Origin of the sequence: Streptomyces sp. NPDC021093 (assembly GCF_044333135.1) — a bacterium.
Taxonomy (GTDB): Bacteria; Actinomycetota; Actinomycetes; order Streptomycetales; family Streptomycetaceae; genus Streptomyces.
Genome location: NZ_JBIRQJ010000017.1, coordinates 1 through 54,894, shown reverse-complemented (window position 1 = coordinate 54,894; position 54,894 = coordinate 1). Strand labels below are relative to the sequence as shown.

Genomic DNA, 54,894 nt, shown 5'->3' with positions numbered 1-54,894 from the left:
CGTCTGCCTCTCGTACCTGTTGGCCTCGCTGGCGCTCGACCCGCGCTCGTACTACGCGGGCAGGCAGCCACCGCTCTCCCCGGCGGCCATCGACACGCACCTCACCGCGCTGGGCATGAACGACCGCGAGCCGCTGTTCTCCCGGTTCCTCGACTGGGGCGGGCGGGTGCTGCGGGGCGACCTCGGGCGGACCATCGACGGGCTGTCCGTGGGCGAGGAGTTCGGCCGCCGGATCGGGGTGAGTCTGCGGCTGCTGCTCACCGGGACGATCCTGGGCACCGTCGTGGGCGTGCTGCTGGGGGCCTGGACTGCGGTCAAGCAGTACCGGCTGCCGGACAGGGTCGCCACGCTCGTCTCCTTCGTGCTGCTGTCGACACCGGTGTTCCTGCTGGCCGTCCTGCTGAAGACCGGGGCGATCTGGTTCAACCAGAAGACCGGGACCGAGGTCATCCAGTTCACCGGCGAGAAGAGCCCGGGGGTGGACGGCGGATTCTTCGCCGTACTGAAGGACCGGGCGGTGCACCTGCTGCTGCCGACGATTTCCATCGCCCTCGGTGCGGTGGCCAGTTACAGCCGCTATCAGCGCAGCACCATGCTCGACGTGCTGGGCTCGGACTATCTCCGTACGGCACAGTCCACCGGAATCTCGCGAAGGGCCGCCCTGCTCAAGCACGGGCTGCGGACCGCGCTCATTCCGATGTCCACGTATTTCAGCTATGGATTCCTGGCGCTTTTCACCGGGGCCACCTTCACCGAGACCATTTTCGGATGGCACGGAATGGGTGAGTGGTTCGTGAATTCGATCGGGAAGAACGACATCAATTCGGTCGTCGCCGTCAATGCCTTCGCCGCCGGGCTGGTCCTGCTGTCCGGATTTCTGGCCGACCTGTTGAACGCCGCGCTCGACCCGCGCGTACGGCACACCGCATGAGCCGCACGCGCACGAGCCGCACGAGCACGAGTAGTACGAGGAGTACGGCCACCGTGACCGTCGCCGCCGCAGTCCTGACCGACCCTCTTGAGGACGTACGCCCCGAGGGGCGCGCCTCCGTGGTGCTGAAGCGCTTCGTCCGCAAGCGGGGCGCACTGGTGGGGGCGGTGGTGCTGGTGCTGCTGTTCCTGCTGGCCTTCGTCGGTCCGTACCTCAGCCCGTGGACGTACAGCCACATCGACTACGGTGCGCAGCGCGTCGGACCGGGCGCCGAGCACTGGTGGGGCACCAACCGGATCGGCCAGGACGTCTTCGCGCAGACCGTGCGCGGACTCCAGAAGTCGCTGGTCATCGGCGCGCTGGTGGCGTTCTTCTCGACCGTGCTGGCCTCGCTGGTCGGCGCGTGCGCCGGGTACTTCGGCGGGTGGACCGACCGGGTGCTGATGTTCGGCGTGGACCTGCTGCTGGTCTTTCCGGCCTTCCTGATCATCGCGATCGTCTCGCCGAGGATGCGCGGCGGCGGCTGGCTGGCCTTCGTCGCGCTGCTCGTCGTGTTCGGGTGGATGATCACCGCGCGGGTGGTGCGGTCGATGACCGTCTCGCTGAAGGAACGCACCTTCGTGCGGGCCGCCCGCTACATGGACGTCGGGCACTTCCGGATCATCTGGCGGCACATCCTGCCGAACTGCGCCTCGTTCCTGATCATCGACGCGACGATCGCGGTCGGCGGGGCCGTGATGAGCGAAACCGCGCTCTCCTATTTCGGATTCGGCGTGCAGGCCCCGGACGTTTCCCTCGGCACGCTCATTTCCTCCGGCACGGGGGCGGCGGTGACGTATCCCTGGATGTTCTTCTTCGCCGCCGGACTCCTGGTCGTCTTCGTCCTCGCGGTGAATCTGGTCGGCGACGGGCTGCGGGACGCGCTCGACCCGACCGGGCGGCAGACGAAGAAGCACAAGAACAGCAGGACGAAGAGCAAGAAGGACGTTTCGGCGTGAGTGAGAACCCGATACTCGAAGTGCGTGACCTCGAAGTCGAATTCGACGGTGCGCCCGCCGTGCGCGGTGTCAGCTTCTCGCTGGAACGGGGCGAAGTCCTGGGCCTGGTCGGCGAGTCGGGGTCCGGCAAGTCCGCGACCGCGCTCGCCCTGATGGGACTCCAGCCGGCGAACGCGACGGTACGGGGCTCCGTGCTGCTCGACGGAACGGACCTGGTCGGCGCGTCCGACGCGGAGCTTTCCCGGGTGCGCGGCAGTCGTATCGCCATGGTCTTCCAGGACCCGCTGTCCGCCTTCACCCCCGTCTACCGGGTGGGCGACCTGATCGCCCAGGCGGTCCGCGCCCACCAGAACGTGTCGCGCGAGAAGGCGCGGGAGCGGGCCGTCGAACTCCTCGACCTGGTCGGGATTCCCGATCCGCGGGTACGGGCGCGGTCCTATCCGCACGAGTTCTCCGGCGGCATGCGCCAGCGCGCCATGATCGCGCTCGCCATGGCCAACGACCCCGACGTGATCCTCGCCGACGAGCCCACGACCGCGCTCGACGTCACCATCCAGGCGCAGGTCCTCGACGTGCTGCGGACCGCACAGCGCGAGACCGGCGCGGCGATGGTGCTGGTCAGCCACGACCTCGGGGTCATCGCGGGGTCCGCCGACCGGGTCGCCGTGATGTACGGGGGGAAGGTCGTCGAGTCGGCGCCGGTGGACGAGCTGTTCGGCTCGCCCCGGATGCCGTACACCGTGGGCCTGATCGGGGCGGTGCCCAGGCTCGACGGTCGGGGCGGGGCGCTGGTGCCGATCCCGGGGGCGCCGCCGGCCGCCGGGGCGGTGCGGGAGGGCTGCGCCTTCGCGGCGCGCTGCCCGCTGGTGGAGGAGCGGTGCCGGAAGGCGGAGCCCGAGCTGGCGGCGGTCGGGGAGGGACACCGGGCCGCGTGCGTACGGGCCGAGGAGGTGGCGGGGCTGCGGGCCGGGGAGGTCTTCCCGGTACCGGAGATTCCGCGCGTCCCGCAGTCGTACGACGAGAGCGTGCTCAGGGTCCGGGGGCTGACGAAGACGTTTCCGCTGCTCAAGGGGGCCGCCTTCAAGCGGCGGGTGGGCAGTGTGCACGCCGTCGACGGGGTGGACCTGGACATCCGGCGCGGCGAGACCCTCGCCCTGGTCGGGGAGTCGGGGTCGGGGAAGTCGACCACGCTCTTCGAGCTGCTGAACCTGGACGAGCCCGAGGGCGGGGACGTCGAGCTGTTCGGGCAGTCGCTGCGCGGTCTTTCCAGGAGCGGGCGGCGGGCGCTGCGCTCGCGCGTGCAGATCGTGTTCCAGGACCCGATGGACAGCCTCGACCCGCGGCTGCCGGTGGGGGACCTGGTGACGGAGCCCCTGCGGGCGCAGGGCGTCGGCCGGGTCGAAGCGGCACGGAAGGCCGCGGAGCTGCTGCGGCAGGTGGGGCTCGATCCGGCGCACGCGGTGCGCTTTCCGCACGAGTTCTCGGGCGGCCAGCGGCAGCGGATCGGCATCGCGCGGGCGCTGTCGGTGGAGCCGGAACTGCTGGTGCTGGACGAGCCGGTGTCGGCGCTCGACGTGTCGGTGCAGGCGGGGGTGCTGAATCTGCTGCAACGGCTGAAGGCGGAGCTGGGGCTCTCGTATCTGTTCGTCTCGCACGACCTGTCGGTGGTGCGGCACGTCGCGGACCGGGTGAGCGTCATCTACCTGGGGCGGACGGTGGAGTCGGGGGCCGTGGAAGAGGTCTTCGAGCGGCCTCGGCACCCGTACACGCGGGCGTTGCTGTCGGCGGTGCCGGTGCCGGATCCGGCGGTGGAACGGGCGCGGCGGGCGGAGCGGATCCTGCTGGCGGGGGACCCGCCGGGGCCGACCCGTCGGTACGAGGGGTGCGGGTTCCGGGGGCGTTGCTCGGTGTTCGCCGGGCTCGGGGAGAGCGAGCGGCGGCTCTGCGAGGGGGAGCGGCCGGTGGGGGAGGTGGCTTGCCACTTTGCCGGTGCGTCGGCGTGAACCGGTGTACGGGCATGGACCGGTGTACGGGCATGGGCCGGCGTACGGGCGTGCAGCTCAGGTCAGTGGGAGGAGCCCGAGAGCTGGAGGCCGATGACGCCGATGATGACGAAGGAGATGGAGACGAGTTTGAGGGTGGAGACGACGTCGTCCAGGAAGACCATTCCGTAGATGGCGGTGCCGGCCGCGCCGATGCCGGTCCACACCGCGTACGCCGGGCCCACGTCCAGCCTCTTCAGGGCCAGCGTCAGGAGGCCGAAGCTGCCCAGGGCGAAGGCCGCGAACGCGATCGTCGGCCACAGCCTCGTGAAGCCGTGGGAGAGCTTGAGGCAGACGGCGAAGCCGGTTTCGAGGATTCCGGCGACCACCACCAGCAGCCACGCCATTGAGTGCCTCCCGTGTCTCCCGTGTAGGTGACTGCATCGTCTCGCTCGGTGTGATTATGCCTTTACCAGTGGGACGCCGGGGCAAACGCCCGGGGTTCAGTCGCCTTCGCGCCGTTCCCGGGTGGCGAGCAGCCGGTGCAGCGAGTACAGCCGGGCCGGGTCCGCGTGCCCGTCGGCCACCCACTTGCCCAGGGCGCACTCCGGCGCGTTCTCGTCGTGCGTACAGCCGCGCGGGCATTCCTCCGTCCCCGGCTCCAGGTCGGGGAAGGCGTGGATGACGCGCGAGGGGTCCACGTGGTGCAGGCCGAAGGACCGTACGCCCGGGGTGTCGATCACCCAGCCGGACTCGCCCGCCAGAGGGAGCGCGAGCGCGGAGGTGGTGGTGTGCCGGCCGCGTCCGGTGACCGCGTTGACGTGTCCTGTGGTGCGCCGGCGCTCCTCGGGGACGAGGGTGTTGACCAGCGTGGTCTTGCCGACGCCCGAGTGCCCGACGAAGGCGGTGACCCGGCCGTCGAGGTGCTCGCGCACGACGTCGCTCGCCGCGCCGTTCTCCAGCTCCTCGCGGCTGGTGACGATGTACGGCACACCCAGCGGCACGTACATCTCAAGCAGCTCGTCCGCGGGGGCCAGGTCGGACTTGGTGAGGACCAGGAGCGGTGTCAGACCGCCGTCGTACGCTGCCACCAGACAGCGGTCGATCATGCGGGGGCGCGGCTCGGGGTCGGCGAGGGCGGTGACGATGGCGAGCTGGTCGGCGTTGGCGACGACGACCCGCTCGAAGGGGTCGTCGTCGTCGGCGGTGCGGCGCAGGACGGAGGCGCGCGGCTCGATGCGGACGATGCGGGCGAGGGTGTCCTTGGTGCCCGACAGATCCCCGACGATCATGACCCGGTCGCCCACGACCGCCGCCTTGCGGCCCAGCTCGCGGGCCTTCATCGCCATGACCGTACGGTCCTCGACGAGGCAGGTCAGACGGCCCCGGTCCACGGTGAGGACCATGCCCTCCCGGGCGTCCTCGTGCTTGGGCCGGATGTGGGTGCGGGGCCGGTTGCCCTTGCGGTTGGGGCGGACGCGGATGTCGTCCTCGTCGGGGTTCTTGCCGTAGCGGCGCATCGTCGGTTCGCCCGGCCCGTCAGTTGCCCGCGAGCATGTCGGACCACATCTGCGGGAAGTCCGGCAGCGTCTTGGCCGTCGTCCCCACGTTCTCGATGTGCACGTCCTTCACGGCCAGGCCCAGGATCGAACCCGCGGTGGCCATGCGGTGGTCGTCGTACGTGTGGAAGGTGCCGCCGTGCAGGGTGCGCGGCCGGATGTGCAGGCCGTCGGCGGTCTCGGTGACGTCGCCGCCGAGCTCGTTGATCTCCTTGGTGAGCGCGGCCAGCCGGTCCGTCTCGTGCAGACGCAGGTGGGCGACGCCCCGGAGGGTGGACGGGGAGTCGGCGAGGGCGGCGACGGCGGCGATGCCCGGGGTCAGCTCGCCGACCTCGCTCAGGTCCCAGTCGATGCCGTGGATCGTGCCCGTGCCCCGGAAGGTCAGGCCCTGCTCGGTCAGTTCGTACGAACCGCCCATCGCGGTGAAGATCTCCCGCAGCGCGTCGCCGGGCTGGGTGGTGTGCTCCGGCCAGTCGGGGACGGTGACGCGGCCGCCGGTGATCAGGGCGGCGGCGAGGAACGGCTGCGCGTTGGAGAGGTCCGGCTCGACGGTCAGGTCGCGGCCGAGGAGGGCGCCGGGGGTGACCCGCCAGACGTTCGCCTCGCCGCCGGACTCGGGGGTGTCGACCTGCGCGCCGATCGCGCGCAGCATGTCGACGGTCATCCGGATGTGGGGCAGGGAGGGGAGCGTGGGGCCGGTGTGACGTACTTCCACGCCCTGGTTGAAGCGCGGCGCGGACAGCAGGAGGGCGCTCACGAACTGGGAGGACGAGGACGCGTCGATCTCGACGCGGCCGCCGTCCAGGGCGCCGCTGCCGAAGACAGTGAGGGGCAGGGCGCCCCGCTCGTCGTCGTCGATGCGGGCACCGAGGGCGCGCAGCGCCGTGATGACCGCGCCGAGGGGGCGCTCGTACGAACGCGGGTCGCCGTCGAAGCGGATCGGGCCGTCCGCGAGGGCGGCCACGGGCGGCAGGAAGCGCATGACCGTTCCTGCGTTGCCGACGTCGACGGTGGCCGGGCCGTGCAGCCCGGACGGGATGATCCGCCAGGCCTCGCCGGAGCCGTCTGGGCCGCCCGCGACGGAGGAGCTGGACGATGCGGTCTCCTCGATGCCGACGCCCATGGAGCGCAGCGCCTCGGCCATCAGGAGGGTGTCGCGGGAGCGCAGCGGGCGGCGCAGCCAGCCGGGCTCCGCGGCGAGTGCGGCAAGGACGAGCGCACGGTTGGTGACCGACTTGGAGCCGGGCACGGTGACCGTCGCGTCGACGGCCCCGGTCGCGTAGGGGGCGGGCCAGAGGGCAGGGTGCACGGCACTTTCGGTCATGGCCTCCACTTTAGTGGCTTGCCACTTGTCGGCCTTCGCTCCCGTCGGCTCCTCCCTCACAGCCCCAGCAGCCAGCGCCCGCCGCCCAGCAGTGCGCACAGCGAGACGACGTGGAACATCGCCAGCCACATCAACGGCGGTACGTGCGTGAGCCGGGCCAGCTGGTCGGCGTCGGAATCGGGTGCTCCGCCGTGCCGCCGCTTCGACTGGAGCTCGAAGGCGGGACGTACGCCGCCGAGCAGCAGGAACCACACGGCGGTGTAGGCGAACGCGGCCTGCACGTCAGGCCCTGTCAGCCAGGAGACCAGGACGAAGGCGGCGCCCGTGAGGACGACCGTCAGCACCCCGTACGCGTTGCGGATCATCACCAGCATCGCGAGGAGCAGCGCCGTCGCCAGCCAGAGGAAGAGGGTGATGTGGTCGGCGGCGAGCAGCCAGGCGCTGCCGAGGCCGAGCAGCGGCGGGGCGGTGTAGCCCGCGGCGGCGGTCAGGATCATGCCGATGCCGGTCGGCTTGCCGCGGCTGAGGGTGAGGCCGCTGGTGTCGGAGTGCAGCCGGATGCCGGTGAGGGTGCGGCCGGTGAGCAGGGCGATCAGACCGTGGCCGCCCTCGTGGGCGATGGTGATGGCGTTGCGCGACAGCCGCCAGACGGGACGCGGCACGACCGCGATCAGGGCGAGTGCCGCCGTCGCGTACAGGATCCACTTCGCGGGGTCGGGCTGGGTGCCGGTGAGACGGTCCCAGAGGGAGCCGATGTCGGAGGCGGCGAGGGTGCTGACTGCGTGGGCGCCGGCCGTATTGATGGTGTCCATTTTTCGGGCGGCTCCTTGAGGGCTGTACGGGCGTGGCAGTGTGACAAGTATGTGTGGACGGTATGCGGTGAGCCGGGGGGCGGAAGACCTCGCCGGGCTCTTCGAGGTGGAGAAGTGGGATCCGGCCGAGAGCTTCGTGCCGGACTGGAACGTGGCACCGACGAAGTCGGTGCCGGTGGTTCTGGAACGTCCTGTGAAGGACGCAGCCGACCCGCGTCCGGTTCGTCAGCTGCGGATGCTGAAGTGGGGGCTGGTGCCGTCCTGGGCGAAGTCGCCCGAGGGCGCGGCGCGGATGATCAACGCGCGGGCCGAGACCGTGCACGAGAAGCCGTCGTTCCGGAAGGCGTTCGCCTCGCGGCGGTGCATCGTGCCGGCGGACGGCTATTACGAGTGGGTGACCTCTGCCGACGAGCGGGAGCTGGAGGAGCAGGGGAAGAAGAAGCGGGTGCGCAAGCAGCCGTACTTCGTGACGCCGGCGGACGGATCCGCCATGGCGATGGCCGGGATCTACGAGTTCTGGCGGGACCGGACGCTTCCGGACGCGCACCCGATGGCGTGGTGGGCGACGTGTTCCGTCGTGACGACGGAGGCGGAGACCACGGCGCTGGCCGGCGGTCCTGCCGGGGAGGGCGGGCCTTCGTCGCTGGCCCAGATCCATCCCCGGATGCCCTTGATGCTGACGCCCGACAAGTGGGGGGCGTGGCTGGACCCGTCGCTCACGGAGCCGGAGGAGGTACGGGGGCTGCTGGTGCTGCCGGGGGCGGGGCTGGTGCGGGCGTACCCGGTGGGGACCGCGGTCAGCAACGTCCGTAACAACGGGCCCGAGCTGCTGGCGGAGTTGGAGGGGCCGGAGGTCGGGACGCTGTTCTGAGGGGGCGCGGGCACCGACATGCGTCTGCCCCGGTGCAGGCAGCCGGCCGTGGCACCGGGGCAGAGAGGGCGGGTCAGTGCGCGTCGGTGAGGAACACCGAGCGGAGCTTGAGGCGGTCCGTGGCGGGGTTGCCGTGCGGCCTCAGGATCCAGGAGTCACCGGTGCAGCCGGGCTCGGTGAAGACCATCACCCAGACGTCGGTGTCGTTGTGCGGGGCGAAAGCGGGCTTGGACGAGTCGGGGTCGGCGACCTCGGGGAGCGTGATGCAGGCGGGGCTCTCCGGGTCTTGGAGGGTGGCCGACTGCGGTGTGCCGTCGAGGCCCACGAACTTGTAGGAGAAGTCGCCGGTGGCGGCGCTTGCCGAGGTCGGCAGGGCGATGACGAGAGCGAGTGCACCAAGAGCAGCACCGACGGAGCGACGAAGTCGCATGAATCCCCATTCCCATGTGTGTAGGCGATTGTTCGCCGGGCGAGTATTTCCGTCGGTCTCGCCAGGTATGGCTCGCAGTCGCCGAAATGGCGGAGGGAATCGATTTTCCCTCCGCCATGTGGGTGAGCCGCTGTCCGCAATGCGTACGTGAGGACCGGCAGGATGGGCCGTATGAACCGTGTGGTGGGTGTGGAGACCGATGCCGGTGAGGCGCGTGTGCATTGGTACGAGGCGGCGAAGCCCTGGATCGTACTGGCCCTGGGGCACGGCGCGGGGGGCGGCATCGAGGCCCGGGACCTGCAGGCGATCGCCGCCGCGCTGCCCGCCGACGGCGTGAGCGTCGCGCTCGTCGAGCAGCCCTGGCGGGTCGCAGGGAAGAAGGTCGCTCCGGCGCCGAAGACGCTGGACGTCGGATGGCGCGGCGTGTGGCCGGTCCTGGCGAAGGCCGGGGTGCCGGTGGTGGCGGGGGGACGCAGCGCCGGGGCGCGGGTCGCGTGCCGGACCGCGCGGGAGCTGGGGGCCAGGGCCGTACTCGCGCTGAGCTTCCCGCTGCATCCCCCGGGCAAGCCGGAGAAGTCGCGGGCGGACGAGCTGCTGGGGGCGGGCGTGCCCACGCTCGTCGTCCAGGGCGCCAACGATCCGTTCGGGCGGCCGGCGGAGTTCCCCGAGGGAAGCTTCGAGAGGGTGGAAGTGCCGTACGGGGACCACGGGTTCGCCGTGCCCAAGCGGGCGGAGACCGGGCAGGAGCAGGCGCTGGAGATCATCGCGGGCGGCGTGCGGGAGTGGATCCTGCGGCTGCGGTGACCGGCTCGGGAATGCCGCGGTGATCCCCTCGGGAATGTCGCGGCGACCCGTTCGGGAATGCCGCGGTGACCGGCTCGGGAATGTTGAGCGACGTACCTCTGTTGTCGCCTTCGTCCGACGTAGAAACGAGAGGGAGTTCGCCGCATGGGTTCCACCATCTGCCCGCGCCGCCCGCAAGCCTCTGACCTGGAGTGGACGGTGCTCTCCGCGGCGGCGACCACGGCCGCTCAGGCGGCGGGCAAGCAGGGTAGTCGTCTATCCTCCGAGTCGAGCGGGTCCGCATTCGGGCCCGCCACGGCGCTGAAGGAGGTGGGTCCGGTCACTGGGACCGACGCAGGGACCGATGCCGGCCACGCGGAGGAGACCACCGCCGAGCGCAATGCGCGCTTCGAGCGGGACGCGCTGGGCTTCCTCGACCAGATGTACTCGGCCGCGCTGCGCATGACGCGCAACCCGGCCGATGCGGAGGACCTGGTCCAGGAGACGTATGCGAAGGCGTACGGGTCCTTCCACCAGTTCCGCGAGGGGACCAACCTCAAGGCCTGGCTCTACCGGATTCTCACCAATACGTTCATCAACTCCTACCGGAAGAAGCAGCGGGAGCCGCTGCGCAGTGCTTCCGAGGAGATCGAGGACTGGCAGCTGGCGCGCGCCGAGTCGCACATGTCGACCGGGCTGCGCTCCGCCGAGTCGCAGGCGCTGGACCACCTGCCCGACTCGGACGTGAAGTCGGCGCTCCAGGCGATCCCGGAGGAGTTCCGAATCGCGGTGTATCTCGCCGATGTCGAGGGGTTTGCCTACAAGGAAATCGCGGACATCATGGGGACACCGATCGGTACGGTCATGTCCCGGCTGCACCGGGGCCGCCGCCAGCTGCGCGGCATGCTTGAGGACTACGCCCGGGACCGCGGCCTGGTGCCTGCGGGTGCCGGACCGGCGTCCGGGGAGTCGAACGAAGTGAAAGGCTCGGGCTCATGAGCTGCGGAGATCCGCACGAGACGGACTGCTCTGAGGTGCTCGACCATCTCTACGAGTTCCTCGACAAAGAGATGCCGGACGGCGAGTGCACCAAGTTCGAGGAGCACTTCGAGGAGTGCTCGCCGTGCCTGGAGAAGTACGGCCTGGAGCAGGCCGTGAAGAAGCTCGTCAAGCGCTGCTGCGGCTCGGACGACGTCCCCGTCGACCTGCGCTCGAAGGTGCTGGGGCGGATCGATCTGATCCGGTCCGGGCAGGCCGTGCCCGAGCAGGACGTGGCCGCTCCGGACCTCGTCCCTCCGCCCGGTGCGACGCCGCCCGACGTGACGTCGGACGTGCTCTCGGCCGTGGCCAAGGAGAAGAAGTAGCGGGTAGGTAAGGCAGTACCGAGAGAACGTACCGCGCAAGGCCGTTGGTTCCCGTCCCGTCGTCACCCGATGGGAGGAACCGGCGGCCTTCGTGCATGCCACGGCTCCGCAATGGCTAGCCTGACGCACGATTTTGGCGGCGGAGCCGAAGGGTTGCGGGGGAGCGGTGCGAGCCTTACCGGCGGGAGCGCGGGCCTGTGTCCTGTGCGCCGTGCTCCTCGCGGGACTCTGCGTACTCGCCGACCTCGACCACACCCCCTGGGACGCCGTCGCCCTGCTGGCCTTCCTGTACGCGGCCTGCGAGCTGCTGCCCAGCTGCGGCCTCTTCCGGCACCGGGTCTCCGCCGGCCCCGCCGCCTTCTTCCCCGTACCGCTCGCCGCCGTCTTCCTGCTGCCGCCCTCCGCCGCTGCCCTCGTCGCCGTGCCCGGTGCGCTGCTCGGGCGGGTGACGCGGCGGCCGCGTGCGGTGCGGCGGGTGTGGCGGGCGGCGGAGCTCGCGCTCGCGGCCTGGGCCGCCTCGTACCTCCGCACCGTGCTGGAGGGACGCCCGGCCGGTGGACCGCCGCACGACGGTGCGGTGCCGGACTTTCCGTACGCGCTGCTGTCCGCGGGCGCGGCGGTGGCCGGGTTCTGCGCCGTGCTGACCGTGCTCGACGGCTCCATCCTCGTCACCGCCGAGCGGCGGCCGGTGCGGACCGCGTGGCGGGGGCTGTTCCTGCGGTCGCTGGCGCCGCACTGTGTGCACGGGCTCGCCGGGCTGATGATGGCCGTCCTGTGGCGCAGTCCTTACGGGCCGCTCGCCGCGCTCTTCGTGCTGCTGCCGATGTATCTGTCGTGCTGGGCCTTCGCCCAGTACCAGCGCGAGCACGACGCGCACCGGGCGACCGTCCGGGCGCTGGTCCAGGCGGTCGACCTGAAGGACCGCTACACGCGGGGCCACAGCGAACGGGTGGGGCGGGCCTCCGCCATGATGGCCGCCGAGCTGGGGATGGACGAGGAGCGGCGGGAAGTACTGCGGTTCGCCGGGATCCTGCACGACGTGGGGAAGCTCGGGGTGCCGACGCGGCTGCTGCGGAAGGACGGACCGCTCACACCCCAGGAGCGGCGGGTCATCGAACTCCATCCGGAGTACGGGCACGAGATGGTGCGGGGCATCGGCTTCCTGGACGAGGCGCGGGCGGCGATCCTGCACCACCACGAGCGGATGGACGGGAGCGGGTACCCGTACGGGCTGGCCGGGGAGCGGATCCCGGAGTTCGCACGGGTGGTGGCGGTGGCGGACGCCTTCGACGCGATGACGTCGACGCGGTCCTACCGGCGGGCCCGGCCGGTGGCGGAGGCGGTGGCGGAGCTGGAGAGGTGCGCGGGGGCGCAGTTCGACCCGCGGATGGTGGGGGCGTTGGTGGCCGCACTGGGGAAGGAGGGGTGGAATCCGGTGGTGACGGCGGACGAGGGGGAGAGCGCGCCGCCGGGGCCGGGGCCGGGGCCGGGGCCGGGAGCAGGTCCGGGGCCGGGGCCGGGAGCAGGAGCAGTGCTGCCTGCTGCGCCGCCCCTCGTGCCGCCTGCCGTATCGCCTGCCGTATCGCCCGGGACCGGGGCCGGTGGAGGCGGCGGTACGTCGTCCCTGGTGGGGCAGCGGGGAAGCGCGCCGTCCCGGGTGGAGCGGCGAGGGCGCCGGACATGACGGGACGGCGGACGTGAGGGGGCAGCGGCCGCCCGGCGTCGTCCTGCTCGTCAGGGGCGCCGCCCTGCTGCTCGCCGCGGCCGCGCTCGTGGGGGTGGTGCGGTACGGGGTGGTGCAGCCCGGGGTGGCCGTGGCGTTCTGGGGGCTGATCTGGGTGGGCGAGGTGGCTCAGCGGGGCGACGGGGTCGCGCCGCTGGGGACCGCGGGGGCGCTCGCGTACGCGCTGCTCGGGCGCTGCGGCGGGGAGCCCACCGGCCACGGGGTGTGGCAGGTGGTGGTGGTGACCGTGGGGGCGCTGCTCGCGGGGGCCGTGCCGCACCTCGTCGTACGGAGGCGGACGCGGAGGCAGCGGCGGAGAGGGGAGTGCGGGCGCGGTCCGGGGCTCGACCGGATGGCCCGGCGGGTGCTGACCGTCGGGTTCGCGGCCGTCTGTTTCCAGCCGCTCTCCCACTCCGGCGCCGTGGAGAAGTGGATCGGGCAGGGGCCCTGGTTCGCGCTGTTCCTGGTGCTGCTGCTGGCGCTGACCGGGTTGTGCGACGCGGTGCTCGCCGCCGCGTTCGTACGGGCCCGTACCGGGCATCCGTACGGGCCGCTGCTCCGGGACGAGCTGCGGGCGCTGCGGGGGATCGGTTCCGCGGTGTGTGCCACGGGCGTGGTGATGGCGCTGGCCGTCGCGGTGGCGGGGCTGTGGGCGCTGCCGGTGTTCTGCGTGCCGCTGCTGCTGACCCAGCTGTCGTTCCAGCGGTACGGGGAGGTCAGGGACACCTACCGGCAGACCATCGCGTCCCTGGCCAGGTCCACCGAGATCGCCGGGTACACCAGGCCGGGCCACGCCCGCCGGGTCGCGGCCCTCTCCCGGGCGGTGGGACGTGAACTCGGCCTGTCCGGTGAGGAGTTGACCCTCCTGGAGCAGGCCGCCCTGATGCACGACATCGGGCAGCTGTCGCTCGTCGACCCCGTTCCGGCCGGCGCGACCGCCCTGCTGCCCGCCGCGGACCAGCGGCGCATCGCCCTGCTCGGCGGGGCGGTCGTCCGGCAGACCGGGGTTCCCGCGGAGGTCGCCGTCGTCGTCGAGCGGCAGGCCGATCCGTACCGTGAGCAGCCGCTCACCGCCCGTATCGTCCGCACCGTCAACGCGTACGACGACCTCTCGGGGGAATGCGGAGGAGGGCTGGGCGGCCCGCTGAGCGCGCTGGAGCAGCTGCGGCTCGGCACCGGGCACGACTACCAGAGCGAGGTCGTGGAATCCCTGGCCCGCGTCCTTCGACGGAGGAGTCTCGCGTGCGGAGTCGCCCTGCCCCCGCCTGGGTAACCAGTGGGTAATGAGCGGGCCTCCGACCGGGCATGGTTGGATGCGAAGAGAGCCCCTGGCGTGTGTGGAAGCCGGGGGAGAGAGCCAACCGGCAGGCGGGAATCGTGAGGATCTTCGGGAAGGTACGGCATCGGCCCTCCGCCTCGTGGCGGCAGGCCACCGACCGCGCGTTCACGCTGATCGGCGACGGTCGGTACGAGGACGCGGGAGCGCTGCTGACACGTGCGGCGGACCTCGAACCCTGGCTCTCGGAGTCCTGGTTCAATCTGGCGCTGCTGCACAAGTTCCGGCACGACTGGGACCAGGCGAGGGCCGCCGGACTGCGCGCCGTCGCCCTGCTCGACCGCGAGACCGGCGCTCCCGACTGGTGGAACGTCGGGATCGCCGCCACCGCGCTCCAGGACTGGCCGCTCGCCCGAAGGGCCTGGCAGGCGTACGGGCTGAAGGTGCCCGGCGGCCCGACGGAGAGCGGTGAGCCGGTCGGGATGGAGCTGGGGAGCGCCGCGGTGCGGCTCTCGCCCGAGGGCGAGGCCGAGGTGGTGTGGGGGCGCAGGCTGGACCCCGCCCGCATCGAGGTGCTGTCGATCCCGCTGCCGTCCTCCGGGCGGCGCTGGGGCGAGGTCGTCCTGCACGACGGTGTGCCGCACGGGGAGCGGGTGACGGCCGCAGGCCCCTCCTTCCCCGTGTTCGACGAGATCGAGCTGTGGGCGCCCTCGCCGGTCCCGACGTGGGTGGTCCTCCTGGAGGCCGCCACGGAGGCCGACCGGGACGCCCTGGAGCGCCTCGCCGCCGACGCCGGATTCGCCGCCGAGGACTGGTCCTCGTCCGTACGGCTGCTCTGCCGGACCTGCTCGGAGTCGCGGATGCCCTCCGACGAGGGCGACGGCGAGCAGCACCTCGACCCGCACGACCACAGCGAGCCGGGCCACCCCGGCCCCCTCGGCCACCGGACCAACGGCGACCTGTGGGTCCCCGAGCGCGAGTGCGGTCTCGCCGCACCGCCAGGACTGGTGCGCGGCCTGCTCGACGGCTGGGTGGCGGACAGCCCGGACAGCAGGGAATGGCGGGATCTCGAAGAGGTCTGCTGAATCCCGCAGGGGTCCGCGGGCCGTGGCACGTACGCTGTACGGGCATCGATTCGGGTTTTGAGGAAGGCGTACGGCGGACATGGCGCAGCAGCAGCAGGTCGACGAGCAGGTATCGAGCGGGTTCGTCGTAGACACGGAGGACTGCGAGGCGCGCGAGCTGGCGTACCGCGAGCGCGGCACCGCCCGTCCGATCACGGTCGTCGGCAACCCGGTCCTGCACCGCGAGTGCAAGGACGTCACCGAGTTCGACGCCTCGCTGGCCGCGCTGATCGACGACATGTTCGCCAGCCAGAAGGCCGCCGAGGGCGTGGGCCTCGCCGCCAACCAGATCGGCGTCGACCTCAAGGTCTTCATCTACGACTGCCCGGACGACGACGGCGTCCGCCACACCGGCCTCATCTGCAACCCGGTCCTCGACGAGCTCCCCGCCGAGCGGCGCGTCCTCGACGACTCCAACGAGGGCTGCCTGTCCGTCCCCACCGCGTACGCCGAGCTGGCCCGCCCGGACTACGCGGTCGTCCGCGGCCAGGACGCCGAGGGCAACCCGATCGCCATCGAGGGCACCGGCTACTTCGCCCGCTGCCTCCAGCACGAGACGGACCACCTGTACGGCCGCCTCTACATCGACCGGCTGTCCAAGCGGGACCGCAAGGACGCCCTGAAGCAGATGGCGGAGGGCACGGCGCGCTACGAGACCGTGCCCAACGCGTAGTCCCCGCCGCTCGTACGTCCTCCGGTGCCCGGCCGCTCAACGAGCGGCCGGGCACCGGTCGTTCACCCCGCGTCCGGCCGGGGCCGCAGGCCGAGCAGGACGTCCTGGACGAGATCGGCGCTGCACCGGACCGCGTCGTCGCCGAAGCCCAGGAAGTGCCGGTAGTGGATCGGCGCGTAGAAGAGGTCGACCATCACGTCGGTGGGCAGGTCGGAGCGGAGCTGCCCGGCGGCGACGGCGGAGTCCAGGCGGGCCCTGCACTCCGCGATGCTGGGCTCCAGGATCGTCTCGCGGAACGCCTTCATCAATGCGGGGTCGTTCTGGGCCTCGCCCATGACGCCCCGGTAGGCCTCGCTGATCCCGCCGGTGATCAACTGGTGGGTCACCGCGGTGATCTGGGTCGTGAGGTCGGCGGCGATGTCGCCGGTGTCGGGGTAGGCGAAGTCGTCGCCGATCACCTCGCCCATCGCCTCCAGCACCACCGCGCCCTTGGAGCGCCACCAGCGGTAGATCGTGGGCTTGCCCACGCCGGCTTGGGCGGCGATGGCCTCGATGGTCACCTTCGCGAAGCCCTTGCGGCTCACCAGGTCGAAGGCCGCGTCGAGGATCGCCCGGCGGGCGCGCTCGCTGCGCCGGTCGCTGTTCGGGTCGGGGGTCATGCGCTCACCCTACCTCTCACGTGACGTTACGTTTCGTTTTGACAAGCCGCCCCGGGCTGTTCTAGCTTCCGTGACGTTACGGAACGTTTCGTAACGCCATCCGTGCGGGGGCCGGTGCCGGGCCCCGCCGAGAACAGGGGAGAAGTATGTCCAGCAACGGGAGCGCAGCCACCGCGGGGCGCATCGAGAAGGTCGCCACCACGCCGGACTGGTACGCGCCGTACCGGATATCGCAGGCCGTGCGGGCCGGGGGCTTCGTGTACGTGTCGGGTCAGGCGGGCTTCGACGAGGACGGGAGGACCGTCGGGGGCGGCTTCCTGGAGCAGGGGCGGCAGGCGTTCCGCAACGTCGGGCGGGTGCTGGAGGCGGCCGGGCTGACCTTCGCGGACGTGGTCAAGGTCGGGATCTTCGTACGGGACATGGCGGCCAACCTGCCGCACGTGATCACGCTGCGCGGTGAGTTCCTGGCCGAGCCCTACCCCGCGGACACCCTCGTCGAGGTCGTCTCGCTGGCGCAGCCGGACTGGCAGATCGAGGTCGAGGTCGTCGCGCTGGACCGGAGCGCCGCGTGAGCGCCGGGGCCGTGAAGGGACGCACGGGGGACGCGGAGATGCGTGAAGAGGGCGGGAAGACGCGGGAGTTGCTGGAGCCGTACCGGGCGGGACGGCTGGAGCTGGCGAACCGGGTGGCGATGGCCCCGATGACGCGGGGGCGCGCCGACGACACCACGGGGGTGCCGGGCCCGCACGCCGCCACGTACTACCGGCAGCGCGCCGGGGCCGGGCTGCTGATCACCGAGGGCGTGTACGTCAACGCGCTCGCCAAGGGCGGCCCCGGCATCCCGGGCCTGGTGACCGACGCCCAGGTGCGCGGATGGCGCGAGGTGACGGAGGCGGTGCACGCCGAGGGCGGCACGGTCTTCGCCCAGCTGTGGCACGTGGGCCGGATGACCCACCCGCTGACGCTGCCGGACGGCGAGCTGCCGGTCGCCCCTTCGGCCGTCGCGATCGAGGGGAAGCAGATCTTCACCCGGGACGGGCTGCTCGACCACGTCGTGCCGCGCGCCCTGACCACCGCCGAAATCGCCATGACCGTACGGGACTTCGCGTCCGCGGCCCGGCGTGCGGTCGAGGCCGGCTTCGACGGGGTCGAGATCCACGGGGCCAACGGCTATCTGATCCAGCAGTTCCTCGCCGACAACACCAACCTCCGCGACGACGGGTACGGCGGCTCGCTCACCGGCCGGCTGCGGTTCGCCCTGGAAGTGGTCGACGCGGTCGTCGCGGAGGTCGGCGCGGACCGCGTGGGCCTGCGCATCTCGCCGGACAACGCCGAGAACCAGCTCGCGGAGACCGACGCGCGCACCACGTACCGCGCACTGGTCGACGCGCTGGACCCGCTGGGCCTGGCCTATCTGCACGTACTTGAGAACGGTGCGTACGGGGCCATCGCCGACCTGCGGACGCGCTGGTCGGGAACGCTCGTCGCCAACACGAACGGACCGGTGCCCAGCAGCCCCGTCGCGGGGGCGCGGCTGGTGCGGGAGGGGCATGCGGACGTGGTCGCCCTCGGCCGCCTGTTCATGACGAACCCGGACCTGCCCGCCCGCCTGGCCCACGGCACTCCGCTCGCCGGGCCGCCGACGGAGAACCTGTACGGGGGAGGGGCGGAGGGCTACATCGACTACCCGGCCGCGACGGGCCCGAACGCCTCGACGGACCCGAAGGCCGCGACGGGCCCGAAGGTTTCGGCGGCCGCGTAACCGCGCACCGCATCAGGGCCGTTCAGGCGGCTCTCGCAGGGCCCCTGAAGGTCCGGCGGTACGCGTTCGGGGTCGTGTCGAGCGTGCGCAGGAAGTGGTGGCGCAGGCCGGCCGCCGTACCGAATCCCGACCGGCCCGCGATCGTGTCGATCGTCTCGTCCGTCGCCTCCAGCAACTGCTGGGCCAGCAGCACCCGTTGACGCAGCACCCAGCGGTACGGAGTGGTGCCGGTCTCCTGCTGGAAGCGGCGGGCGAAGGTGCGCGGCGACATATGGGCGCGCTCGGCCAACTGCTCCACGGTCAGGTCGAGTTCGAGGTGCTGCTCCATCCAGACCAGCACCTCGCCGACCGTGTCGCAACGGGTCCGGGTCAGCGGGCGTTCGATGTACTGGGCCTGGCCGCCGTCCCGGTGCGGCGGCACCACCATGCGGCGGGCGATCGTGTTCGCGACCTCAGGGCCGTCCTCCTGGCGGACCAGGTGCAGACAGGCGTCGATGCCCGCGGCGGTCCCCGCGGACGTGATGACCGGGCCCTCGTCGACGTACAGCACATCGGGTTCGAGCCGTGCCTTCGGGAAGCGCCGGGCCAGTTCGTCGACGTGCCGCCAGTGGGTGGTGCAGCGGCGGCCGTCGAGCAGTCCGGCCGCGCCGAGCACGAAGGCTCCGGAGCAGACGCTGAGCACCCGGGCCCCGCGCTCCACGCCCCGCCGCAGGGCGGCGAGCAGCGGTTCCGGGTAGGTGCGGGCCTCGCAGTGCTGGTCGGCGGGGATCGCGATCAGGTCGGCCTCTTCGAGCCGGTCCAGGCCGTGCGGGACGTTGATGGTGAACGCGCCCGAGCGGGAGGCGAGTTCACGCTGGTCGACTCCGCAGACGGCGAAGTCGTAGACGGGCAGGCCCGCTTCGCTGCGGTCGATGCCGAACACCTCGCAGAGCACGCCGAGTTCGAAGGGGTTCACTCCGTCGACGAGCGCGACGGCCACGTTTTTCAGCATGCCGCCAGTGTGGCAGCAATTCGATGAATGGTGACAGTCCTGCCACTCATCAATCTGCTTCCGCCGGACGAAAGTAGAGGCATGAACACAGCCACCAGCACCTTCCTGGACCTGCTCGCCGTCGCCCTCGTCTTCTTCCTCCTCGCCCTTCCTTCCCTGGTCGGACATCTGAACGACCGGCGCATCGACCGTCAGCTAGCCCGCGCGGAGAAGGGGTTGCCCGCCGTCCGGGTACGGGCCGGTGCGGGCGGGCAGCGGGCGGCCGGCGTCGTTCAGCGGTCGGTCGTCGCGCAGCGGGCCGGGGCCCTTTGAGCTGTCCCGGGGAGGGGGCGGTGTGCCGTGACGGCGCACCGCCCCCTTTGTGCTGCCCGCGGCGTTCAGGCGGCGGGGAGGCCGACCGCGGCGGCGTGGCAGGTTTCGCACGCCAACCGGCGCGCGGGGGTGGGGCCGTGCGAGAGGCCCAGGCCGTTCGGGCGGTGCAGGACGGGCCTGGTGAGGCGGAGGTGCTGGGGGCAGAGCCCGGCGCCGCAGCAGTGGCACACGCCGACGGCGGGGGCTGCGGGTGCGGCGGGTGCGGCGGAGGCGTGGCAGTCGTAGCAGTTCACGCGGGTACTCCTTGGGGACGGGACCTGTCGGGGTGGGTGTGGCCGGTCAGGCAGGCGCTGCCGACCCGGCGGCAGGTGGCGACGAAGCGTGCGGCCAGGTCCTCGTCCTGGTCGTCGCGCCAGACCACGGCGATCTCGGTCCTGGGTCCGGGCGGACCCAGCGGACGGATGTCCAGGTCCGCGCTGAGGCTCGCCCATTCGGCGATGCTGCGGTCCATGTAGGTCATGCCCGCGCCGGAGGCCACGGCGGCGGCCAGGTTGACGTAGTCGGGCTCCTCCCGGGCGACCTTCGTGGGATGCCCCCGGCGGCGGGCGATGGAGAGGATCGCGTCGTGGAGGCCGGGGGCGAGCGCGCGGGGCCAGAGGAGGAGCGGGGGGAGTTGTGGCGGGCTGCTGTTCGCGGCGCGGCCGGCAGCCCGGGAGAGGTTGCGGGTGGGTCCGGGGGTCCTGGGGTGGACCTCGACCAGTTCCGTCTCCCCGACGACGGAGAGTCGCAGGTCGTCGGCGTCGACGGGGGGCCTGACGAACGCGAAGTCGACCTGGCCGGTGCGTACCAGCGAGAGGTTGCGCTCCGACCAGCCGGACTCCACGGAGACCGGCACGGCGTCGCGGGTGCTGAACTCGGTGACCATCTGTCGCTGGTACAGGGCGATTCCCGACCGGCTGAAGGCGACTCTGACCGGGCTCCGGCGTCCAGCGTCGACGTCCCTGACGCGTTCTTTGACGGTGTACGTGTGCTGGAGGAGCCGCGGCGCCTCCTCACGCAGGGTCCTGCCCGCAGGGGTCAGGGTCATCGGGCGGCTGCTCCGGCTCAGCAGGACGGCGCCCAACTCCTCCTCCAGCACCGTCATTTGGTGGGAGAGGGTCGGCTGGGTCACTTGGCAGCGGCGGGCGGCCCTGCCGAGGTGGAGCTCGTCGGCCACCGCGACGAAGTACTCAAGACGGCGGAGCAGCCCGGACAGGTTCGGTAAGTCTTCCTCGGCGCCCCACATGGACAGAGCCCTCCTGCTCGACGGCCAACTGGGTTGCGCACCGGGTGCGTTGACTCCGGAAAGCGTCCCACGAGTGTAGCCACATTAGACTCTGTCTAGTCAACGACAGCATCCAGCAAGTGGGCGGAGCGGGGGTCGATCGTGTGACCTGCGTCACTTTCGAGGAGGTCGCGGGGTGTCCGACCTGCCCTTCTCGGCGGTCGTCGATCGGTGGATAGCGCGAGTTTATTGGACTGTTCAAGGTGCCCCGTGGAACCTTCAGTGCCACGAGAGCAATCCGAGAGCGAGGGATGAGCAGGACGAGAGAAATTCGCACGGCGAGCACAATGAAGGAGGTACGGTGATCAGTGATCTGATCGGCAAGGACGAGCGTTTCCAGGAAATCCTGGAACGTCTGAACCGTAAGTCGGTCGAGGACTACTACAACCCCTATCAGACGTTCAACTGGCCCGAATCCCTGCCGGCTGACCAGTGGTGGATGAGCCCTGAACTCACCACCACGCACGGTACGGAAATCGCCGACGAGCTCGACCAGGAAACGCTCCACCGGCTCTCCCGGTGCGAGAGCATCAACTTCTACAGCCTCAACGTCGACGGCATCCGCGACCTGATCGTCGAGGTCACCCGCCGGATCCACACCCGTGGCTTCGAGGTACCGTCCGAGTTCTTCCATCACTTCATCGGCGAAGAGAACGAACACATGTGGTTCTTCGCCGAGTTCTGCCAGCGTTACGGAGGGAAGATCTACCCGCAGGTGGCGCCGGCGGGCGAAGGTGATGAATGGCCCGAGGCGGCCAGTTTTCTGGTATTCGTTCGAATTCTTCTCTTTGAAGAGCTGGTGGACCACTTCAACAGCACGATGGCGGCCGACGAGCAACTGCACGAAACAATTCGCGCGGTCAACCGGATTCACCACCAGGACGAATCCCGGCACATCGCCTTCGGCCGCGAACTGGTCTCGATCCTCTTCGAAGACCTGAAGTCGAAGGCCACCGAGGAGCAGCTCCGGGAGGTCCAGGAATACATCAAGCGCTATCTGAACTACAGCTTCGAGTCCCTCTTCAACCCGCAGGTCTACCGGGACGCGGGCATCCCCGAACCGCACGCCGTCCGCAGGCGCCTGCTGGCCTCCCCGCGCACCCGCGAGTTCCAGCGGCGAGTCCTGCGCAAGCCCGTCAACTTCCTGGTCAAGACCGGGATCCTGCCGGACCGGGAGCTGACCCCGTCCGGAAACCCGGCCGGGAACCCGGCCGGGACCGCCGGTGCAGAGGGGGCCACGTGACCGCGCCGCTCTCGACCGCGCGGGGCGGGGCGCTCGCCATCCTCGACCCCGATGAGACGGATCTGCTGCACACGCTGGACCACATCTTCACGAGCTGGGGCACCGGCGCCGGGGCACGGGAGATCCTGCCGCCGCCCGTCTACCCGCTCGGCGACCTGGAGAAGTTCGACGTCTACGAGAACTTCCCGCAACTCCAGTTCGTCGGCGGCCCGTTGGACGTGACCGGCACCCCGCCGGTCCCGGTCGGCGGCAGCTTCGCCCGCGACGACACGGCCCCGGCGATCCTGGGGCTGCCGCACTCCACCTGCTACGGGGCCTATCTGTACTGCGAGAACCGCTCGGTGGCCCCCGACACCACCCTCACCCTCGTCAACCGGTGCTTCCGCAACGAGAACGAGTACGAGGGGCTGCGCCGACTGCTCAGCTTCCACATGCGCGAGATCGTGGCCGTCGGATCGTACGAGCACACCCAGGACCTCAACGCGCGCTTCACCGACCGGATCGAGCGGTTCGTGAAGGAGCTCGGGCTCGACGTGGTCCGCCGGGCGGCCGCCGACCCCTTCTTCGAACGGGACGGCGGGCGCGCACTCCTCCAGCAACTCAGCCCGGTCAAACACGAGTTCCAGGTCGACGGGCTGGCCATCGCCTCCGTCAACACGCACCGCAACTTCTTCGGCGAGCGTTGCGGCATCACGCTGGACGACACCGGGGAGCACGCCTACACCGGGTGCGTCGCGTTCGGTCTCGAACGGTGGCTCGCGGTGCTGGGCGACCGGTTCGCCGGTGACCTGCCCGGCGCGCGTGCGGCCGTCACCGCGGCGGACGCCGCCACCGCTCCATGATCCGGATCGGTGTCGACCTCGTCCCCGTGGCCCGGGTGCGGACCCTCGCCGCCACGGAGGGCGGCGCCGCGCTGCACCGGATGCTCACCCCGGCGGAAGTCCGGCTGAGCCGCTTCGCCACCGAGTGGGACATCCACGCGGTGGCGGGCCGGCTCGCCGCGAAGGAAGCCGTGTTCAAGCTCCTGCACGTCGCGGACCGGACACTGCCCTGGCAGTCCATCGAGGTGCTGAAGCACCCCGGACAGTGGCCCGTCGTCCGGCTCGCGGGACGTGCGGAGCGCTGGGCCGCGGGAGCGGGCCTCACCACCGTCGACCTCAGCATCTCCCACGAAGAACAGTTCGCGGTCGCCGTCGCAGCCGCTGCGACGACGACGCACCCCCGCACCGACCTGCCCGACACATCTGCCGTCCCTGCCGTCCCCGAGGAGGACTTCCATGCCGAGCACCACCTCGTCCAAGATTGACGCCGTACGGAACTGGCTGCTGGCCAAGCACCCCGAGCGCACCGCCATCGCCCCCGACGAGGACCTCATCACCGCGCGCCTCGTCGACTCCCTCTCCTTCGTCGAGTTCGTCATGACGATCGAGGAGGCGGGCGACACCGAGATCGACCGCGAGGCCATCGACCTCGCCGACTTCCGTACGCTCGCGGCCATCGAGAGCAAGTTCCTCTGATGGCTCGCCTGCTCCACGCCGAGGACTACGAGAAGGGCGTGCTCCACGACCTCGGGGCGCACAAGGTGACGGCCGCGGAGATCGTCGCGTTCGGGAAGACGTACGACCCGCAGCCCTATCACCTCGACGAGGAGGCGGGCCGCGCCTCCGCCTTCGGCAGCCTGATCGCCAGCGGCTGGAACACCGCCGCGATCTGGATGCGCCTGTACGTGACGACACTCCTGCCGGACGCCGCGGCGGCGGGCACCGTCGAGGGCTCGCCCGGCGTCGACGAACTGCGCTTCCTGCATCCGGTGCGCCCCGGCGACGTACTGCACGGCACGTGCGAGGTCGTCGCGTCCCTGCCGTCCCTCTCCGACCCGGACTTCCGGATCGTCCGCAACCGCGGCCGGCTGCTGAACGCGGACGGCGTCGAGGTGCTGACGCTGATCCTGAACGCCCGCTTCCGCAACCGGCCCAAGCCCGCCTGAACAGCCCGGTTCCAAGGCTGCTTCCCCTTCCCTTTCTCCTTCCCCCTCCCGAGAACGGAGCCCCTCATGGAGGCCGTTTCCTACACGTCGCAGTGGACCGCCGCGGCCCGCGCGCTGGAGAGCGAGCGGGACGACGCGCTCTTCGACGACCCGCTGGCCCGCAAGCTGGCCGAGCCGCGCGGATTCGAACTGCTGGAGAAGTACGGCGGCGGCGGACTCGTCGAGTTCGTGGCCGTCCGCACCCGCTACCTGGACGACGCGATCGACGACCTGACCGCACGCGGCATCAAGCAGGTGGTGCTGATCGCCGCCGGCATGGACACCCGCTCCCTGCGCCTCAAGCTCCCGGACGACGTCCAGGTGTACGAGGTCGACCACCAGGCCCTGATCGAGGAGAAGGAGCAGCGGCTCGCCCGGCTCGGCGCGCCGGAGCCTTCCGTCAGCCTCCGCAGGGTCCGCGCGGACCTCGCGGGCGACTGGCCGACGGCGCTGCACGCGGCCGGGTTCGACCCGGGGCTGCCCACGCTCTGGGTGCCCGAGGCGCTGCTGTTCTTCCTGACCGAGGAGCAGTCCGCCACTCTGCTGCGCACCTTCGCCGACCACTCCGCCCCCGGCAGCTGGGTCGCGGTGGACATCCTCAGCAGGGAACTGCTGCGCAGCCCCGCCACCCAGCTCTTCCTGGCCGCCCTCAAGGAGGACGGCATCCCGTGGCTGTTCGGCACGGACACCCCCGAGGAGTTCCTGGCGAGCCACGGCTGGACCGTCCGGGAGCTCAAGGAGCCGGGTGAGCCGGGGGCTGGCGAGGGCCGCTGGCCGTACGCCGTACAGCCCCGCGAGGTCGCGAACGTACCCCGCAACTGGCTGCTCCGCGCGGAACTCGCGTAACGGCACCCCGCAGCACCCAGTACCGCACGACGGGCGGGGCGGTCGCCGGACCGCCCCGCCACCCCCGTACAGCAGAAGGGAAAGCGCCATGGCAGACAGTCGTCCCGTGACGACCACGGACAGCGGCATTCCGGTGCCGAGCGACGAGTTCTCCCAGTCCGTGGGGGCAGACGGCCCGCTGCTCCTGCAGGACCACTACCTCATCAGGAAGCTGGCCGCCTTCGACCGCGAACGCGTGCCCGAGCGGGTGGTGCACGCCAAGGGCGGCGGGGCGTACGGCGTCCTGGAGATCACCGAGGACGTCAGCCAGTACACCAAGGCGGACGTCTTCAAGCGCGGCAGGCGTACCGACCTGTTCCTGCGCTTCTCCACGGTGGCCGGTGAACTCGGCTTCGCCGACACCGCGCGCGACCCGCGCGGCTTCGCGGTGAAGCTCTACACCGAGGAGGGCAACTACGACATCGTCGGCAACAACACGCCGATCTTCTTCATCCGCGACCCGATGAAGTTCCCCGACTTCATCCACTCGCAGAAGCGGCGCGCCGACACCCACCTGCACGACAACAACATGCAGTGGGACTTCTGGACGCTCTCGCCGGAGTCCGCCCACCAGGTCACCCTCCTGATGTCTGACCGGGGCACCCCGTCCTCCTGGCGGCACATGCACGGCTTCGGCAGCCACACCTTCCTCTGGTACAACGAGGCCCGCGAGAAGTTCTGGGTGAAGTACCACTTCAAGACCGACCAGGGGATCAAGAACTTCACCCACGCAGAGGCGGCCGCCGCGGGCGCCGAGGACCCCGACCTGCACATCCGGGACCTGCACTCCGCGATCCGGCGCGGCGAGCACCCGACCTGGACGCTCCAGGTGCAGGTCATGCCGTACGAGGACGCGGCCGACTACCGGTTCAACCCGTTCGACCTGACCAAGGTCTGGCCGCACGAGGACTACCCGCCGATCGACATCGGGACCCTCACCCTGAACCGCAACCCGGAGAACTACTTCGCCGAGGTCGAGCAGGCCGCCTTCGAACCGTCGAACCTGGTGCCCGGCGTGGGCGCCTCCCCGGACAAGATGCTCCAGGGCCGGCTGTTCAGCTACCCCGACACCCACCTCCACCGGATCGGCCCCAACTACCTTCAGCTGCCGGTCAACCGGCCCAAGAACGCGGTGCACTCCTACGGCCGCGACGGGGCCATGCGGTTCACGAACCCGGCCGACCCGGTGTACGCGCCCAACAGCCACGGCGGCCCCGTGGCCGACCCCAACCTGCTCGCGGGCGAGAGCTACGACGTCACCGGGGAGATCGTCCGCAGCGCCCACCGGCCGCACGCCGAGGACGACGACTTCGTCCAGCCGCGCGCCCTCTGGGAGAAGGTCATGACCGACACCGACCGCGCCCACCTGGTGGCCAACATCGTCGCGCACGCCTCGGCGCCCGAGGTGACCGACCGGACGAAGACCCGTGTCGTCGACTACTGGCGCAGCGTCCACAAGGACCTGGGCGACCAGGTGGCCAGGGGCCTGCATGTCAACGGCAAGTGACGGACACCGAGAGGAGCCACCCATGACCGCTGAACGGACCGTCACACTCCGGCGGCTCGCCTGGGCCGGGGTCGAAGTGCGGGCGGGGAACGTACGGGTGGTCGTCGACGCCCTGCAGAACACGGCGGACCTCGCCGGGTTCCAGGGGGCGCCGCGCCGCCCCATGCCCGGCATCGAAGCCCCGCCCGGGGTACGCACCCATGCCTTCATCACCCACCTCCACCCCGACCACTACGACCGCAAGCTGCTCGCCGGCATCGCGGCCGACGAGGGGTCGAGCGTGGGCTGCCACACCCCGATCGTGGACGTGCTCGCGGAGGCGGGCGTGCCCGCCGTGCCCCAGGAGCTGGGCGAGCGGCGGGAGTTCGGGCCCTTCGCCACCATTCCGGTGGCCTCCCACGACTGGCGGGGCGACGACCAGGTCGCCTGGATCGTGGAGGCACCCGGGCTGCGGGTCATCCACTTCGGCGACACGATCTGGCACGGCAGGTGGTGGCAGATCGCCCGGGACCACGGCCCGTTCGACGTGGCGTTCCTGCCCATCGCGGGAGTGCTGACGCGCCGCGACGGCTTCACCCCGACCAACCAGCCCGCCACGCTCACCCCCGAGCAGGCGGTCGAGGCGGCCGTGGTCCTGGAGGCGTCGACCGCGTGTGCGATCCACTACGACCTCTTCAACAACCCGCCGTACTACACGGAGCAGCACGACGTACGCGGGCGCTTCCTGCGGGCGGCGCACGCCAGGGGCATCCACGCCGTCGCACCCGATGACGGCGAACCGGTGCCGTTCCGGCCCCTCGTGGCGGCTCCCGGCGCGGCTTGAGCAGCCGCGCCTCCCGACCCGGCCTGAGCCGCCGCGGCTCCCGGCGGGGGCAGGACCGGCCTCCGAACCGGCCCCCGCCCAGGCCTCCGTACCGCCCGCCGGACCGGCCTGGGCACCGGCCTTGAGTCGGCCCGAACCGGCCCTTGAGCCCGGTCGTTGAACGGCTCGCGCCCCGACTGCCCCGACCGCACCCGCCCCCCACCGAACCGCCCTCCCCGACCGCCCACCGGGTCCCCGTCCCGCCGCCCCCGCCGTCCTTGGGGGAATGCCGAGGCGACGACGGGGGCCCGGTGGGCCGCCCTCCCCGGAAGGACCGCCCGTGACCCCACCCCCCGAACCGGCGGCGGCCCGCGTCTCAGAGCGGGACGCACGTACCGAGGCCGCCCCCGCACCGCCACCCCCGGGCCCCGGGCAGGCTGTCTCCCGGAACCCGCGCCTCCTGCTCTGGTCCGTCCTGGCGGTACTGCTCGTCGGCATCAACATGCGGCCCGCCATCGTGGCCGCCTCCCCGTTGCTCGACGACATCCGGCACGCCACCGGCCTCTCCAACGTCGGCGCGGGCGCCCTCTCCACCCTGCCGCTGATCTGCTTCGGCGTCTTCGCCCCGCTCGCGCCCCGGCTGGCCCGTCGCTGGGGCATGGAGCGCACGCTCGTCGTCGTACTGCTGGTGCTGCTGTGCGGCAGCGCGGTGCGGCTGGTGCCCGAACTGCTGCCGCTGTTCGCGGGGACGTTCCTGGCGGGTACGGCGGTGGCCATCGCCAACGTGGTCGTCACGGCCCTGATCAAGCGGGACTTCGCACGGCAAGTGGGGCTGATGTCCGGCCTGCACACCACCATGCTCGTCGGCGGTGGCGCGGTCGCCGCCGCCACGACCGTTCCGCTGCGCGACTCGCTGGAGCTGTCGTGGGCGGGCGGCCTGGCCGTCTGGGGCGTACTGGCGCTGGCCGCGCTCCTGGTCTGGGCGCCGAGGCTGCGGCGCGACCGCACGCCCGCCGAGCTCCCCGCGCCGGACGGCGAATCGGTCTGGCGCAGCCGGCTGGCCTGGGCGGTCGCCCTGTTCTACGCCTTCCAGTCCTTCCTCTACTACACCGCGACCACCTGGCTGCCGTCGTTCTACATCGACCACGGTTACACCGAGGGCGGCGCCGGGGTGCTGCTCGCGGTCTGCATGGGTTCGGCCGTGGTCACCTCGGTACTGGTGCCGGTGTGGGCCCAGCACTCCAGGCGGCAGAGCCACCTCGCGGTGGGCGGCAGCGCGCTGTGCGTGGCCGCCTTCGTCGGCCTGATCGCCGCGCCGACCGGGGCGGCAGTGCTGTGGGCGGCCCTGCTGGGCCTCGGCCTGGGCGCGGTGCTGTCCCTGGGCATCACCTACATGTCGCTGTGCGCCCGCACCGCGCGCGAGGCCGGACTGCTGTCGGCGATGTCGCAGTGCGTGGGCTATCTGCTGGCTGCCCTCGGTCCGATCGCGTTCGGCGCCGCACGGGACCTGACCGGCGGCTGGACGACGGGGCTGGTCGCGCTGGTGGTGCTTGCCGTTCCGATGGCGGTGACGGGCGCGCTTTCGGGGCGTGGCGTACAGCGCTAGCCGGTACGGACGACGAGTGGGGCCCCGGACTTCCGAGTCCGGGGCCCCACTGCCGTACGCGTAAGGCCTAGAAGTCGTCGTCGAAGCCGACGGTGCCTTCCACGGCCACCTGGTACGCCGACGGGCGGCGCTCGAAGAAGTTCGTCAGCTCCTGGACGCCCTGGAGCTCCATGAAGGAGAACGGGTTGGACGACCCGTAGATCTTCGGGAAGCCGAGGCGCTCCAGGCGCTGGTCGGCGACGCACTCCAGGTACTCGCGCATGGACTCGGTGTTCATGCCCGGCAGGCCCTCGCCGCACAGGTCACGGCCGAACTGGAGCTCGGCGGCGACCGCCTCCTTCAGCATGTCGGTGACCTGCTGCTGGAGCTCGTCGTCGAAGAGGTCGGGCTCTTCCTTGCGGACGGTGTCCACGACCTCGAACGCGAAGTTCATGTGCATGGTCTCGTCGCGGAACACCCAGTTGGTGCCCGTGGCGAGGCCGTGCAGCAGACCGCGCGAGCGGAACCAGTAGACGTAGGCGAACGCACCGTAGAAGAAGAGACCCTCGATGCACGCCGCGAAGCAGATCAGGTTCAGCAGGAAGCGGCGGCGGTCGGCCTTCGTCTCCAGCCGTTCGAGCTTCTCGACCTCGTTGATCCACTTGAAGCAGAACTGCGCCTTCTCGCGGATCGAGGGGATCTCCTCGACCGCGTCGAAGGCCGCCGCGCGGTCCTCCGGGTCGGGCAGGTAGGTGTCGAGCAGCGTCAAGTAGAACTGGACGTGCACGGCCTCCTCGAAGAGCTGGCGGGACAGGTACAGCCGCGCCTCGGGGGAGTTGATGTGCTTGTAGAGCGTGAGCACCAGGTTGTTCGAGACGATCGAGTCGCCGGTCGCGAAGAACGCGACCAGACGGCCGATCATGTGCTGCTCGCCCGGGGTCAGCTTCGCAAGGTCGGCGACGTCCGAGTGGAGGTCGACCTCCTCGACGGTCCAGGTGTTCTTGATCGCGTCCCGGTAGCGCTCGTAGAAGTCCGGGTAGCGCATCGGGCGGAGAGTCAGCTCGAAGCCGGGGTCGAGCAGGTTCTTTTCGGAGTTGGTGCTCATTACTGGCAGGCCTCGCAGGACTCGGGGTTTTCCAGGGAGCAGGCGAGCGCTTCGGCGTCCGTCACCTGCTGCACGGGGATGTTGGCGGAGGGGGCCGGGGCCTCGGCGGACGCCTGGGAGCCGGCGGCGCGCGCGATCCGCGTGGCGGGGCGCGAGCGCAGGTAGTACGTCGTCTTCAGGCCCTTCTTCCAGGCGTACGCGTACATCGAGCTGAGCTTGCCGATGGTGGGCGTTTCCAGGAAGAGGTTCAGGGACTGCGACTGGTCGAGGTACGGGGTACGGGCGGCGGCCATGTCGATCAGGCCGCGCTGCGGGATCTCCCACGCGGTGCGGTACAGGTCGCGGACCTCGGCCGGGATCCAGCTGAAGCCCTGGACCGAGCCGGACGCGTCGCGCAGCGCCTCGCGGGTCTGCGCGTCCCAGACGCCCAGCTCCTTGAGGTCACGCACCAGGTAGGAGTTGACCTGGAGGAACTCGCCGGAGAGCGTCTCGCGCTTGAAGAGGTTGGAGACCTGCGGCTCGATGCACTCGTACACACCGGCGATGGACGCGATGGTGGCGGTGGGCGCGATGGCCAGCAGCAGCGAGTTGCGCATGCCGGTCCTGGCGATGCGGGCGCGCAGCGCGTCCCAGCGCTCCGGCCAGGAGACCTGGACGCCGTAGTGGTCGGGGTGCAGCACGCCGCGCGCGGTGCGGGTCTTCTCCCAGGCGGGGAGGGGGCCCGAGCGCTCGGCGAGGTCGCAGGACGCCTCGTACGCCGCGAGCATGATCCGCTCGGCGATCTTCGTGGAGAGCGCGGCGGCCTCCGCGGAGTCGAACGGCAGCTTCAGCTTGAAGAAGACGTCCTGGAGACCCATGGCGCCGAGGCCCACCGGACGCCACTTCGAGTTGGAGTTCCCGGCCTGCTCGGTCGGGTAGAAGTTGATGTCCACGACGCGGTCGAGGAAGGTGACGGCCGTGCGGACCGTCTCGTCCAGGCGGTCCCAGTCGATGTCGCGGGTGGCGGTGTCGACGAAGGCGCCCATGTTGACCGAGCCGAGGTTGCAGACGGCGGTCTCGCCGTCGTTCGTGACCTCAAGGATCTCGGTGCAGAGGTTGGAGGAGTGGACCGTGTGGCCCGGCTCCGCCGTCTGGTTGGCGGTGCGGTTGGAGGCGTCCTTGAACGTCATCCAGCCGTTGCCGGTCTGCGCGAGGGTGCGCATCATGCGGCCGTACAGCTCGCGCGCCGACATCGACTTCTTGGCGAGACCGGCGGCCTCCGCCTTGCGGTAGGCGGCGTCGAACTCCTCGCCCCACAGGTCCACCAGCTCGGGGACGTCGGCGGGGGAGAAGAGCGACCACTGGCCGTCCTGGTCCACGCGGCGCATGAACTCGTCCGGGATCCAGTGCGCCAGGTTCAGGTTGTGCGTACGGCGGGCGTCCTCGCCGGTGTTGTCGCGGAGCTCCAGGAACTCCTCGATGTCCGCGTGCCAGGTCTCCAGGTAGACGGCGGCGGCGCCCTTGCGCCGGCCGCCCTGGTTCACGGCCGCGACCGAGGCGTCCAGGGTCTTCAGGAACGGCACGATGCCGTTCGAGTGACCGTTGGTGCCGCGGATCAGGGAGCCGCGGGCGCGGATGCGGGAGTACGAGAGACCGATGCCGCCGGCGTGCTTGGAGAGGCGCGCGACCTGGTGGTAGCGGTCGTAGATCGAGTCCAGCTCGTCCATCGGGGAGTCGAGGAGGTAGCAGGACGACATCTGGGGGTGGCGGGTGCCGGAGTTGAAGAGCGTCGGCGAGGACGGGAGGTAGTCCAGGCGGCTCATCAGGCGGTACAGCGAGGCGACCTCGGCGAGAGCCCGCTCGCTGTCGTCCTCGGCCAGACCGGAGGCCACGCGCAGCATGAAGTGCTGCGGGGTCTCGATGACCTGGCGGGTGATCGGGTGGCGCAGCAGGTAGCGGCTGTAGACCGTGCGCAGGCCGAAGTACTCGAAGCGGTCGTCGCCGTCCAGGTCGACCAGCTCGTCCAGAGCCGCCGCGTGCTTGGCGACGAAGTCGGCCGTACGGTCCGCGATGAGCCCTTCGCGGTGGCCGACGGAGACGGACTCGGAGAAGCAGTTCACGCCCTGGGTGGCTGCTTCGTCCCGGATCGTACGGGCGAGCAGGCGGGCCGCGAGGCGCGAGTACGCCGGGTCCTCGGAGATGAGTCCTGCGGCGGACTCGGTGGCGAGCTCTCGCAGCTCGGCGGCGTCCGAGCGTGCGTTGCGCCCACGCAGGGCGGCGGCTGCGACCCGGCCGGGGTCGGTGTCGGGCAGGTCGGCGGTGAGGTCGGTCAGGGTGCGCAGGAGCGCGGTCCCGGGCGCGTCCTGGCTGTCCTGAGACTGTTGTGCGGTGGCCGGATCGACTGGCGCGATGGTCACGTGGGGGCTCTCCCTCGCTCGGCGCGGGGCCTGCGGCGGAGGGGGCGCGCGGGCACACGGCACCCCGGAAAGGGGCGCACGTCGCCTGGCGTCCACCGGCCCAACCACGAGGCCCGGACGTATCGGTATCCGGTTCGGTCGAGCCGGATGCGCTGTCGGCAGGTCCTCGGACTTGGCGGTACGCAAAAGCGCACATGACACACCGTTGCGGGACAGTTCCGGATTCTCACCGGATTCCCCTGCGACGACAGCGAGCACGAGCATACATGTGGTGGGTCCTCGTTGGAGAACCCACCACATCTTGTGTCGCGCGTCGCGAGGCTTCACAAGTGGAAGCGGGCCAGATGGGTCCTAGAGCTCCAGTTTGTACGTCAACAGGGACAGTCCAGGCACCGGTTCCCAGTCCCGTTCCGGCGTCCGTACGAAGCCCAGCCGCTCGTAGATCCGGTGTGCCCCGAGCATGGTCGGCTGGGTCGACATCACCAGCCGTACGACGCCCTCCTCGGCCTTCGCACGGGCTATGCAGGCGCGTACGAGGCTCTCGCCCGCCCCGCGCCCCCTGGCCCGGTGCGCGACCGCGAGCATGCGGAACTCGGCCTCGCCGGGGACGGCGATGTCCTGCAGCTCGGTGCCCTGCGGGGCGTAGGTGACGGTGCCGAGGAGCGTGCCGTCGGCATCGGCGGCGACCAGCAGGTCGGCCCGGGCGGCACGGGAGGCGGCGTCGCGCAGCACGAGCAGATACGGATCCTCCGCGCCGTCGTCGAGGAAGCCGTCGTCGAGGGAGACGCGGGCGGTGATCTCGCCGACCTCGGTGTATTCGTGGGGCTCGGCGAGCCTGATCGTGATGTCCATGGAGGGCAGTGTGCAACGCGTACGGCCCGGCGGCCCACCCCGTTTCGAGGGGCGGGACACCAGGCCGTACGAGAGGGCTCAGCGGGTCCTCAGCGAGGTCCTGACGGATCCTGACGAGGTCCTGGCAGGTCCTCGGCGAGGTGCGGGCGAGGTGCTCAGCAGCAGCGGAAGCCCGACCTGGGGTCGCCCTCGCGGGCGTCCGTGCGGCTGCGCTCGAAGGCGCGGCGGGTCATCACCCGGGCGCCCGGGTCGTGCGACCGGGCGTGTGCGACATACCGGTCGTACGTCGCCTCTCCGGTCACTTCCCGTACGTACCAACGCAGTCGGCCCAGCCGGTGGCGCACCGCGGCGACGGTCCGGGCGGTGACGCTCCGGGCGCCGGTGGTCCGTGCACCGGCGGCCCGGGTACTGGCGGTCCGGGCGTCGGCGGTCCGGGCGTCGGCGGTCCGGGCGGTGGTGTTCACACCTTCTCCTCCTCGCTTCCGCGCGGGCCGCCCTCCGGGCCGACGCCCGCCGCGACCAGCTCCGCCTTCTCCTCCTTGGTGGCGAAGAGCGAGGCGGGGGCGACGATCTTCGACTCGACGTAGGGGGTTTCGCTGAGCGTGACCGCGGCCGGGTGGCGGATCGCCTTCAGGCAGGCGCGGCAGGCCTCGAAGAGGACCACGACGATCAGCACGGCGAAGAGGATCGAAAGGACCCCGTCGACCGTGGAGTTGGTGACGATGGTCTCCATCTGGTCGCGGTTCTTGGCGAGTCCGACCTTGTCGAGGCCCTTGTCGAGTGCGCTCTGGTAGACGTCGCGCTGGGCGAAGAAGCCCACCTTCGGGTCGGCGGAGAAGATCTTCTGCCAGCTCGCGGTGAGCGTCACCGCCACGTCCCAGAGCAGCGGAACGGCCGTCACCCAGGCCCACTTGAGGCGGCCGGACTTGATCAGCAGGGTGGTGCAGACGGCGAGTGCGACGGCGGCGAGCAGCTGGTTGGCGATGCCGAACAGCGGGAAGAGCTGGTTGATGCCGCCGAGCGGGTCGTGCACGCCGACCCAGAGGAAGTAGCCCCAGGCGATGACGACGATCGCGCTGGCGATCCAGACGCCGGGCCGCCAACTGACGTTCTTGAACGGCTTGTAGATGTTGCCCAGCATGTCCTGGAGCATGAACCGGCCCACGCGGGTGCCCGCGTCGAGCGTCGTCAGGATGAACAGCGCCTCGAACATGATGGCGAAGTGGTACCAGAACGCCTTCATCGCGGCGCCGCCGAAGGCCGCCGAGAAGATCTCCGAGAGGCCGAGCGCGAAGGTCGGCGCGCCGCCCGTCCGGTGCAGCAGGCTGGCCTCCTCGACGTCCTTGGCGGCCTGTGCCAACTGGTCGGGGGAGATGGTGAATCCGAGGTTGCCGACGGCTGTGGAGGCCGCCTGGACGGTGTCGCCGACCACGCCCGCGGGCGCGTTGACCGCGAAGTAGAGGCCGGGGTCGATGATGCAGGCGGCGATCAGCGCCATGATCGCGACGAACGACTCGACCAGCATGGAGCCGTAGCCGATCGTCCGGATCTGCGTTTCCTTCTGGATCATCTTCGGGGTGGTGCCCGAGGAGATCAGCGAGTGGAAGCCGGAGAGCGCGCCGCACGCGATGGTGATGAAGACGAACGGGAACAACGACCCCGCGAAGACAGGACCCGTCCCGCTCGTCGCGAACTTCGTGATGCCGTCCATCTTGAGCGTCGGCAGGGCGATGAGCACCCCGATCGCGAGCAGACCGATCGTGCCGATCTTCATGAAGGTGGAGAGGTAGTCGCGCGGGGCGAGCAGCAGCCACACCGGAAGCACCGAGGCCAGGAATCCGTAGATCACCATCCAGATGACCAGCGTGCCCGGCTCCAGCGTGAAGGTCTCGGCCCACGAGGACTCGGCGACCCAGCCGCCCGCGACGATCGCGAGCAGCAGCAGCGCGACGCCGATCAGCGACACCTCGGTGACCCGGCCCGGACGCAGGATGCGCAGGTAGACGCCCATGAAGAGGGCGATCGGGATGGTCATGCCGATGGAGAAGACGCCCCAGGGGGACTCGGCGAGCGCGTTCACGATGATCAGCGCGAGCACCGCGAGCAGGATGATCATGATCGCGAACACGGCGATCAGCGCGGCCGCGCCGCCCACCGCGCCGATCTCGTCCCGCGCGATCTGGCCGAGCGAACGGCCGTCGCGGCGGGTGGAGAAGAACAGCGTGACCATGTCCTGGACGGCGCCCGCGAAGATCACGCCCGCCACGATCCAGATCGTGCCGGGCAGGTATCCCATCTGGGCGGCCAGCACGGGTCCGACCAGCGGACCCGCGCCCGCGATGGCCGCGAAGTGGTGGCCGAACAGGACGCGCCGGTCGGTGGGGTGGAAGTCCACGCCGTCGTTGAGGCGTTCGGCCGGGGTGGCCCGGGTCTTGTCGACCTTGAGGACGCGGTTCGCGATGAACTTCGAGTAGAAGCGGTACGCGATGGCGTACGAGCCCAGTGCCGCGGCCAGCATCCACGCGGCGGAGACCTCCTCCCCGCGGGAGAGGGCGAGCACCGCCCAGCCGGCCGCGCCGACGAGCGCCACCAGACTCCAGATCACCACGGACTTGGGCGACAGCTTGCGGGCGGGGCCGGGGGAGCCCCCGGCCTGCTCGGTCTCGGCTGTCGGTCTCGGCTCTGCCATGGCGGTCCGTCCCCTCGCGCGATCATCCTCGTAACGTGCGCGAAATCTAGGGGCTGTGACCGCGCTGCGTAACCCCCTGTCCGCATATCGGTATGGACAAGGGGCGACCATCGCAGGTCAGCGGGGTACCGGCGGCAATGTGTCGAGGCGTGCGACGTGTTGTCGGCCGGGGTGTCGAGGAGCTGTGCGCGTGCTCAGCAGGCGTATTCGCGGTTGGGCTGCGAGACCGGCTGGCCCGTGGACGGCTTGAGGTACACGACCTTGTACAGGCCGTACCAACGGCCGGTCGAGGACTGCGTCTTGCTCTTCAGGGTCTGGACCCAGGTGACGCCGCCCGAGCTGTTCTGGTGCGAGGAGGGGCAGCCCTTGCCCGTCAGGTTGGTGGGGCTGCCGGCCGCGTGGGCCGAGGTGGACATGGTGACGGCGAGCATGCCGCCTGCGACGGCCACGGCCGCCAGCTTTGCCTTACCCAGCATGAAAGACGTGCCTTCCGTGGAACCCCTGGCGGTGCAGGGCGAGTTGAACGGGTGGGACGCCGGTGGCCACCGGGCGTCCTGATCCTTCTCGACGGCCCGGAGCGGGTCAATGGACTAGACCAGGAAGCTGGCTGGAAATCGCTGGACCACGGTGCGGTACGGACCCGGCGGAGCCCTCGCCCACCAGGGCGGACGCCGGGGCCGATGCCGGGACCAGCTGTGCCGCGGGCCTTCGAACCGGCCTCAATCGCACCGCCTGCGACACCGGTTGCCGGTCAGTCCTGCGGACGCCGGAGCCTCGCCACGAACTTGTAACGGTCGCCCCGGTAGACCGACCGCACCCATTCCACGGGCTCGCCGTCCTTGTCCAGGGAGTGCCGCGACAGCATCAGCATCGGCAGCCCGACGTCCGTGCCGAGCAGTCCGGCCTCGCGCGGGGTGGCGAGGGAGGTCTCGATGGTTTCCTCGGCCTCGGAGAGGCGTACGTCGTAGACCTCGGCGAGCGCCGTGTAGAGCGAGGTGTACTTCACCAGCGAGCGGCGCAGGGCCGGAAATCGCTTGGCGGACAGGTGGGTTGTCTCGATCGCCATGGGCTCGCCGCTGGCCAGCCGCAGGCGTTCGATGCGCAGGACGCGCCCGCCGGTGGTGATGTCGAGCAGCCCGGCGAGGGTGTCGTCGGCGGTGACGTACCCGATGTCCAGGAGCTGAGAGGTGGGTTCGAGTCCCTGGGCCCTCATGTCCTCGGTGTACGAGGTGAGTTGGAGGGACTGCGAGACCTTCGGCTTGGCGACGAAGGTGCCCTTGCCCTGGATGCGCTCCAGCCGTCCCTCGACCACCAGCTCCTGGAGGGCCTGGCGGACGGTGGTGCGGGAGGTGTCGAACTCGGCGGCGAGGGTGCGCTCCGGGGGCACCGGGGTGCCCGGGGGGAGGGTTTCGGTCATGTCGAGCAGGTGCCGTTTGAGGCGGTAGTACTTGGGGACGCGGGCGGTGCGGGTCGGGGCGGCGGCCTGACCGTTGTCGGCGCTCGTGAGGTGCGTGCCGGTGCCGGTGTGCGTGCCGGAGCCGGTGCCTGTGCCGTTGCTCGTGCTCGTGTGCGTACCGGTGCCGCTGCTGGTGCCCGTGCTGGTGCTCGTGCCGTTGTCCGTGCTGGCACCCTCGGTGGTCATGGTCGGCCTTCCCGGTTCCTGCGCTGCTGCCGTCACCGGCTCCTCCGTCTGTCGCGGCTCACATGGATGGTGGCACGGTCCGCCGCGCGGGGCTTGGGCTCCGCGCGATTCCTTCTTATACACCGCGTCGCCCGTGAACGCGGTGGCCCGAGGGGCTGCTGAGAGCGCTCGCACACCCCTAGGTGTCGGTCCGATAACGGACGCATCGAGCGGTCTTACACACCCTTGACACCCCAAAAGGTCTAGGCCAAGCTCCGGGTACTGGTCTAAACCATTAAAGACCAGGTCCCAGTCCCACAGGCCGTACTTCGTGCGTTGTCCTCGCGGTGGGCCGGGGGTTGCAGGCATCCCTGAGCAGGAGAGTGGCGTAATGAAGCGCAAGCTCATCGCGGCGATTGGCGTCGCCGGCATGTTGGTCGGCGTCGCGGCGTGCGGCAGCGACAAGGACAGCGGCGGCTCCACCGCCGGCGGCTCGAAGAACCTCACTGTCTGGGTGATGGACGGGTCCGCTCCGGAGCCCTGGATCAAGGCCGTGAACAAGGAGTTCGAGGCCAAGCACAAGGGCGTCAAGGTCGACGTCAAGATCCAGAAGTGGGACGGCATTCAGGAGAAGATCACCACCGCTCTCTCCGAGGACACTCCGCCGGACGTCATCGAGCTTGGCAACACCCAGACCGCGGGGTATGCGGCCACTGGCGGCCTCGCCGACCTGACCGAGGACAAGGCCAAGCTCGGGGCCGATGGCTGGAACAAGGGCATGCTCCCCTCGGCCGAGCTGGAGGGCAAGACGTACGCCGCTCCGTGGTGGGCCGCCAACCGCGTCGTCGTCTACGACAAGAAGGCGTTCAAGGACGCCGGTGTCACCCCGCCGAAGACCCGCGACGAGTGGATCGCCGGCCTGGAGAAGATCAAGTCCACCTCCAAGGGCAAGACCCAGCCCATCTACCTGCCGGGCCAGAGCTGGTACGTCCTCGCCGGATTCATCTGGGACGAGGGCGGTGACCTCGCGGTCAAGGACGGCGACAAGTGGAAGGGCACGCTCTCCGACGCCAAGTCGATCGAGGGCATGAACTTCTACAAGAAGCTCCAGTCCTTCTCCACCGCCCCGAAGGACAAGGACGAGGCCACCCCGCAGCAGTCCACGGACGTCATCCCCAAGGGCGGCGTCGCCTCCTGGATCGGTCTGGGCTGGGAGGCCGGCGGCGCGGTCGACGCGATCAAGAAGGCGGGCGCCAAGTCCGACTTCGGTTACTTCCCGATCCCGGGCAAGACCGCGGACAAGCCGGGCAGCGTCTTCTTCGGCGGCTCCAACCTCGCTGTCGCCGAGCGCTCCCAGAACAAGGACCTCGCCAAGGAGTGGCTGACCCTCGCCTCCGGCAAGGACCAGATGGCCAAGTACGCGGAGGCCACCGGCGGCGCCGCGCTGCCGAACCACGACTCCGCCGCGTTCAAGGCTCCGGCGGGCACCTTCGCCGAGGCCATGGGTCAGGCCGCCTCGGTCGGCAAGCTCACCCCGATCACCGAGGGCTGGGCGAACGTCGAGACCAACCCGAACCCGATCAAGGAGTACATGACCAAGGTGCTCAAGGGTGAGGACGCCAAGTCGGCCGCAACGGCCGCCGACAAGAACATCACCGAGCGCATCAACAAGAAGTAGTCCACCGCGGGTGGTGCGGCAGGGGTGAAGTGACCCCCTGCCGCACCACCCGCTCGTGCGGCCGCACGCCACCTTGTGCGGCAGTACGCGACGAGGCGGCCCTTCGGCCGGCCGCAGGCCCGGTGGGCGCGGGTGCCCCACAACCGCGAGGAAGAACATCATGACCGTGCACTCCCAGGGAGTCGCGACCTCCGCCCCGGAGGACGCGCCCCGGAAGTCGGCCGGGGAGTCACAGACCCCGCCGCCGTCCTCCGGTTCCAAGGAAGTCCTCCAGCGCCCCCGCGGCAGGCGCGGCCTGCCCTCCGGGTTGCTCCCGTACCTGCTGGTCGCCCCCGCGGTGATCTCCCTGCTCGTGCTGCTGGGCTACCCGCTGATCAAGAACATCATCCTGTCGTTCCAGCAGGTGAACAAGCGCGAGCTGATCACCCGTAAGCCCGAGTTCATCGGTGTCGACAACTACAAGGAGCTGCTGGGGTCCTCGGACTTCTGGACCGTCGTGGTCCGCAGCTTCGTCTTCACCGCGCTCAACGTGCTGGTCATCATGCTCATCGGCACGCTGCTGGGCATCCTGCTGAACAGCCTCGGCAAGAAGATGCGCCTGGTGCTCTCGCTGGCGCTCGTGATGGCCTGGGCCATGCCGGTCGTCGCCTCGGTCACCGTCTTCAAGTGGCTCTTCGACGAGCAGTTCGGCGTCGCCAACTGGGTCATGCGCACCCTCGGCTTCTCCGGGTACGAGCAGCACAACTGGTTCGAGACCGGCAACTCGACGCTGGTCATCATCACCGTGCTGATCGCCTGGGGCTCCATCCCCTTCGTCGCGCTCAACATGTACGCCGGTCTGACCACCGTCGGCACCGAGCTCTACGAGGCAGCCCGGATGGACGGCGCCTCCGGCTGGCGGATCTTCTGGGCCGTCGTCTTCCCGATCATGAAGCCCTTCTTCCTGATCACGACCTTCCTCGAAGTCATCTGGGTCTTCAAGGCGTTTGCCCAGGTGTACGCCATGAACGCGGGTGGCCCCGACCGCGGTTCCGAGACCCTCCCGGTCTTCGCCTATATCGAGGGCGCCGGCCAGCAGCACTACGGCATGGCGGCCGCCATCTCCGTACTGACGATCATCATGCTGATCGCCGTCATGTCCTTCTACTTCCGCCTGATCCTGAAGCAGGAGGAGGAGCAGTGAGCGCAGTGAGCACAGCGAGCAAGGCCCCCGTCGCGACCCCGCAGATCCCGGTCTCGAAGCGCCCCGTGGGTAAGCGCGCCAAGGTGGTCGGCAAGGCCGGCAAGAACATCCTGGCGCTGGTCGTCGCCGCCGTCTTCGTCTTCCCCGTCTACTGGATGTTCTCCTCCTCCCTGAAGCCGAAGTCCGAGATCCTCTCCAAGGACCCGGTCTTCATCTTCAGCCCGACGACCGAGAACTACGCCAAGGCGTCCGGCGTCGACATGTTCTGGACGTACGTCTCGAACAGCTTCATCGTCACCATCGGCGCGGTCCTCCTCGCGCTGATCGTTGCCCTGGCGGCGAGCTTCGCTATCGCCCGGATGAAGTTCCGCGGCCGCAAGGGGCTCGTCCTCGGCGTGATGATGGCCCAGATGGCGCCCTGGGAGGTCATGGTGATCGTGATGTACATGATCGCCCGTGACTCCGCCATGCTGAACAGCCTCACGACGCTGACCCTCGTCTACTTCGTCATGGTGCTGCCCTTCACCATCTGGACGCTGCGCGGCTTCATCGCCGCGGTCCCGGTGGAGCTGGAGGAGGCCGCGATGATCGACGGCTGCACCCGCAGCCAGGCCTTCTTCAAGGTGATCTTCCCGCTGCTCGCGCCGGGCCTCATGTCGACCTCGCTCTTCGGCTTCATCACCGCCTGGAACGAGTTCGCGATGGTGCTCATCCTGAACAAGGAGGACGTGGCGCAGACGCTGCCGCTGTGGCTGACCCAGTTCAACACCGCGTTCGGCAACGACTGGGGCGCGACGATGGCCGCCGCCTCGATGTTCACCGTGCCGGTTCTCGTCGTATTCCTCTTCCTCCAGCGCAAGGCCGTCGGCGGCATGACCGCCGGCGCAGTGAAGGGATGACCGCATCGTGACGATCGCCATGCGCTCCACCGACACCCTGACCAGGGACGCCCTCGCCGTCCTCCAGCCCGGCTTCCACGGCACCGCAGCCCCCGACTGGCTGCTGCGCAGCGTGGGTGAGGGGCTGTCGTCGGTCGGTCTGTTCGGCCGCAACATCGCCTCGCCCGGCCAGCTGGCAGCCCTCACCGCCCAGCTGCGGGCCGAGCGCGACGACGTGCTGGTCGCCATCGACGAGGAGGGCGGCGACGTCACCCGCCTCGAAGTCCGCGGCGGTTCCTCCTTCCCCGGCAATCTCGCGCTCGGCGCCGTCGACGACACCGCGCTCACCCGCGACGTCGCCCGCGAGCTGGGCCGCCGGCTCGCCGAGTGCGGGGTCAACCTCAACTGGGCCCCGTCGGCGGACGTCAACTCCGACCCCGGCAACCCGGTCATCGGCGTCCGTTCCTTCGGCGCCGACCCGCTGCTGGTGGCCCGCCACACGGCCGCGTACGTCGAGGGCCTCCAGGCCGCCGGCGTCGCCGCCTGCACCAAGCACTTCCCGGGCCACGGGGACACCAATGTCGACTCGCACCACGACATGCCCCGTATCGATGTGGACCTGGACACACTGCACGCCCGTGAGCTGGTGCCTTTCCGGGCCGCGATCGCCGCGGGTTCCAAATCGGTCATGAGTGCGCATATTCTTCTCCCTGCGCTCGACCCCACCCGCCCCGCGACTCTCAGCCCGCAGATCCTCACCGGTCTGCTCCGGGAGGAGCTGGGCTACCAGGGGCTGATCATCACGGACGGCATGGAGATGCGTGCCATCTCCGCGACGTACGGGATCGAGCGCGGCTCCGTCCTGGCGATCGCCGCGGGCGCCGACGCGATCTGCGTCGGCGGCGGCCTCGCCGACGAGGAGACCGTCCTGCGGCTGCGCGACGCGCTGGTCCGGGCGGTCCGCTCCGGCGAACTGCCGGAGGAGCGGCTGGCCGACGCGGCGGCAAGGGTTCGTGCCCTCGCCACGTGGACCCGGCAGGCCCGGACTTCGGGGCCGGGCGCGGAAGTGCAGGAGGGGACCGCGCCCGGCAACGAGACCGACCGGGAGGTGGGGACCGTCGCCGCCCGCCGGGCACTGCGCATCACCCGTGCCCCCGGCGCCACACACGTCAACTCCGCCCCGTACGTGGCAGCGCTCACCCCGGTCGCGAACATCGCCGTCGGCGACGAGACCCCCTGGGGCGTCGCCGCCGACCTGGCCCGGCTCCTCCCGGGCACCGAGACCGGCACGTACGACGGGGAGACGGGCACGGCCGCCTCGATCCTGGCCGCGGCCCGCGAGCGCAGGATCGTCGTCGTCGTACGGGACGAGCACCGTCACCCGTGGATGGCCGCGGCCCTCGACGAGGTGCTCACCGCCCGCCCCGACACCGTCGTGGTCGAGATGGGCGTCCCCCAGTCGGCCCCGCGCGGCGCGCTGCACGTGGCGACGCACGGCGCGGCCCGGGTCTGCGGACAGGCCGCGGCAGAGGCGATCGCCGGCCGCTGACCCACGGAGAAGGCCGGGCACCCCCTGAGGGGCGCCCGGCCTTCTGCGTACGTAACTCATTCACCCCGTACGGGACTTACAGCCCCTGCCACACCGGCTTGTTCGCGTAGGTGTGCCGGAAGTAGTCCGCCAGCTTCAGCTTCGAAGCGGCGGCCTCGTCGACGACCACGGTCGCGTGCGGGTGCAGCTGGAGCGCCGATGCCGGTACGAGCGCGGAGAGCGGGCCCTCGACGGTCTGCGCGACGGCCTCGGCCTTGCCCTCGCCGGTGGCGAGCAGCACCAGGTGGCGGGCGTCCAGGATGGTGCCGATGCCCTGGGTGATGACGTGGCGCGGGACCTGGGCGGTGTCGCCCTCGAAGAAGCGCGCGTTGTCGTCGATCGTCTGCTGGGTCAGCGTCTTGATGCGGGTGCGCGAAGCGAGCGACGAGCAGGGCTCGTTGAAGCCGATGTGCCCGTCGGTGCCGATGCCCAGGATCTGGAGGTCGACGCCGCCGGCCTCGGCGAGCGCCTTGTCGTACGCCACACAGGCCGCCTGGACGTCGTCGGCGGACCCGTCGGGCCCGAAGAACGACGCCTCGGTCAGCCCCAGCGGCTCCACGACCTCGCGCAGCACGGTCGCCCGGTACGACTCGGGGTGTCCGGCCGGCAGCCCCACGTACTCGTCGAGCTGGCAGATGCGGGCGCGCGCGGCGTCCACCTCACCGCCCCGCACCTTGGCCGTCAGGGCCTGGTAGATGGGCAGCGGGGACGAGCCGGTGGCCACACCGAGCAGGGCGTCGGGCTTGCGGCCCAGCAGGTTCACGATGCTCTGTGCGATGAGCTCGCCGCCCGCCTTGGCGTCCGGAACGATGACAACTTCCACGCTGATGCCTGCCTGTCTGTGCGGAGGAGGGAGACCGTGCTCTGGGGTGGGGCTGAACGATCTGTGGTATAGACCAATCTAGCAGAGGAGGGCCGGGCCCACCTGCCTTCCGGGCGTCCTCCCGCTGGCGGGTGCACGAACTCCCATGGTCGACTGAGACACAGCGTCCGTCATCTTGAGCATGTCCGGGAGGCCCCCTCATGTCCTCTGCCGAGAAGCCCGGTACGCCCTCCGGGCAGCCGGGTGCGCTCTCCGCCGAGCAGCCGGGGCGGATCATGGCCGCCGAGATGGCCGAGCAGCCCGCCGTACTGCGCCGGATCCTCGACGAGGCGGCGCCGCGCATCTTCGAGACGGCGCAGTCGATCGCCGCGAAGAGCCCCCGGTTCGTCCTCCTCACCGCGCGCGGCACCTCCGACCACGCGGCCCTCTACGCCAAGTACCTCCTCGAAATCCAGATGGGCCTGCCCTGTGGTCTGACCTCGATGTCCACGACCACGGCGTACGGCGCCCGCCCGGTCCTGCGCGACGTCCTGGTCATCACCGTCAGCCAGTCAGGCGGCTCCCCCGACCTCGTCGCCTCCACCCGCGCCGCCCGGGAGGCGGGGGCCATCACCCTCGCCGTCACCAACAACCCGGACTCCCCGCTGGCCGCCGTCTCCGAGCACCACATCGACGTCCTGGCGGGGCCGGAGAAGGCGCTCCCGGCGACGAAGACGTACACGGCGTCACTCCTGGCCCTCTACCTGCTGGTCCAGGGCCTGCAGTCGGCCGACGGCACGGCGGCCGCCCGTACGATCCCGGACCTGGCGGCCGGAATCCTCGCCCGCCGGGAGGAGGTCCGCCACCTCGCCTCCCGCTACCGCTTCGCCGAACGCATGGTCATCACCTCGCGCGGCTACGGCTATCCGACCGCCAAGGAGGCCGCCCTCAAGCTCATGGAGACGAGCTACGTCCCCGCCCTCTCCTACTCCGGCGCAGACCTGCTGCACGGCCCGCTGGCCATGGTCGACAACATCTCCCCGGTGATCGCCGTGGTCACGTCAGGATGCGGCGGCGAGGCCCTCCAGCCCGTGCTCGACCGGCTGCGCGGCCGGGGCGCGGACCTCTTCGTGGTCGGCCCCAAGTCCCAGGTGGAAGCGGCCTCTTCGGGCTTCGTCCTCCCCACGGACGGCGTCCCCGAGGAACTCCAGCCGATCCTGGAGATCCTCCCGCTGCAACTGCTGGCGTACGAGATCACGCTCGCCCGGGGCCAGGACCCGGACGCGCCGAGGGCGCTGGCGAAGGTGACGGAGACGAGGTAGGGGCATTCAGGGGCGCGGGGCTGTGCTGGATTTGCGGCTCCGCCGCGCGGGCGAGCTCAGCTACGACGCCCACCGGCCCCGTTAGGGGCGCGGGGCTGTGCTGGATGTGCGGCTCCGCCGCGCGGGCGCGCTCAGCTACGACGCTCACCGGCCCCTTTAGGGGCGCGGGGAACTGCGCGATCAGCCACGACGCACCCGCACGTACCACCCACCCGCCCCGCGGCGAGCGGTTTAGGTGGAGGGGCGGGGAGGGGCCCAATCCGCGAAGCGGCCCACCGGCCCGCACGGGACGCGGTCGCGGGAGCGGGGGGTGCGGTGGCGAGGGCGGGCGGTCGTGGGCGGGCGTGCCGCAGTGGGGGCCGCCCCCTTGCCCACCCGTCCCGCCCCCGGGGGGCGGCCCCGCTGTCCAAGGGGACGGCGGCGGGCGGCCCCGTTGCCCAAGGGGACGGGGGCGGCGGCCCCGGCCTGTCCGTTTACGGGAGGGAGCCGCCCGTCGCGTCCAGCCAGTGGCCCGTCACCCAGCGGCCTTCGGGCGAGGCGAGGAAGGCGACGACGTCCGCGACGTCGGACGGTTCGCCGACCCGGCCCAGTGCGGACATCGCCGCCGCCCCGGCCCACGCTTCCTCGCTCTCGTGCAGCCACGCGTTGGTGTCCGTGTCGATGATTCCCGGCGCGACCGCGTTCACGGTGATCCCGCGCGGCCCCAGCGTCTTCGACAGGTCCCGGGTGAAGACGTCCAGCGCGCCCTTGGTCATGGCGTACGCGATCAGATCGGGCATGACGGCCGCGTGCGAGAGCCCCGACGAGATGTTGATGACGCGGCCGCCGTCCCGCAGCCGTTCCGCCCCCAACTGGGCAAGGAAGAAGGGTGCCTTGACGTTCACGGCGAAGAGCCTGTCGAACTCGGCCTCGCCCATCGAGGCGAAGGAGTCCGAGGCTCCGATGCCCGCGTTGTTGACCAGGATGTCCAGCCCGTCCGCATGCCGGTCGAACTCGGCCCACAGCGCCGCCGCGTCGCCCGGCGTGCCCAGCTCCTGCCCGATCGCGAAGGCGGACCCGCCCGCCGCCTCGATGGCGCCGACGACCTCCTTCGCGGCGGTCTCGTTCGCGCCGTAGTGCACGGCGACCCGCGCCCCGTCCCGGCCGAGCCGTTCGGCGATGCCCCGGCCGATGCCGCGGCTGCCGCCCGTGACCAGTGCCGTCCTGCCGTCCAGCCGCTTGAGCGTGCTCATGGCGACGCCCCCCTCTTTCTCTAGTGGTCGCTACAGAAAGGACCGTAGCACATAGCTAGCGACCGCTATAGAATTGGTTCCATGGCAACGGAACCCACGAAACAGCGCGGCCGTCCCCGCTCCTTCGACCGTCAAGCAGCCCTGGAGAAGGCCACCTTGGCGTTCTGGGAGCACGGCTACGAGCCGACCTCGGTCGCCGACCTCACCCGCGCGATGGGCATCGGCGCCCCCAGCCTGTACGCCGCCTTCGGCGACAAGAAGGCCCTCTTCGCGGAGGTCGTGGGCGCGTACGCGCAGACCCACGGCGCCTTCGGCACCCGGGCCCTGGAGGAGGAGCCCACCGCCCGCGCGGGCATCGCCCGGCTCCTCCACGAGGCGGCCACCGAGTACACCGACCCGGCGCACCCGCGCGGCTGCATGGTGATCTCCGCCGCGACCAACTGTGCGACGCCGGAGGTCGAGGAGTCCCTGCGCGAGCGCCGCAACGCCAATCTCGCCGCCTTCGAGTCCCACATCCGCGCGGACGTCGCGACCGGCCAACTCCCACCGGGCACGGACCCCGAGGCACTCGCCCGCTTCTCCGGCGCCGTGCTCCAGGGCATGTCGCAGCAGGCTCGCGACGGGGCGAGCAGGGAGGAGCTGGAGGCGGTGGCGGCCCTGGCGGCGGCGGCATGGCCGCAAGCCCGCTGAAGCAGGCAAGGGCCCTCTGAAGCAGGCAAGGGCCCGTGGAGGCACCCGCGGGCCACGGCGCCCGGCGGGACCCTCGGCCCACCCGGCACCGCAGCCCGGAGTTGCATCGGCCGACGGTGTGCGGTGCCTTCGGCCGTGTGGAGGGGCGAGCGCAGTCAGGGCAGAGAGCGCTTCGTCCCTCGATTTCACCCTCCTGTGCGGGGAGGATGAAGCTTTGCCCGGCCATTGTGGACTAGACCACTAAGCCCTGTCTATGGATGTGCACCGCCAGTTGTCCATGAGGTTACGGGTATGTTCGTGCACGTGCCCTCCATGAACGATCTCGTACGCCAGCACACCGCCCTCAGCGAGTCCGACCTTGAGTGGCTCCACCTGCTGGTCTCGGAGTGGCAGCTGCTCTCCGACCTGTCCTTCGCCGACCTCGTGCTGTGGGTTCCCACGCTCGACGGCACCCGTTACGTCTCCGTGGCGCAGATGCGGCCGAACACCGGCCCCACCTCGTACCACGACGACATGGTGGGTCACCTCGTCCCGCGCGGCCGGCGCCCCCTCCTGGACGCCGCCCTCGACGAGGGCCGCATCGTGCGCGAGGGCGACCCCGAGTGGCGCGAGGAGGTCCCGGTCCGGGTCGAGTCGATTCCGGTACGGCGCGAGGGCCGCGTGCTCGGCGTCATCGGCCGCAACACCAACCTCCTCACCGTCCGTACGCCGAGCCGTCTCGAACTGACGTACCTCCAGAGCGCCTCGGACCTCGCCCAGATGATCGCCGCGGGTTCGTTCCCCTTCCCCGGGCAGCAGGTCGACATGGATGCCTCGCCGCGCGTCGGCGACGGTCTGATCCGGCTCGACGCGGAGGGAATCGTGCAGTACGCGAGCCCCAACGCGCTCTCCGCGTACCACCGCCTCGGCCTCGCCTCCGACCTGGTCGGCCACCACCTCGGCCGGGCGACCGCCGAACTCGCCCCGTCCCGCGGCCCGGTCGACGAGGCCCTGGTCAAGCTGGCCAGCGGCTACGCCCCGCGCGAGACCGAGGTCGAGGGCAGCGGGGGAGTGATCCAGCTCCGCGCCATCCCGCTCAAGCCCAAGGGCCCCCGCATCGGCTCCCTCGTCCTCTGCCGCGACGTGACGGAACTCCGCCGCCGCGAGCGGGAGTTGATCACGAAGGACGCCACCATCCGGGAGATCCACCACCGGGTGAAGAACAACCTCCAGACGGTCGCGGCCCTGTTGAGACTCCAGTCCCGCAGGATGGACTCCGACCAGGGGCGCGAAGCGCTCAACGAGGCGGTGCGGCGCGTGGGTTCGATCGCGATCGTGCACGAGACGCTGTCCCAGAACCTGGACGAGCGCGTCGAGTTCGACGAGATCGCCGACCGGGTGCTGGCGATGGTCGCCGAGATCTCCCCGGGGAAGGTCGCCTGCCGCAGGACCGGCCGGTTCGGAATCCTGGACGCGGAGGTCGCCACCCCCCTCTCCATGGTCCTGACGGAGATTCTGCAGAACGCCCTGGAACACGGCTTCACCCAGGGCGAGCAGGGAACCGTCGAGGTCTCCGCGCTGCGCGGCGGCACGACGGCCGAGGCGCGGCTGCTGATCACGGTGCTGGACGACGGGCGCGGACTGCCCGAGGGCTTCGACCCGCAGCGGGCCGGCAACCTCGGCCTGCAGATCGTACGGACGCTGGTGGAGGGCGAGTTGGGCGGAAGCTTCGACATGCTCCCCGGCCCCGAGCGCGGCACCCGGGTGGTCCTCGACATCCCCGTACGGACCCAGAAGTAGTCGCCTCACGGCGGCGGCGGACAGCGAAGAGCCCCGTACCGGATTCCGGTACGGGGCTCAACTGCTCACGCTTTACTGCGCATTGGGGGGTACTGCGCGCTGCGATTCGGGGGCGGTGACTGCATACGCGCTGTATGCGCCGCCGAGCTCAGGCTCGAAGCAGGGTGGGTCAGGCGGTCGCGTTGCGCGCCCGGTTGCGAGCGGCGCGGCGCTTCATTGCGCGGCGCTCGTCCTCGCTGAGTCCACCCCAGACGCCCGAGTCCTGGCCGGACTCAAGCGCCCACTGCAGGCACTGCTCCATGACGGGGCAGCGGCGGCAGACGGCCTTGGCTTCCTCGATCTGCAGCAGCGCAGGACCGGTGTTGCCGATGGGGAAGAACAGCTCCGGGTCTTCCTCACGACAAACGGCGTTGTGACGCCAGTCCATGGCTGCTACCTCTCCTTGATGACCTGGATGACCTTGATGTCAAACACATTGCTTGTGAATGTGAACGCTTTCACGAATCCCCTCACGAGGGAAGGGCCGACTTCCAGTGAGCACTGGTTGTGGTCCTGTGAGTGAGGAGGGATTCTGGTTCTCAGGGAGGCCGGTGTTGCGGGCCGTCCCGATCGCCATGAAGAGACTCGCAAACCTCGACGACGGATACAACCCCTTCCGAGAAGTTTTTTTTGATTCCTCGGTGTCGGCTAGGTCACAGCCGTACTTCCATGGGGTGGATGGCAGTCCGTACGTTCGAGATAAAGGACTTTAGGCTCTTCCACTCACACAATCACACGCAGTGCACGGCGAACGCCTGTGAACGCGACGCTCGTACGCAGCCCCAGGTGGTCACCGTCCATTTGAAGGGGCAGCGGGGCCTTCGAATGCAAGGTGAAGTCCGTCAGGTCATGCAGAGTCACGGCGTGCTTACCGTGCGGGCCGCGCTCGGGCGTGGAGGTGAGGAGCTGGGTCGCGTAACGGGTCACCGCGGGCGTGGAGAGCCGGCTCAGGCCGAGCACATCCAGGGCGGTGTCGAAAGAGGCCTCCGGGGAGGCGTACAGCGGACGATTCCCCAGGTAGGTCCAGGGAGAGGTATTGCAGACTATCGACAGGACGAGGTCTGTCACCGGGTCTTCACCGGGCCTCTCCAGTGAAATCACACCGTGTCTGCGGTTCGGCTCCTCCAGGAATTGACGGATCACCTGGCGCAGATAGAGCGCGTGCGTCGAACGCTTTCCGCGTTCCCGCTGTTGTTCGACCCGGCCGATGACCCCGGCGTCGAATCCGAGCCCCGCGCAGAAAGTGAACCAGCGTTCCGGTACGGCTTCGTCGTCCGTCCCCGGTACGCCCTTCGTGAGACCGAGGCTCACCGTGCGTTCGCTTCCGGTGCGCAGCGCGTCCAGAAGGGCGCCGGTCGCCTCGACGGCGTCATTGGGAAGGCCGAGCGCGCGGGCGAAGACATTGGTGGAACCGCCGGGGACGACCGCGAAACCGGGCAGCCGGTCGAGGTCGGGTCCTTCGTGCAGCAGGCCGTTCACGACCTCGTTGACGGTGCCGTCGCCACCGAGGGCGACCACCAGGTCGATGGTGTCCGCGTTGTCGGCGGCCCGCCGGCCCAGGTCGCGGGCGTGGCCGCGGTACTCCGTGGTGACCGTCTCCAGCTTCATCTCGCTCGCCAGGGCGTGGATCAGGACGTCACGGGTGCGGGCACTGGTGGTGGTAGCTGCCGGATTGACCACGAGGAGTGCGCGCATGCCGTGCAGATTACCGGGAGGGGGGTGCGGCAGCCGGAGCGAGGGCGGGGTTCGCGCGAGGCAGCGGCGGCCGGAACGGGGGGTGCGGCTCCGCCGGGGCCGTCCCGCGCCGTCCCGCGGACGGCCCGGCCGCCCACCGGACGGCGCGGTCTGGTTACCCTGCAAGGGTGAGTAAAAAGCCCGCCAAGCGGCCCCAGAAGCAGGCCGAAACGCTGCCCGATCCGCTGCCCGAATCGCCGGTCGTGCCGCATCCCGCCACGCCCCGGCCCGCCCGGCTCGGCGCCGCCGCGGCGCTCGCCGCGCTGGAGGGCCTGGCGCTCGTCGCGGTCGGCCTCTACATGCTGGTGATGGGTCTCTTCGGCAGCCCCGACCGGCCGGAACAGGCCGAGATGGGCGGTCTCACCCTGATCGCGCTCGCCGCGCTGCCGCTGCTCGCCGCGAACGGCCTGCGGCTGCGGCGGAGCTGGAGCAGGGGCCCCGCGATGATCACGCAGCTGATGGCGCTGCCGGTCGCGTACACCCTGATGACGACGGACGCCGCCTGGTCGATCCCGGCCGGAATCGCGCTCGCCGTGGTGGCCGTCGCCTCGCTGGCGCTGCTGCTGAACCCGGCGGTCGTCGACGCGCTGGGCATCAAGCGGGGCCCGCGAGGCGCCTGAGAGCGCCGCACGGGCCCCGCTTCCGTACCGTACGGGTGCGAGAAGTGGTGCCTACTCCTCGACCAGCAGCTTCTCGCGGAGCTGGGCCAGGGTGCGGGCCAGCAGCCGGGAGACGTGCATCTGGGAGATGCCGACCTCCTGGGCGATCTGCGACTGGGTCATGTTCCCGAAGAACCGCAGCAGCAGGATCCGCTTCTCCCGCGGCGGCAGGTCCTCCAGGAGCGGCTTCAGGGACTCCCGGTACTCGACGCCCTCCAGCGCCACGTCCTCCGAGCCCAGGGTGTCCGCGACCGCCGGGGACTCGTCGTCCGTGTCGGGGACGTCCAGGGACAGCGTGGAGTACGCGTTGGCGGACTCCAGCCCCTCCAGGACCTCCTCCTCGGAGATCGCGAGGCGCTCCGCCAGCTCGTGCACGGTCGGCGAGCGGCCGTGCTGCTGGGAGAGCTCCGCGGTCGCCGAGGTCAGCGAGAGCCGCAGCTCCTGGAGGCGGCGCGGTACCCGTACCGCCCAGCCCTTGTCCCGGAAGTGCCGCTTGATCTCGCCGACCACGGTGGGGGTCGCGTACGTCGAGAACTCCACGCCGCGGTCCGGGTCGAACCGGTCCACCGACTTGATCAGACCGATCGTGGCGACCTGCGTGAGGTCGTCCAGCGGCTCGCCGCGGTTGCGGAAGCGCCGCGCCAGGTGCTCGACCAGCGGCAGGTGCATCCGCACCAGCCGGTTGCGCAGCTCGGCCTTCTCGGGCGAGCCGTCCGGCAGCTCGCGCAGCTCGATGAACAGGGCCCGCGCACCACTGCGGTCCCGGGGGTTGTGCGGGAGCCCGTGCTCCTCGCGCTCCTTGTGAACTTCCGTCTCGTCGCTCATCTGGTCCGCCGCCCGCTCTGCTGACTGAGCTTTTTCCGCCGGGGCCCCTTCCGCCGGGTGCGGGCGGGCCTGCTGCTCAGGAATCCCGTTCAGCGCCTGCTGGCTGCGCTCGTCGTCCCGCACCGGCCCCTCCCCGTTCACGCCGGACCGGGTCCAGCGCCGCGCTGTTTGTACAGGCTGATGCTGACCGTACGGTCGTCGGCGACGGTCGCGTCGACCTTGCCGGCGAGCGCGGAGAGCACCGTCCACGCGAAGGTGTCGCGCTCGGGGGCGCGGCCGTCGGTGGTGGGCGCCGACACCGTCACTTCCAGTGAGTCGTCCACCAGCCTGAACACACAGCTGAGGACGGAGCCCGGCACGGCCTGCTGGAGCAGGATCGCGCAGGCCTCGTCGACCGCGATGCGCAAGTCCTCGATCTCGTCGAGGGTGAAGTCCAAACGCGCTGCGAGGCCGGCCGTGGCCGTACGCAGCACCGACAGGTAGGCACCCGCAGCGGGCAGCCGGACCTCCACGAAGTCCTGGTTCCCGGGCTCGCCTGCGATAGGGGACACCCTCACCTCCAAGGTGGCACAAGCGGTACGTCTCTTACGTCTATCGCCGGTGACGCTATCGCGATCCGCTGTCCCGTGTCGCCGGGCCCCCTGCGCGGCCCACTGTCACTCATGGTAGGCACATGAGTACGGACAGTGGCTAGGGGTGTGCGGAGCCCAATTGGGCGGCACCGGTGAGGGGTTGACGTACCCCGGTGTCAGACGATCGAACCGTCGACAAAGCACCAGCGCCAGCTCTCGCCGGGCTCGAAGCTGCGCATCACCGGATGGCCGGTGTCGCCGAAGTGCCCGGTGGCGTGCCGTCCCGGCGAGGAGTCGCAGCAGCCGACGTGCCCGCAGTCCAGGCAGATCCGCAGCTGGACGGGGTGGGTGCCGGTGGCCAGGCACTCCAGGCAGGTGTCGCTCTGCGGCTCGGGCTGCGGGTGCGGCAGCGCCTCGACGTGCGGGCAGTCGTTCATGAGGGCCATTGTTCATGATGTACACCGTGTGCACGCTGTGCTGCCGACCCGGGACGGACGGAACCGATGGACGCACTGCCGCTGCTGGCCATGATCGCGGGAAGTGCCGTCGTCGCGGGGATGGCCCGGCGCACGCCCGTTCCGGCACCGCTGCTGCTCGTCGCGGTGGGGATCGCGGCGTCGTTCGTGCCGGGTGTCCCGGACTTCACGCTCGACCCGCACATCGTGCTGCCGCTGCTGCTGCCGCCCCTGCTGCACACGGCGGCGCTGGAGAGCTCGTACCTGGACCTGAGGGCCAACCTGAGGCCGGTGGCCTTTCTCTCCGTGGGCTATGTGCTGTTCGCGACCGTGATCGTCGGGTGGCTGGTGAGCCTGCTGGTGCCGGGGCTGCCGCTGACCTCGGCGCTGGTGCTCGGCGCGGTGATCGCGCCGCCGGACGCGGTGGCGGCGACCGCGATCGCCAGGAGGCTCGGGCTGCCGCCCCGGATCACCGCGATCCTGCAGGGCGAGTCCCTGGTCAACGACGCCACGGCAATCACCGCGTACAAGGTGGCCCTGGCGGCCGCGGTGGGGGAGGGCGCCAGCTGGAGCGCCGGGGTGCAGGAGTTCCTGGTGGCGGCCGTCGGAGGGGTCGGTGTCGGCCTCCTGCTGATGGTCCCGCTGCACTGGCTGCGCACCCGGCTGACCGAACCCATCCTCCAGAACACCCTCTCCCTGCTGATTCCCTTCGTCGCGTATGCGACGGCCGAGTACGTGCACGCGTCCGGGGTGCTCGCGGTGGTCGTGGTCGCCCTGCACCTCGGGCACCGCTCCTGGAAGGTCGACTTCGCGACCCGGCTGCAGGAGGAGGCCGTCTGGAAGATGGTGTCCTTCATCCTCGAATCGGCGGTGTTCGCGCTGATCGGACTGCAGCTGCCGGTGGTGCTGAGGGGGCTGGGTCCTTACGCGGGGTGGACGGTCCTCTGGTACGCGCTCGTGGTGTTCGCCCTCGTCGTGGTGGTGCGGTTCGTGTGGGTCTTCCCGGCCACGTACCTGCCCAAATGGCTGTCCGAACGCATCCGCACGCGGGAGCCGGACGTCGACTGGAAGGGGCCGACGATCGTCGGCTGGGCGGGGATGCGCGGCGTCGTCTCGCTGGCCATCGCCTTCTCCGTCCCGCTCACCGCCGAGGGCGAACCCTTCCCCGGCCGCAATCTGATCCTCTTCCTCACCTTCACGACCGTGATCGCGACGCTGGGCGTGCAGGGACTGACCCTGGCGCCCCTGATCAGGCTCCTCAAACTGCCGAAGCGGGACGTGCACGCGGAGACCCTCGCCGAGGCACAGGCCCAGAGCGAGGCGTCGCAGGCGGCCGAGGCCCGGCTGGACGAACTGCTCGCGGACGAGCGCAACGCCCTGCCTGGCCCGCTGGCGGACCGCCTGCGAACGGTCCTGGAACGGCGCCGCAACGCGGTGTGGGAACGGCTCGGCACGGTCAACGAGGAGACCGGGGAGTCGGCGGACGCGACGTACCGGCGACTGTCCCGGCAGGTCATCGACGCGGAACGGGCGGTGTTCGTGGAGCTGAGGGACAGCCGCCGCATCGACGACGAACTCATGCGGACGTTGCTGCGCAGGCTGGACCTGGAGGAAGCCGCGGCGTGGCGGGCGGAGGAATAGCGTCCAGCCCGTCCGGCGTTTGAGGACGCGCGGCGCAGCCGTGCACCGGGCGCAGCCCGGGACACCGGCCCCACCGGCGCGAGCGTGTGCGGTCGCGGGCGGGGCGTGCCGCAGTGGGGGCCGCCCCCTTGCCCACCCGCCCCCAAGCTCTCAACTTCGTTCGAGCAGGGGGGACCCCCGCCAAGCTCTCAACTTCGTTCGAGCAGGG

55 protein-coding genes and 1 riboswitch (1 of these 56 only partly in view) are annotated in these 54,894 nt (G+C 70.6%); of the genes, 32 read left to right on the top strand and 23 right to left on the bottom strand.

Annotation, left to right across the window (positions count from 1 at the left end):
• The 3 genes in view from ACH4SP_RS38850 to ACH4SP_RS38840 are tightly spaced (each overlapping or abutting the next) and all read left to right on the top strand, a layout consistent with a single transcriptional unit that may run on beyond the window.
• On the top strand, positions 1 to 931 hold the 3' portion of the coding sequence (locus tag ACH4SP_RS38850) for an ABC transporter permease (RefSeq protein WP_398422558.1). It extends 56 nt beyond the left edge of the window; the window shows 931 of its 987 coding nt (coding positions 57-987); its start codon lies off the left edge, out of view; the stop codon is at positions 929 to 931.
• Complete coding sequence (locus ACH4SP_RS38845; protein ID WP_398422556.1) at positions 928 to 1,929, top strand: ABC transporter permease; 1,002 nt, start codon at positions 928 to 930, stop codon at positions 1,927 to 1,929. The genes ACH4SP_RS38850 and ACH4SP_RS38845 overlap by 4 nt, the downstream gene beginning before the upstream one ends.
• Positions 1,926 to 3,932 (top strand): dipeptide ABC transporter ATP-binding protein, encoded by a 2,007-nt coding sequence (locus ACH4SP_RS38840; RefSeq protein WP_398422554.1) that lies wholly within the window; start codon positions 1,926 to 1,928, stop codon positions 3,930 to 3,932. The genes ACH4SP_RS38845 and ACH4SP_RS38840 overlap by 4 nt, the downstream gene beginning before the upstream one ends.
• Positions 3,933 to 3,994: 62 nt before the next feature.
• On the opposite strand, the gene ACH4SP_RS38835 is transcribed toward ACH4SP_RS38840, so the two are convergent.
• From ACH4SP_RS38835 to ACH4SP_RS38820, 4 genes are all read right to left on the bottom strand, one after another.
• Positions 3,995 to 4,318, bottom strand: coding sequence for a multidrug efflux SMR transporter (locus ACH4SP_RS38835; protein WP_189820663.1), 324 nt, complete (start codon positions 4,316 to 4,318; stop codon positions 3,995 to 3,997).
• A gap of 96 nt (positions 4,319 to 4,414) precedes the next feature.
• Entirely contained in the window at positions 4,415 to 5,431 is a 1,017-nt protein-coding gene (gene rsgA, locus ACH4SP_RS38830; protein ID WP_398422551.1) for a ribosome small subunit-dependent GTPase A, read from the bottom strand.
• Between the two features lie 19 nt (positions 5,432 to 5,450).
• Positions 5,451 to 6,794, bottom strand: coding sequence for a 3-phosphoshikimate 1-carboxyvinyltransferase (aroA, locus tag ACH4SP_RS38825; RefSeq protein ID WP_398422549.1), 1,344 nt, complete (start codon positions 6,792 to 6,794; stop codon positions 5,451 to 5,453).
• A 56-nt stretch (positions 6,795 to 6,850) separates the two neighbouring features.
• On the bottom strand, positions 6,851 to 7,606 hold the full coding sequence (locus ACH4SP_RS38820; protein ID WP_398422547.1) for a M50 family metallopeptidase: 756 nt from the start codon (positions 7,604 to 7,606) through the stop codon (positions 6,851 to 6,853).
• Positions 7,607 to 7,655: 49 nt separating this feature from the next.
• Here ACH4SP_RS38820 and ACH4SP_RS38815 point away from each other — a divergent pair, with 49 nt between their 5' ends.
• Complete coding sequence (locus ACH4SP_RS38815; protein ID WP_398422545.1) at positions 7,656 to 8,477, top strand: SOS response-associated peptidase; 822 nt, start codon at positions 7,656 to 7,658, stop codon at positions 8,475 to 8,477.
• Between the two features lie 73 nt (positions 8,478 to 8,550).
• Here the strand turns inward: ACH4SP_RS38815 and ACH4SP_RS38810 are convergent, their stop codons facing one another.
• Complete coding sequence (locus tag ACH4SP_RS38810) at positions 8,551 to 8,907, bottom strand: hypothetical protein (RefSeq protein ID WP_398422543.1); 357 nt, start codon at positions 8,905 to 8,907, stop codon at positions 8,551 to 8,553.
• Positions 8,908 to 9,078: 171 nt separating this feature from the next.
• Here ACH4SP_RS38810 and ACH4SP_RS38805 point away from each other — a divergent pair, with 171 nt between their 5' ends.
• The 7 genes from ACH4SP_RS38805 to def all read left to right on the top strand — a co-directional run bounded on the left by ACH4SP_RS38805 (position 9,079) and on the right by def (position 15,850).
• Entirely contained in the window at positions 9,079 to 9,711 is a 633-nt protein-coding gene (locus ACH4SP_RS38805; protein ID WP_398422541.1) for an alpha/beta family hydrolase, read from the top strand.
• Between the two features lie 309 nt (positions 9,712 to 10,020).
• Entirely contained in the window at positions 10,021 to 10,689 is a 669-nt protein-coding gene (locus ACH4SP_RS38800) for a sigma-70 family RNA polymerase sigma factor (RefSeq protein WP_398422831.1), read from the top strand.
• Positions 10,686 to 11,054, top strand: a complete 369-nt coding sequence (gene rsrA / locus ACH4SP_RS38795; RefSeq protein ID WP_398422539.1) for a mycothiol system anti-sigma-R factor — start codon at positions 10,686 to 10,688, stop codon at positions 11,052 to 11,054. Before ACH4SP_RS38800 ends, rsrA begins: the two co-directional genes overlap by 4 nt.
• 166 nt (positions 11,055 to 11,220) lie before the next feature.
• Entirely contained in the window at positions 11,221 to 12,738 is a 1,518-nt protein-coding gene (locus ACH4SP_RS38790; protein ID WP_398422537.1) for an HD-GYP domain-containing protein, read from the top strand.
• Between the two features lie 13 nt (positions 12,739 to 12,751).
• A complete protein-coding gene (locus tag ACH4SP_RS38785) occupies positions 12,752 to 14,050 on the top strand; it encodes an HD domain-containing protein (protein WP_398422535.1) in 1,299 nt (432 codons plus the stop codon).
• A gap of 104 nt (positions 14,051 to 14,154) precedes the next feature.
• The gene (locus tag ACH4SP_RS38780) at positions 14,155 to 15,138 is read left to right on the top strand and encodes a tetratricopeptide repeat protein (protein ID WP_398422533.1); all 984 of its coding nucleotides are present in this window, start codon (positions 14,155 to 14,157) and stop codon (positions 15,136 to 15,138) included.
• Between the two features lie 79 nt (positions 15,139 to 15,217).
• Positions 15,218 to 15,850 carry a peptide deformylase gene (gene def / locus ACH4SP_RS38775; protein WP_398422531.1) on the top strand — a complete coding sequence of 211 codons (633 nt, stop codon included), beginning with the start codon at positions 15,218 to 15,220 and terminating at the stop codon, positions 15,848 to 15,850.
• Between the two features lie 62 nt (positions 15,851 to 15,912).
• On the opposite strand, the gene ACH4SP_RS38770 is transcribed toward def, so the two are convergent.
• Positions 15,913 to 16,509: a TetR/AcrR family transcriptional regulator gene (locus tag ACH4SP_RS38770; protein ID WP_398422529.1), complete on the bottom strand. Its 597-nt coding sequence runs from the start codon at positions 16,507 to 16,509 to the stop codon at positions 15,913 to 15,915.
• Positions 16,510 to 16,655: 146 nt separating this feature from the next.
• Between ACH4SP_RS38770 and ACH4SP_RS38765 the strand changes: the two genes are divergently transcribed.
• Entirely contained in the window at positions 16,656 to 17,081 is a 426-nt protein-coding gene (locus ACH4SP_RS38765; RefSeq protein WP_398422527.1) for a RidA family protein, read from the top strand.
• Positions 17,078 to 18,271 carry an alkene reductase gene (locus tag ACH4SP_RS38760; protein WP_398422525.1) on the top strand — a complete coding sequence of 398 codons (1,194 nt, stop codon included), beginning with the start codon at positions 17,078 to 17,080 and terminating at the stop codon, positions 18,269 to 18,271. Before ACH4SP_RS38765 ends, ACH4SP_RS38760 begins: the two co-directional genes overlap by 4 nt.
• 22 nt (positions 18,272 to 18,293) lie before the next feature.
• Here the strand turns inward: ACH4SP_RS38760 and ACH4SP_RS38755 are convergent, their stop codons facing one another.
• Positions 18,294 to 19,262: a helix-turn-helix domain-containing protein gene (locus ACH4SP_RS38755; protein WP_398422523.1), complete on the bottom strand. Its 969-nt coding sequence runs from the start codon at positions 19,260 to 19,262 to the stop codon at positions 18,294 to 18,296.
• An 81-nt stretch (positions 19,263 to 19,343) separates the two neighbouring features.
• Here ACH4SP_RS38755 and ACH4SP_RS38750 point away from each other — a divergent pair, with 81 nt between their 5' ends.
• Positions 19,344 to 19,574, top strand: a complete 231-nt coding sequence (locus tag ACH4SP_RS38750; protein ID WP_398422521.1) for a hypothetical protein — start codon at positions 19,344 to 19,346, stop codon at positions 19,572 to 19,574.
• Positions 19,575 to 19,639: 65 nt separating this feature from the next.
• On the opposite strand, the gene ACH4SP_RS38745 is transcribed toward ACH4SP_RS38750, so the two are convergent.
• Together ACH4SP_RS38745 and ACH4SP_RS38740 are read right to left on the bottom strand one after the other, a co-directional pair.
• Positions 19,640 to 19,867, bottom strand: a complete 228-nt coding sequence (locus ACH4SP_RS38745) for a DUF2180 family protein (RefSeq protein WP_398422519.1) — start codon at positions 19,865 to 19,867, stop codon at positions 19,640 to 19,642.
• Positions 19,864 to 20,859, bottom strand: coding sequence for a LysR family transcriptional regulator (locus ACH4SP_RS38740; protein WP_398422517.1), 996 nt, complete (start codon positions 20,857 to 20,859; stop codon positions 19,864 to 19,866). Before ACH4SP_RS38740 ends, ACH4SP_RS38745 begins: the two co-directional genes overlap by 4 nt.
• A gap of 340 nt (positions 20,860 to 21,199) precedes the next feature.
• Here ACH4SP_RS38740 and ACH4SP_RS38735 point away from each other — a divergent pair, with 340 nt between their 5' ends.
• The 9 genes from ACH4SP_RS38735 (at position 21,200) to ACH4SP_RS38695 (ending at position 28,967) form a co-directional block, all read left to right on the top strand.
• Complete coding sequence (locus ACH4SP_RS38735) at positions 21,200 to 22,141, top strand: diiron oxygenase (RefSeq protein ID WP_398422829.1); 942 nt, start codon at positions 21,200 to 21,202, stop codon at positions 22,139 to 22,141.
• On the top strand, positions 22,138 to 22,983 hold the full coding sequence (locus tag ACH4SP_RS38730) for a hypothetical protein (RefSeq protein ID WP_398422514.1): 846 nt from the start codon (positions 22,138 to 22,140) through the stop codon (positions 22,981 to 22,983). Before ACH4SP_RS38735 ends, ACH4SP_RS38730 begins: the two co-directional genes overlap by 4 nt.
• A complete protein-coding gene (locus ACH4SP_RS38725) occupies positions 22,980 to 23,447 on the top strand; it encodes a holo-ACP synthase (RefSeq protein ID WP_398422512.1) in 468 nt (155 codons plus the stop codon). Before ACH4SP_RS38730 ends, ACH4SP_RS38725 begins: the two co-directional genes overlap by 4 nt.
• The gene (locus ACH4SP_RS38720) at positions 23,419 to 23,658 is read left to right on the top strand and encodes a phosphopantetheine-binding protein (protein WP_398422510.1); all 240 of its coding nucleotides are present in this window, start codon (positions 23,419 to 23,421) and stop codon (positions 23,656 to 23,658) included. The genes ACH4SP_RS38725 and ACH4SP_RS38720 overlap by 29 nt, the downstream gene beginning before the upstream one ends.
• On the top strand, positions 23,658 to 24,128 hold the full coding sequence (locus ACH4SP_RS38715; protein WP_398422508.1) for a MaoC family dehydratase: 471 nt from the start codon (positions 23,658 to 23,660) through the stop codon (positions 24,126 to 24,128). Before ACH4SP_RS38720 ends, ACH4SP_RS38715 begins: the two co-directional genes overlap by 1 nt.
• Positions 24,129 to 24,194: 66 nt before the next feature.
• Positions 24,195 to 25,013 carry a class I SAM-dependent methyltransferase gene (locus ACH4SP_RS38710; protein WP_398422506.1) on the top strand — a complete coding sequence of 273 codons (819 nt, stop codon included), beginning with the start codon at positions 24,195 to 24,197 and terminating at the stop codon, positions 25,011 to 25,013.
• 88 nt (positions 25,014 to 25,101) lie between these two features.
• A complete protein-coding gene (locus tag ACH4SP_RS38705; protein ID WP_398422504.1) occupies positions 25,102 to 26,559 on the top strand; it encodes a catalase in 1,458 nt (485 codons plus the stop codon).
• A gap of 22 nt (positions 26,560 to 26,581) precedes the next feature.
• Positions 26,582 to 27,382 carry an MBL fold metallo-hydrolase gene (locus ACH4SP_RS38700; protein WP_398422502.1) on the top strand — a complete coding sequence of 267 codons (801 nt, stop codon included), beginning with the start codon at positions 26,582 to 26,584 and terminating at the stop codon, positions 27,380 to 27,382.
• Positions 27,383 to 27,701: 319 nt separating this feature from the next.
• Positions 27,702 to 28,967 carry a CynX/NimT family MFS transporter gene (locus ACH4SP_RS38695; protein ID WP_398422500.1) on the top strand — a complete coding sequence of 422 codons (1,266 nt, stop codon included), beginning with the start codon at positions 27,702 to 27,704 and terminating at the stop codon, positions 28,965 to 28,967.
• Positions 28,968 to 29,034: 67 nt separating this feature from the next.
• On the opposite strand, the gene ACH4SP_RS38690 is transcribed toward ACH4SP_RS38695, so the two are convergent.
• From ACH4SP_RS38690 to ACH4SP_RS38660, 7 genes are all read right to left on the bottom strand, one after another.
• The gene (locus tag ACH4SP_RS38690; protein WP_398422498.1) at positions 29,035 to 30,051 is read right to left on the bottom strand and encodes a ribonucleotide-diphosphate reductase subunit beta; all 1,017 of its coding nucleotides are present in this window, start codon (positions 30,049 to 30,051) and stop codon (positions 29,035 to 29,037) included.
• Positions 30,051 to 32,447 (bottom strand): ribonucleoside-diphosphate reductase subunit alpha, encoded by a 2,397-nt coding sequence (locus ACH4SP_RS38685; protein ID WP_398422496.1) that lies wholly within the window; start codon positions 32,445 to 32,447, stop codon positions 30,051 to 30,053. The genes ACH4SP_RS38690 and ACH4SP_RS38685 overlap by 1 nt, the downstream gene beginning before the upstream one ends.
• Before the next feature lie 139 nt (positions 32,448 to 32,586).
• Positions 32,587 to 32,728: riboswitch (cobalamin riboswitch) on the bottom strand.
• A gap of 70 nt (positions 32,729 to 32,798) precedes the next feature.
• Positions 32,799 to 33,299 carry a GNAT family N-acetyltransferase gene (locus ACH4SP_RS38680; RefSeq protein ID WP_398422494.1) on the bottom strand — a complete coding sequence of 167 codons (501 nt, stop codon included), beginning with the start codon at positions 33,297 to 33,299 and terminating at the stop codon, positions 32,799 to 32,801.
• A gap of 155 nt (positions 33,300 to 33,454) precedes the next feature.
• Complete coding sequence (locus ACH4SP_RS38675) at positions 33,455 to 33,643, bottom strand: CstA-like transporter-associated (seleno)protein (RefSeq protein WP_398422827.1); 189 nt, start codon at positions 33,641 to 33,643, stop codon at positions 33,455 to 33,457.
• A 116-nt stretch (positions 33,644 to 33,759) separates the two neighbouring features.
• Complete coding sequence (locus ACH4SP_RS38670; RefSeq protein ID WP_398422492.1) at positions 33,760 to 35,988, bottom strand: carbon starvation CstA family protein; 2,229 nt, start codon at positions 35,986 to 35,988, stop codon at positions 33,760 to 33,762.
• Positions 35,989 to 36,182: 194 nt separating this feature from the next.
• Complete coding sequence (locus ACH4SP_RS38665; RefSeq protein ID WP_398422490.1) at positions 36,183 to 36,464, bottom strand: hypothetical protein; 282 nt, start codon at positions 36,462 to 36,464, stop codon at positions 36,183 to 36,185.
• 275 nt (positions 36,465 to 36,739) lie between these two features.
• Positions 36,740 to 37,630 (bottom strand): GntR family transcriptional regulator, encoded by an 891-nt coding sequence (locus ACH4SP_RS38660; RefSeq protein WP_398422488.1) that lies wholly within the window; start codon positions 37,628 to 37,630, stop codon positions 36,740 to 36,742.
• A 370-nt stretch (positions 37,631 to 38,000) separates the two neighbouring features.
• Here ACH4SP_RS38660 and ACH4SP_RS38655 point away from each other — a divergent pair, with 370 nt between their 5' ends.
• The 4 genes from ACH4SP_RS38655 (at position 38,001) to ACH4SP_RS38640 (ending at position 42,897) form a co-directional block, all read left to right on the top strand.
• Positions 38,001 to 39,287 carry an extracellular solute-binding protein gene (locus ACH4SP_RS38655; RefSeq protein WP_398422486.1) on the top strand — a complete coding sequence of 429 codons (1,287 nt, stop codon included), beginning with the start codon at positions 38,001 to 38,003 and terminating at the stop codon, positions 39,285 to 39,287.
• 160 nt (positions 39,288 to 39,447) lie between these two features.
• Complete coding sequence (locus tag ACH4SP_RS38650; protein WP_398422483.1) at positions 39,448 to 40,470, top strand: carbohydrate ABC transporter permease; 1,023 nt, start codon at positions 39,448 to 39,450, stop codon at positions 40,468 to 40,470.
• Positions 40,471 to 40,535: 65 nt separating this feature from the next.
• Positions 40,536 to 41,369, top strand: coding sequence for a carbohydrate ABC transporter permease (locus tag ACH4SP_RS38645; RefSeq protein ID WP_398422825.1), 834 nt, complete (start codon positions 40,536 to 40,538; stop codon positions 41,367 to 41,369).
• A gap of 19 nt (positions 41,370 to 41,388) precedes the next feature.
• A complete protein-coding gene (locus tag ACH4SP_RS38640; protein ID WP_398422823.1) occupies positions 41,389 to 42,897 on the top strand; it encodes a glycoside hydrolase family 3 protein in 1,509 nt (502 codons plus the stop codon).
• 76 nt (positions 42,898 to 42,973) lie between these two features.
• Here the strand turns inward: ACH4SP_RS38640 and nagB are convergent, their stop codons facing one another.
• Complete coding sequence (nagB, locus tag ACH4SP_RS38635) at positions 42,974 to 43,759, bottom strand: glucosamine-6-phosphate deaminase (protein WP_398422481.1); 786 nt, start codon at positions 43,757 to 43,759, stop codon at positions 42,974 to 42,976.
• A 200-nt stretch (positions 43,760 to 43,959) separates the two neighbouring features.
• Here nagB and ACH4SP_RS38630 point away from each other — a divergent pair, with 200 nt between their 5' ends.
• A complete protein-coding gene (locus ACH4SP_RS38630) occupies positions 43,960 to 45,060 on the top strand; it encodes an SIS domain-containing protein (protein ID WP_398422479.1) in 1,101 nt (366 codons plus the stop codon).
• Positions 45,061 to 45,533: 473 nt separating this feature from the next.
• Here the strand turns inward: ACH4SP_RS38630 and ACH4SP_RS38625 are convergent, their stop codons facing one another.
• On the bottom strand, positions 45,534 to 46,292 hold the full coding sequence (locus ACH4SP_RS38625; RefSeq protein ID WP_398422477.1) for an SDR family oxidoreductase: 759 nt from the start codon (positions 46,290 to 46,292) through the stop codon (positions 45,534 to 45,536).
• 81 nt (positions 46,293 to 46,373) lie between these two features.
• Between ACH4SP_RS38625 and ACH4SP_RS38620 the strand changes: the two genes are divergently transcribed.
• Both ACH4SP_RS38620 and ACH4SP_RS38615 read left to right on the top strand, forming a co-directional pair.
• Positions 46,374 to 46,982, top strand: a complete 609-nt coding sequence (locus tag ACH4SP_RS38620; RefSeq protein WP_398422475.1) for a TetR/AcrR family transcriptional regulator — start codon at positions 46,374 to 46,376, stop codon at positions 46,980 to 46,982.
• Between the two features lie 312 nt (positions 46,983 to 47,294).
• On the top strand, positions 47,295 to 48,761 hold the full coding sequence (locus ACH4SP_RS38615; RefSeq protein ID WP_398422821.1) for a sensor histidine kinase: 1,467 nt from the start codon (positions 47,295 to 47,297) through the stop codon (positions 48,759 to 48,761).
• Positions 48,762 to 48,930: 169 nt separating this feature from the next.
• Here ACH4SP_RS38615 and ACH4SP_RS38610 read toward each other — a convergent pair whose 3' ends face one another.
• Positions 48,931 to 49,188, bottom strand: coding sequence for a WhiB family transcriptional regulator (locus ACH4SP_RS38610; protein WP_004937597.1), 258 nt, complete (start codon positions 49,186 to 49,188; stop codon positions 48,931 to 48,933).
• Positions 49,189 to 49,523: 335 nt separating this feature from the next.
• Entirely contained in the window at positions 49,524 to 50,495 is a 972-nt protein-coding gene (locus tag ACH4SP_RS38605; protein WP_398422473.1) for a diacylglycerol/lipid kinase family protein, read from the bottom strand.
• 212 nt (positions 50,496 to 50,707) lie between these two features.
• On the opposite strand from ACH4SP_RS38605, the gene ACH4SP_RS38600 reads away from it, so the two are divergent.
• The gene (locus ACH4SP_RS38600; RefSeq protein WP_398422819.1) at positions 50,708 to 51,154 is read left to right on the top strand and encodes a hypothetical protein; all 447 of its coding nucleotides are present in this window, start codon (positions 50,708 to 50,710) and stop codon (positions 51,152 to 51,154) included.
• Positions 51,155 to 51,205: 51 nt separating this feature from the next.
• Here the strand turns inward: ACH4SP_RS38600 and ACH4SP_RS38595 are convergent, their stop codons facing one another.
• The 3 genes from ACH4SP_RS38595 to ACH4SP_RS38585 form a co-directional block, all read right to left on the bottom strand.
• Positions 51,206 to 52,267 carry an RNA polymerase sigma factor SigF gene (locus tag ACH4SP_RS38595; RefSeq protein WP_398422471.1) on the bottom strand — a complete coding sequence of 354 codons (1,062 nt, stop codon included), beginning with the start codon at positions 52,265 to 52,267 and terminating at the stop codon, positions 51,206 to 51,208.
• Positions 52,156 to 52,569, bottom strand: coding sequence for an anti-sigma regulatory factor (locus ACH4SP_RS38590; RefSeq protein ID WP_398422469.1), 414 nt, complete (start codon positions 52,567 to 52,569; stop codon positions 52,156 to 52,158). The genes ACH4SP_RS38595 and ACH4SP_RS38590 overlap by 112 nt, the downstream gene beginning before the upstream one ends.
• Positions 52,570 to 52,766: 197 nt before the next feature.
• Positions 52,767 to 53,027, bottom strand: coding sequence for a UBP-type zinc finger domain-containing protein (locus ACH4SP_RS38585; protein ID WP_398422467.1), 261 nt, complete (start codon positions 53,025 to 53,027; stop codon positions 52,767 to 52,769).
• Positions 53,028 to 53,093: 66 nt separating this feature from the next.
• Between ACH4SP_RS38585 and ACH4SP_RS38580 the strand changes: the two genes are divergently transcribed.
• On the top strand, positions 53,094 to 54,686 hold the full coding sequence (locus tag ACH4SP_RS38580) for a Na+/H+ antiporter (protein ID WP_398422465.1): 1,593 nt from the start codon (positions 53,094 to 53,096) through the stop codon (positions 54,684 to 54,686).
• The last annotated feature ends 208 nt before the right edge of the window (positions 54,687 to 54,894 follow it).

Bases quoted from the DNA above. Each gene is read 5' to 3' on its own strand.
- ACH4SP_RS38660 (WP_398422488.1), bottom strand. From the start codon at position 37,630: ATGACCACCGAGGGTGCCAGCACGGACAACGGCACGAGCACCAGCACG.
- ACH4SP_RS38755 (WP_398422523.1), bottom strand. From the start codon at position 19,262: ATGCTGAAAAACGTGGCCGTCGCGCTCGTCGACGGAGTGAACCCCTTC.
- ACH4SP_RS38705 (WP_398422504.1), top strand. From the start codon at position 25,102: ATGGCAGACAGTCGTCCCGTGACGACCACGGACAGCGGCATTCCGGTG.
- rsgA (WP_398422551.1), bottom strand. From the start codon at position 5,431: ATGCGCCGCTACGGCAAGAACCCCGACGAGGACGACATCCGCGTCCGC.
- ACH4SP_RS38640 (WP_398422823.1), top strand. From the start codon at position 41,389: ATGCGCTCCACCGACACCCTGACCAGGGACGCCCTCGCCGTCCTCCAG.
- ACH4SP_RS38845 (WP_398422556.1), top strand. From the start codon at position 928: ATGAGCCGCACGCGCACGAGCCGCACGAGCACGAGTAGTACGAGGAGT.
- ACH4SP_RS38710 (WP_398422506.1), top strand. From the start codon at position 24,195: ATGGAGGCCGTTTCCTACACGTCGCAGTGGACCGCCGCGGCCCGCGCG.
- ACH4SP_RS38700 (WP_398422502.1), top strand. From the start codon at position 26,582: ATGACCGCTGAACGGACCGTCACACTCCGGCGGCTCGCCTGGGCCGGG.
- ACH4SP_RS38585 (WP_398422467.1), bottom strand. From the start codon at position 53,027: ATGAACGACTGCCCGCACGTCGAGGCGCTGCCGCACCCGCAGCCCGAG.
- ACH4SP_RS38820 (WP_398422547.1), bottom strand. From the start codon at position 7,606: ATGGACACCATCAATACGGCCGGCGCCCACGCAGTCAGCACCCTCGCC.
- aroA (WP_398422549.1), bottom strand. From the start codon at position 6,794: ATGACCGAAAGTGCCGTGCACCCTGCCCTCTGGCCCGCCCCCTACGCG.
- ACH4SP_RS38620 (WP_398422475.1), top strand. From the start codon at position 46,374: ATGGCAACGGAACCCACGAAACAGCGCGGCCGTCCCCGCTCCTTCGAC.
- ACH4SP_RS38765 (WP_398422527.1), top strand. From the start codon at position 16,656: ATGTCCAGCAACGGGAGCGCAGCCACCGCGGGGCGCATCGAGAAGGTC.
- ACH4SP_RS38815 (WP_398422545.1), top strand. From the start codon at position 7,656: ATGTGTGGACGGTATGCGGTGAGCCGGGGGGCGGAAGACCTCGCCGGG.
- ACH4SP_RS38810 (WP_398422543.1), bottom strand. From the start codon at position 8,907: ATGCGACTTCGTCGCTCCGTCGGTGCTGCTCTTGGTGCACTCGCTCTC.
- ACH4SP_RS38750 (WP_398422521.1), top strand. From the start codon at position 19,344: ATGAACACAGCCACCAGCACCTTCCTGGACCTGCTCGCCGTCGCCCTC.
- ACH4SP_RS38740 (WP_398422517.1), bottom strand. From the start codon at position 20,859: ATGTGGGGCGCCGAGGAAGACTTACCGAACCTGTCCGGGCTGCTCCGC.
- rsrA (WP_398422539.1), top strand. From the start codon at position 10,686: ATGAGCTGCGGAGATCCGCACGAGACGGACTGCTCTGAGGTGCTCGAC.
- ACH4SP_RS38835 (WP_189820663.1), bottom strand. From the start codon at position 4,318: ATGGCGTGGCTGCTGGTGGTGGTCGCCGGAATCCTCGAAACCGGCTTC.
- ACH4SP_RS38805 (WP_398422541.1), top strand. From the start codon at position 9,079: ATGAACCGTGTGGTGGGTGTGGAGACCGATGCCGGTGAGGCGCGTGTG.
- ACH4SP_RS38665 (WP_398422490.1), bottom strand. From the start codon at position 36,464: ATGCTGGGTAAGGCAAAGCTGGCGGCCGTGGCCGTCGCAGGCGGCATG.
- ACH4SP_RS38670 (WP_398422492.1), bottom strand. From the start codon at position 35,988: ATGGCAGAGCCGAGACCGACAGCCGAGACCGAGCAGGCCGGGGGCTCC.
- ACH4SP_RS38630 (WP_398422479.1), top strand. From the start codon at position 43,960: ATGTCCTCTGCCGAGAAGCCCGGTACGCCCTCCGGGCAGCCGGGTGCG.
- ACH4SP_RS38715 (WP_398422508.1), top strand. From the start codon at position 23,658: ATGGCTCGCCTGCTCCACGCCGAGGACTACGAGAAGGGCGTGCTCCAC.
- ACH4SP_RS38770 (WP_398422529.1), bottom strand. From the start codon at position 16,509: ATGACCCCCGACCCGAACAGCGACCGGCGCAGCGAGCGCGCCCGCCGG.
- ACH4SP_RS38580 (WP_398422465.1), top strand. From the start codon at position 53,094: ATGGACGCACTGCCGCTGCTGGCCATGATCGCGGGAAGTGCCGTCGTC.
- ACH4SP_RS38615 (WP_398422821.1), top strand. From the start codon at position 47,295: ATGAACGATCTCGTACGCCAGCACACCGCCCTCAGCGAGTCCGACCTT.
- ACH4SP_RS38610 (WP_004937597.1), bottom strand. From the start codon at position 49,188: ATGGACTGGCGTCACAACGCCGTTTGTCGTGAGGAAGACCCGGAGCTG.
- ACH4SP_RS38680 (WP_398422494.1), bottom strand. From the start codon at position 33,299: ATGGACATCACGATCAGGCTCGCCGAGCCCCACGAATACACCGAGGTC.
- def (WP_398422531.1), top strand. From the start codon at position 15,218: ATGGCGCAGCAGCAGCAGGTCGACGAGCAGGTATCGAGCGGGTTCGTC.
- ACH4SP_RS38625 (WP_398422477.1), bottom strand. From the start codon at position 46,292: ATGAGCACGCTCAAGCGGCTGGACGGCAGGACGGCACTGGTCACGGGC.
- ACH4SP_RS38655 (WP_398422486.1), top strand. From the start codon at position 38,001: ATGAAGCGCAAGCTCATCGCGGCGATTGGCGTCGCCGGCATGTTGGTC.
- ACH4SP_RS38725 (WP_398422512.1), top strand. From the start codon at position 22,980: ATGATCCGGATCGGTGTCGACCTCGTCCCCGTGGCCCGGGTGCGGACC.
- ACH4SP_RS38720 (WP_398422510.1), top strand. From the start codon at position 23,419: ATGCCGAGCACCACCTCGTCCAAGATTGACGCCGTACGGAACTGGCTG.
- ACH4SP_RS38650 (WP_398422483.1), top strand. From the start codon at position 39,448: ATGACCGTGCACTCCCAGGGAGTCGCGACCTCCGCCCCGGAGGACGCG.
- ACH4SP_RS38605 (WP_398422473.1), bottom strand. From the start codon at position 50,495: ATGCGCGCACTCCTCGTGGTCAATCCGGCAGCTACCACCACCAGTGCC.
- ACH4SP_RS38690 (WP_398422498.1), bottom strand. From the start codon at position 30,051: ATGAGCACCAACTCCGAAAAGAACCTGCTCGACCCCGGCTTCGAGCTG.